This is a genomic window from Vreelandella lutescens, assembly GCF_014640815.1.
In the GTDB taxonomy this organism is placed as follows: Bacteria; Pseudomonadota; Gammaproteobacteria; order Pseudomonadales; family Halomonadaceae; genus Vreelandella; species Vreelandella lutescens.
The window spans coordinates 860,142-917,812 of sequence record NZ_BMHM01000001.1; the positions used below are offsets into that span (position 1 = coordinate 860,142).

Annotated in this window: 47 protein-coding genes and 4 tRNA genes (2 of these 51 cut by a window edge); 35 read left to right on the forward strand and 16 right to left on the reverse strand. The window is 54.2% G+C overall.

The genetic code is table 11. The features are described from left to right. From IEW65_RS03995 to prpF, 5 genes are all read left to right on the forward strand, one after another. On the forward strand, positions 1-281 hold the end of the coding sequence (locus IEW65_RS03995; protein WP_188638194.1) for a GntR family transcriptional regulator. It extends 463 nt beyond the left edge of the window; 281 of the gene's 744 nt are visible here — the last part of the coding sequence; its start codon lies off the left edge, out of view; the stop codon is at positions 279-281. A 12-nt stretch (positions 282-293) separates the two neighbouring features. Beyond that, positions 294-1,196 carry a methylisocitrate lyase gene (gene prpB, locus IEW65_RS04000; protein ID WP_188638195.1) on the forward strand — a complete coding sequence of 301 codons (903 nt, stop codon included), beginning with the start codon at positions 294-296 and terminating at the stop codon, positions 1,194-1,196. Between the two features lie 67 nt (positions 1,197-1,263). Beyond that, positions 1,264-2,391 (forward strand): bifunctional 2-methylcitrate synthase/citrate synthase, encoded by a 1,128-nt coding sequence (gene prpC, locus IEW65_RS04005; RefSeq protein WP_188638196.1) that lies wholly within the window; start codon positions 1,264-1,266, stop codon positions 2,389-2,391. Positions 2,392-2,422: 31 nt separating this feature from the next. Beyond that, positions 2,423-5,062 carry a Fe/S-dependent 2-methylisocitrate dehydratase AcnD gene (acnD, locus tag IEW65_RS04010; protein ID WP_188638197.1) on the forward strand — a complete coding sequence of 880 codons (2,640 nt, stop codon included), beginning with the start codon at positions 2,423-2,425 and terminating at the stop codon, positions 5,060-5,062. 79 nt (positions 5,063-5,141) lie between these two features. Continuing rightward, a complete protein-coding gene (gene prpF, locus IEW65_RS04015; RefSeq protein ID WP_188638198.1) occupies positions 5,142-6,320 on the forward strand; it encodes a 2-methylaconitate cis-trans isomerase PrpF in 1,179 nt (392 codons plus the stop codon). 69 nt (positions 6,321-6,389) lie between these two features. On the opposite strand, the gene IEW65_RS04020 is transcribed toward prpF, so the two are convergent. After that, entirely contained in the window at positions 6,390-6,674 is a 285-nt protein-coding gene (locus tag IEW65_RS04020) for a ComEA family DNA-binding protein (RefSeq protein ID WP_188638199.1), read from the reverse strand. Between the two features lie 274 nt (positions 6,675-6,948). On the opposite strand from IEW65_RS04020, the gene pyrF reads away from it, so the two are divergent. After that, positions 6,949-7,650, forward strand: coding sequence for an orotidine-5'-phosphate decarboxylase (gene pyrF / locus IEW65_RS04025; RefSeq protein ID WP_188638200.1), 702 nt, complete (start codon positions 6,949-6,951; stop codon positions 7,648-7,650). Between the two features lie 3 nt (positions 7,651-7,653). Here pyrF and lapB read toward each other — a convergent pair whose 3' ends face one another. The 3 genes from lapB to IEW65_RS04040 form a co-directional block, all read right to left on the reverse strand. Next, a complete protein-coding gene (lapB, locus tag IEW65_RS04030) occupies positions 7,654-8,850 on the reverse strand; it encodes a lipopolysaccharide assembly protein LapB (RefSeq protein ID WP_188638201.1) in 1,197 nt (398 codons plus the stop codon). Beyond that, a complete protein-coding gene (locus tag IEW65_RS04035) occupies positions 8,851-9,156 on the reverse strand; it encodes a lipopolysaccharide assembly protein LapA domain-containing protein (protein ID WP_188638202.1) in 306 nt (101 codons plus the stop codon). It lies immediately after the preceding gene. Positions 9,157-9,254: 98 nt separating this feature from the next. Continuing rightward, positions 9,255-9,551, reverse strand: a complete 297-nt coding sequence (locus tag IEW65_RS04040; protein ID WP_139525607.1) for an integration host factor subunit beta — start codon at positions 9,549-9,551, stop codon at positions 9,255-9,257. Between the two features lie 222 nt (positions 9,552-9,773). Between IEW65_RS04040 and IEW65_RS04045 the strand changes: the two genes are divergently transcribed. Next, positions 9,774-10,067, forward strand: a complete 294-nt coding sequence (locus IEW65_RS04045) for an FAD assembly factor SdhE (protein ID WP_188638203.1) — start codon at positions 9,774-9,776, stop codon at positions 10,065-10,067. A 360-nt stretch (positions 10,068-10,427) separates the two neighbouring features. Here the strand turns inward: IEW65_RS04045 and nadB are convergent, their stop codons facing one another. From nadB to uvrY, 7 genes are all read right to left on the reverse strand, one after another. Next, positions 10,428-12,023, reverse strand: coding sequence for an L-aspartate oxidase (gene nadB, locus IEW65_RS04050; protein ID WP_188638204.1), 1,596 nt, complete (start codon positions 12,021-12,023; stop codon positions 10,428-10,430). Between the two features lie 202 nt (positions 12,024-12,225). Next, positions 12,226-12,312, reverse strand: a tRNA-Leu gene (locus tag IEW65_RS04055). Between the two features lie 39 nt (positions 12,313-12,351). Next, positions 12,352-12,425: transfer RNA gene (locus tag IEW65_RS04060), tRNA-Cys, on the reverse strand. 25 nt (positions 12,426-12,450) lie between these two features. Continuing rightward, positions 12,451-12,525: transfer RNA gene (locus tag IEW65_RS04065), tRNA-Gly, on the reverse strand. 97 nt (positions 12,526-12,622) lie between these two features. Next, positions 12,623-13,171, reverse strand: coding sequence for a CDP-diacylglycerol--glycerol-3-phosphate 3-phosphatidyltransferase (gene pgsA / locus IEW65_RS04070; protein ID WP_188638205.1), 549 nt, complete (start codon positions 13,169-13,171; stop codon positions 12,623-12,625). A 99-nt stretch (positions 13,172-13,270) separates the two neighbouring features. Next, positions 13,271-15,085: an excinuclease ABC subunit UvrC gene (gene uvrC, locus IEW65_RS04075; RefSeq protein ID WP_188638206.1), complete on the reverse strand. Its 1,815-nt coding sequence runs from the start codon at positions 15,083-15,085 to the stop codon at positions 13,271-13,273. A gap of 46 nt (positions 15,086-15,131) precedes the next feature. Then, positions 15,132-15,782, reverse strand: a complete 651-nt coding sequence (gene uvrY, locus IEW65_RS04080; RefSeq protein WP_139525612.1) for a UvrY/SirA/GacA family response regulator transcription factor — start codon at positions 15,780-15,782, stop codon at positions 15,132-15,134. Between the two features lie 174 nt (positions 15,783-15,956). Here uvrY and IEW65_RS04085 point away from each other — a divergent pair. Beyond that, positions 15,957-16,032 (forward strand) — tRNA-Ala (locus IEW65_RS04085). 119 nt (positions 16,033-16,151) lie between these two features. Here the strand turns inward: IEW65_RS04085 and argF are convergent. Next, positions 16,152-17,072 carry an ornithine carbamoyltransferase gene (argF, locus tag IEW65_RS04090; protein WP_188638207.1) on the reverse strand — a complete coding sequence of 307 codons (921 nt, stop codon included), beginning with the start codon at positions 17,070-17,072 and terminating at the stop codon, positions 16,152-16,154. 220 nt (positions 17,073-17,292) lie between these two features. Here argF and grxD point away from each other — a divergent pair, with 220 nt between their 5' ends. The 8 genes from grxD (at position 17,293) to IEW65_RS04130 (ending at position 23,265) form a co-directional block, all read left to right on the forward strand. Continuing rightward, positions 17,293-17,643 (forward strand): Grx4 family monothiol glutaredoxin, encoded by a 351-nt coding sequence (grxD, locus tag IEW65_RS04095; RefSeq protein ID WP_188638208.1) that lies wholly within the window; start codon positions 17,293-17,295, stop codon positions 17,641-17,643. A 156-nt stretch (positions 17,644-17,799) separates the two neighbouring features. Then, positions 17,800-19,701: a DNA polymerase III subunit gamma/tau gene (dnaX, locus tag IEW65_RS04100; protein WP_188638209.1), complete on the forward strand. Its 1,902-nt coding sequence runs from the start codon at positions 17,800-17,802 to the stop codon at positions 19,699-19,701. 47 nt (positions 19,702-19,748) lie between these two features. Continuing rightward, entirely contained in the window at positions 19,749-20,075 is a 327-nt protein-coding gene (locus IEW65_RS04105) for a YbaB/EbfC family nucleoid-associated protein (protein WP_188638210.1), read from the forward strand. Between the two features lie 3 nt (positions 20,076-20,078). Continuing rightward, positions 20,079-20,684, forward strand: coding sequence for a recombination mediator RecR (recR, locus tag IEW65_RS04110; RefSeq protein WP_188638211.1), 606 nt, complete (start codon positions 20,079-20,081; stop codon positions 20,682-20,684). A gap of 53 nt (positions 20,685-20,737) precedes the next feature. Beyond that, positions 20,738-21,868: a ribonuclease D gene (gene rnd, locus IEW65_RS04115; RefSeq protein WP_188638212.1), complete on the forward strand. Its 1,131-nt coding sequence runs from the start codon at positions 20,738-20,740 to the stop codon at positions 21,866-21,868. Further along, positions 21,868-22,161 carry a YcgL domain-containing protein gene (locus tag IEW65_RS04120; RefSeq protein WP_188638213.1) on the forward strand — a complete coding sequence of 98 codons (294 nt, stop codon included), beginning with the start codon at positions 21,868-21,870 and terminating at the stop codon, positions 22,159-22,161. Before rnd ends, IEW65_RS04120 begins: the two co-directional genes overlap by 1 nt. Positions 22,162-22,192: 31 nt before the next feature. Further along, positions 22,193-22,765: an acyl carrier protein phosphodiesterase gene (locus IEW65_RS04125; RefSeq protein WP_188638214.1), complete on the forward strand. Its 573-nt coding sequence runs from the start codon at positions 22,193-22,195 to the stop codon at positions 22,763-22,765. Between the two features lie 41 nt (positions 22,766-22,806). After that, positions 22,807-23,265: a YcgN family cysteine cluster protein gene (locus tag IEW65_RS04130; RefSeq protein WP_188638215.1), complete on the forward strand. Its 459-nt coding sequence runs from the start codon at positions 22,807-22,809 to the stop codon at positions 23,263-23,265. Positions 23,266-23,329: 64 nt separating this feature from the next. Here the strand turns inward: IEW65_RS04130 and IEW65_RS04135 are convergent, their stop codons facing one another. Together IEW65_RS04135 and IEW65_RS04140 are read right to left on the reverse strand one after the other, a co-directional pair. Further along, positions 23,330-23,500, reverse strand: a complete 171-nt coding sequence (locus tag IEW65_RS04135) for a hypothetical protein (RefSeq protein WP_188638216.1) — start codon at positions 23,498-23,500, stop codon at positions 23,330-23,332. Between the two features lie 162 nt (positions 23,501-23,662). Further along, positions 23,663-27,640, reverse strand: a complete 3,978-nt coding sequence (locus tag IEW65_RS04140; protein WP_188638217.1) for a putative bifunctional diguanylate cyclase/phosphodiesterase — start codon at positions 27,638-27,640, stop codon at positions 23,663-23,665. 258 nt (positions 27,641-27,898) lie between these two features. Here IEW65_RS04140 and IEW65_RS04145 point away from each other — a divergent pair, with 258 nt between their 5' ends. The 4 genes from IEW65_RS04145 (at position 27,899) to IEW65_RS04160 (ending at position 36,145) form a co-directional block, all read left to right on the forward strand. Beyond that, the gene (locus IEW65_RS04145) at positions 27,899-29,404 is read left to right on the forward strand and encodes a methyl-accepting chemotaxis protein (RefSeq protein WP_188638218.1); all 1,506 of its coding nucleotides are present in this window, start codon (positions 27,899-27,901) and stop codon (positions 29,402-29,404) included. Positions 29,405-29,512: 108 nt separating this feature from the next. Beyond that, positions 29,513-34,063 carry an EAL domain-containing protein gene (locus IEW65_RS04150; protein ID WP_188638219.1) on the forward strand — a complete coding sequence of 1,517 codons (4,551 nt, stop codon included), beginning with the start codon at positions 29,513-29,515 and terminating at the stop codon, positions 34,061-34,063. Next, a complete protein-coding gene (locus IEW65_RS04155) occupies positions 34,060-35,550 on the forward strand; it encodes a GAF domain-containing protein (RefSeq protein WP_188638220.1) in 1,491 nt (496 codons plus the stop codon). Before IEW65_RS04150 ends, IEW65_RS04155 begins: the two co-directional genes overlap by 4 nt. Beyond that, positions 35,540-36,145, forward strand: a complete 606-nt coding sequence (locus tag IEW65_RS04160) for a biliverdin-producing heme oxygenase (protein WP_188638221.1) — start codon at positions 35,540-35,542, stop codon at positions 36,143-36,145. The genes IEW65_RS04155 and IEW65_RS04160 overlap by 11 nt, the downstream gene beginning before the upstream one ends. On the opposite strand, the gene IEW65_RS04165 is transcribed toward IEW65_RS04160, so the two are convergent. Further along, positions 36,081-38,183, reverse strand: a complete 2,103-nt coding sequence (locus IEW65_RS04165; RefSeq protein WP_188638222.1) for a S9 family peptidase — start codon at positions 38,181-38,183, stop codon at positions 36,081-36,083. The genes IEW65_RS04160 and IEW65_RS04165 overlap by 65 nt on opposite strands. A gap of 62 nt (positions 38,184-38,245) precedes the next feature. Between IEW65_RS04165 and IEW65_RS04170 the strand changes: the two genes are divergently transcribed. From IEW65_RS04170 to IEW65_RS04205, 8 genes are all read left to right on the forward strand, one after another. Beyond that, a complete protein-coding gene (locus tag IEW65_RS04170; RefSeq protein WP_188638223.1) occupies positions 38,246-38,671 on the forward strand; it encodes a hypothetical protein in 426 nt (141 codons plus the stop codon). Between the two features lie 27 nt (positions 38,672-38,698). After that, the gene (locus IEW65_RS04175; RefSeq protein ID WP_188638224.1) at positions 38,699-39,478 is read left to right on the forward strand and encodes a class II glutamine amidotransferase; all 780 of its coding nucleotides are present in this window, start codon (positions 38,699-38,701) and stop codon (positions 39,476-39,478) included. Between the two features lie 164 nt (positions 39,479-39,642). Continuing rightward, a complete protein-coding gene (locus IEW65_RS04180) occupies positions 39,643-41,316 on the forward strand; it encodes an AMP-binding protein (RefSeq protein WP_188638225.1) in 1,674 nt (557 codons plus the stop codon). Between the two features lie 97 nt (positions 41,317-41,413). After that, positions 41,414-45,433, forward strand: a complete 4,020-nt coding sequence (hrpA, locus tag IEW65_RS04185; RefSeq protein WP_188638226.1) for an ATP-dependent RNA helicase HrpA — start codon at positions 41,414-41,416, stop codon at positions 45,431-45,433. Between the two features lie 106 nt (positions 45,434-45,539). Further along, positions 45,540-46,664, forward strand: a complete 1,125-nt coding sequence (locus tag IEW65_RS04190) for a beta-ketoacyl-ACP synthase III (protein WP_188638227.1) — start codon at positions 45,540-45,542, stop codon at positions 46,662-46,664. A gap of 62 nt (positions 46,665-46,726) precedes the next feature. Beyond that, positions 46,727-47,545, forward strand: a complete 819-nt coding sequence (locus tag IEW65_RS04195; RefSeq protein ID WP_188638228.1) for an MlaA family lipoprotein — start codon at positions 46,727-46,729, stop codon at positions 47,543-47,545. Positions 47,546-47,553: 8 nt separating this feature from the next. Then, positions 47,554-48,747: a PP2C family protein-serine/threonine phosphatase gene (locus IEW65_RS04200; protein WP_188638229.1), complete on the forward strand. Its 1,194-nt coding sequence runs from the start codon at positions 47,554-47,556 to the stop codon at positions 48,745-48,747. After that, positions 48,737-49,255, forward strand: coding sequence for an STAS domain-containing protein (locus IEW65_RS04205; RefSeq protein WP_188638230.1), 519 nt, complete (start codon positions 48,737-48,739; stop codon positions 49,253-49,255). The genes IEW65_RS04200 and IEW65_RS04205 overlap by 11 nt, the downstream gene beginning before the upstream one ends. A gap of 80 nt (positions 49,256-49,335) precedes the next feature. Here IEW65_RS04205 and tal read toward each other — a convergent pair whose 3' ends face one another. Then, complete coding sequence (tal, locus tag IEW65_RS04210; RefSeq protein WP_188638231.1) at positions 49,336-50,274, reverse strand: transaldolase; 939 nt, start codon at positions 50,272-50,274, stop codon at positions 49,336-49,338. A 149-nt stretch (positions 50,275-50,423) separates the two neighbouring features. On the opposite strand from tal, the gene IEW65_RS04215 reads away from it, so the two are divergent. From IEW65_RS04215 to IEW65_RS04245, 7 genes are all read left to right on the forward strand, one after another. Beyond that, positions 50,424-51,617, forward strand: a complete 1,194-nt coding sequence (locus IEW65_RS04215; protein ID WP_188638232.1) for a multidrug effflux MFS transporter — start codon at positions 50,424-50,426, stop codon at positions 51,615-51,617. Next, on the forward strand, positions 51,617-52,348 hold the full coding sequence (locus IEW65_RS04220) for a sulfite exporter TauE/SafE family protein (protein WP_188638233.1): 732 nt from the start codon (positions 51,617-51,619) through the stop codon (positions 52,346-52,348). The genes IEW65_RS04215 and IEW65_RS04220 overlap by 1 nt, the downstream gene beginning before the upstream one ends. Before the next feature lie 117 nt (positions 52,349-52,465). Next, entirely contained in the window at positions 52,466-53,479 is a 1,014-nt protein-coding gene (locus IEW65_RS04225) for a substrate-binding domain-containing protein (protein ID WP_188638234.1), read from the forward strand. 152 nt (positions 53,480-53,631) lie between these two features. Continuing rightward, entirely contained in the window at positions 53,632-54,882 is a 1,251-nt protein-coding gene (pstC, locus tag IEW65_RS04230; protein ID WP_188638281.1) for a phosphate ABC transporter permease subunit PstC, read from the forward strand. An 18-nt stretch (positions 54,883-54,900) separates the two neighbouring features. After that, positions 54,901-56,070: a phosphate ABC transporter permease PstA gene (pstA, locus tag IEW65_RS04235; RefSeq protein ID WP_188638235.1), complete on the forward strand. Its 1,170-nt coding sequence runs from the start codon at positions 54,901-54,903 to the stop codon at positions 56,068-56,070. Positions 56,071-56,115: 45 nt separating this feature from the next. After that, a complete protein-coding gene (pstB, locus tag IEW65_RS04240) occupies positions 56,116-56,934 on the forward strand; it encodes a phosphate ABC transporter ATP-binding protein PstB (RefSeq protein WP_188638282.1) in 819 nt (272 codons plus the stop codon). 127 nt (positions 56,935-57,061) lie between these two features. Continuing rightward, on the forward strand, positions 57,062-57,671 hold the 5' portion of the coding sequence (locus IEW65_RS04245) for an ArsJ-associated glyceraldehyde-3-phosphate dehydrogenase (RefSeq protein ID WP_188638236.1). It continues 422 nt past the right edge of the window; the window shows 610 of its 1,032 coding nt (coding positions 1-610); it begins with the start codon at positions 57,062-57,064; its stop codon lies beyond the right edge, outside the window.

Sequence of the window (57,671 nt, forward strand, 5' to 3'; positions counted from 1 at the left end):
ATTATCGCATTGTTCAAGGCAGCCACAACAAAATGCTGATGAACCTGCTGTGCGATGACCTTTACTACTTGGTGCGCCTCTACCGTACCCAGTTTAGTGCCAGCGGTACACGCCCCCAGCGGGCGTTTGTGGAGCATCACCGCATTGTGGATGCCATTGAAGCTGGGGATGCCGAGCTTGCCGAGCTGTTAATGCGCCGCCACGTTAGCGCTTCCCGTGCCAATGTGGCAGATCGTTATGCCGCTATTCTCGAACAACAATCAACAACATCGTCCGATTAGGAGCTCACGCCCATGTCTACTTCTTCATTAGCCACACTTACCCCTGGCGCACGCTTTCGTGCCGCGCTGGAAGCCAATCGCCCGCTGCCGATTTTAGGCACCATCAATGCTTACACCGCCATGATGGCCGAGCGAGTGGGGCATCAAGCTATTTACCTCTCTGGGGGTGGCGTTGCCAACGCATCGTTTGGCCTGCCGGACTTAGGCATGACCACCATGAATGACGTGGTGGAAGATGCGCACCGTATTTGCGGCGCGACTGACCTGCCGCTGCTGGTGGATATTGATACGGGGTGGGGCGGCGCATTCAACATTGCCCGCACTGTGAAGGAGATGCAGCGTGCAGGCGTTGCCGCCGTGCATATTGAAGATCAAGTCGCCCAGAAGCGCTGTGGCCACCGCCCCAATAAAGCCATCGTATCTCAGCAGGAAATGGTGGACCGCATTAAAGCCGCCGCCGATGCCAAGTTCGACCCAGATTTCTACCTGATTGCCCGCACCGATGCCTTCCAGAAAGAGGGGCTGGATGCGGCCATTGAGCGCGCTAATGCCTGTGTGGAAGCGGGTGCCGACGCTATTTTTGCCGAGGCAGTGCATACGCTGGATGATTACACCGCCTTCTGTCAGCGGGTCAATGCCCCCATTTTGGCGAATATCACTGAATTCGGCGCAACGCCGCTGTTTAGCCAGCAAGAGTTGGGTGAGGTTGGCTGCCGCATGGTGCTCTATCCGCTTTCGGCGTTCCGGGCCATGAACGCTGCTGCGCTTAAGGTCTACCAAAGCATTCTGGATAACGGCCATCAGCGTGAGGTGGTTGACACTATGCAGACCCGCGATGAGCTGTATGACTTTTTGAACTACCACGACTTTGAACAGAAGCTCGACGCGCTGTTTGCCGAGCAGAAAGACGTTTAACCAGCGCGTTCATTTGTAACCATATTGACCAACAACTCTTATAAATAAGCACGTCAGGAGACATCACATGGCTGATAAACCGTTAGCAGGCGCAGGATTACGAGGGCAGAGTGCTGGCGCTACCGCGCTATGTACGGTGGGTAAAACTGGTTCCGGCCTCACCTACCGTGGTTTCGATATTAAAGAGCTGGCCGAAAAGGCTAAATTTGAAGAGGTCGCTTACCTGCTGCTGAAAGGCAAGCTGCCCAATCAAGCAGAGCTTGACCACTATATTACCAAGCTCAAAGGGCTTCGTGGCCTGCCCGAGGCACTGAAAACCGTGCTGGAGCAGATTCCTAAAGACGCTCACCCGATGGATGTGATGCGCACAGGGGCCTCCATGCTAGGTAACCTGGAAACCGAAGAGAGCTTTGATGAGCAGCAGGATGTGGCGGACCGCCTATTAGCCGTGCTGCCCTCGATTATTTGCTACTGGTACCGTTTCAGCCATGACGGCGTGCGCATTGATACTGAAACCGATGACGCCTCGGTAGGCGGCCATTTCCTGCATATGCTGCGCGGCGAGCCAGCCTCTGAGCTGCACGCCCGTGTGATGAACGTCTCGCTGATTCTCTATGCCGAACATGAGTTCAACGCCTCTACCTTTACGGCCCGCGTGTGTGCTTCCACGCTGTCGGATATGCACTCCTGCGTGACCGGAGCCATTGGCTCGCTGCGCGGCCCGCTGCATGGTGGTGCCAACGAAGCGGCCATGGCGATGATCGAGCACTGGAGCTCGCCAGAAGAGGCCGAGCGGGAAATGCTGGGCATGCTGGAGCGCAAAGAGAAGATCATGGGCTTTGGTCATGCGATTTACCGCGAGTCCGACCCGCGTAACGCCATCATTAAAGAGTGGTCAAAGAAGTTGGCCGATGACGTCGGTGACACCGTGCTCTATCCGGTATCGGTGCGCTGTGAAGAGGTAATGTGGCGGGAGAAGAAGCTATTCTGCAACGCAGACTTTTTCCATGCCAGCGCCTACCACTTCATGGATATTCCGACCAAGCTGTTCACGCCGATTTTTGTGATGTCTCGGCTGACCGGCTGGGCCGCGCATGTGTTCGAGCAGCGTGCCAATAACCGTATTATTCGCCCCAGCGCTGATTACATCGGTCCTGAGAAGAGTGAATGGGTACCCATCGAAGCGCGTGATTAACCGACCGTGCGATCACTAAGTGAGAGGCGTTATGAACACCAATTATCGCAAGCTTCTACCCAACGTTTCGGTAGAAGGCGCGCCGGTTGAGTTCTTCGATGCGCGCCAAGCGGTCGAAGAGATAGAGCAGGGTGCTTACGCTAAGCTGCCTTATACCTCAAGGGTATTGGCGGAGCAGTTGGTGCGTCGTTGTGACTCTGAACTGCTCACGGATGCGCTGAAGCAACTGATTGAGCGCAAGCAGGATCTGGACTTTCCCTGGTACCCGGCGCGGGTGGTCTGCCACGACATTCTTGGCCAAACTGCGCTGGTGGATTTGGCCGGTCTGCGTGACGCCATTGCTGACAAAGGCGGTGACCCGGCCAAGGTCAACCCGGTGGTGCCCACTCAGCTGATCGTCGACCACTCGCTGGCCGTCGAGCATGCGGGCTTTGAGAAGGATGCCTTCGAGAAAAACCGCCAAGTGGAAGATCGTCGTAACGATGACCGCTTCCACTTTATTAACTGGACCAAGCTGGCGTTTGAAAACGTCGACGTGATTCCCCCCGGCAACGGCATCATGCACCAGATCAACCTGGAGAAGATGTCGCCGGTGGTACAGTGCCGCCCTGATGAGCACGGCGTGCGTATCGCCTATCCAGACACATGTGTGGGTACCGACAGCCATACGCCCATGGTGGATGCGCTGGGGGTGATCTCCGTGGGAGTCGGCGGCTTGGAGGCGGAAAGCGTGATGCTAGGCCGCGCCTCGATGATGCGCCTGCCGGATATTGTCGGTGTCGAGCTCACTGGCAAGCTGCAGCCGGGCATTACTGGCACCGATATGGTGCTTGCCATTACCGAGTTTCTGCGTAAAGAGCGGGTAGTGGGCGCTTACTTAGAGTTCTACGGTGAAGGGGCTGATGCGCTGACCGTGGGCGACCGCGCCACGATTTCCAATATGACGCCGGAATATGGTGCCACGGCGGCGATGTTCTATATCGACAATCAAACCATCGAGTACCTCAAGCTCACCGGGCGTGAAGATGAGCAGGTGGCGTTGGTAGAAGCCTACGCTAAGCACACCGGGCTATGGGCGGATGATCTCAAGAGTGCCTATTACGAGCGGGTATTAACGTTTGATCTCTCAAGCGTGGCGCGTACGTTGGCAGGGCCTTCTAACCCCCATGCTCACTTGCCTACTTCTGAGCTGGCTAAGCGTGGTATTGCCATCAACTTGGATAAAGCCCGGGCCGATGAGCAGGCAGGTAGAATGCCGGATGGCGCGGTGATCATTGCCGCCATCACCAGCTGCACCAACACGTCTAACCCACGCAATATGGTGGCGGCGGGGTTGATTGCCCGCAACGCCAACCGGTTAGGGCTGACCCGCAAGCCCTGGGTGAAGTCGTCGCTGGCCCCCGGCTCGAAAACCGTCAAGATGTACTTAGAAGAAGCCCACTTGATGGACGAGTTGGAAAACCTGGGTTTTGGTGTGGTGGCCTACGCCTGTACCACCTGTAACGGGATGTCTGGCGCGCTTGAGCCGACCATTCAGCAGGAAATTATCGACCGTGACCTGTATGCCACGGCAGTGCTCTCCGGCAACCGAAACTTTGACGGCCGTATCCACCCCTACGCCAAGCAGGCGTTTTTGGCCTCACCGCCGTTGGTGGTGGCGTATGCCATCGCGGGCACCATTCGCTTTGATATTGAAAAAGACGTGCTGGGGTATGACCAGCAGGATAACCCGGTCACCCTTAAAGATATCTGGCCCGACGATAGCGAAATCGATGCCATCGTGAAGTCGTCGGTGAAGCCCGAGCAGTTCCGCCAAACCTATATCCCGATGTTTGATCTGGATAAAAGTGCGCGCACGCAGGTAAGCCCTCTCTACGAATGGCGGCCCCAGAGTACCTATATTCGCCGCCCGCCCTATTGGGAAGGCAACATGGCGAAAGAGCGTGGGCTGAAGGGCATGCGCCCGCTGGCGATTCTGCCGGATAACATCACTACCGATCACCTCTCGCCTTCCAATGCCATCATGCTCGATAGCGCGGCGGGGGAGTATTTGCACAAAATGGGCCTGCCGGAGGAGGACTTTAACTCCTATGCCACTCACCGTGGCGATCACCTGACCGCCCAGCGGGCAACCCTGGCGAACCCGAAACTGTTCAATGAAATGGTCCACGACGAGCAGGGCAAAGTGCTGCAGGGGTCGCTGGCGCGTATTGAGCCAGAGGGTCAGGTCACGCGTATGTGGGAAGCCATCGAGACCTATATGGCGCGTAAGCAGCCGCTGATCATTATTGCGGGTGCGGATTATGGCCAGGGGTCCTCCCGGGACTGGGCGGCCAAAGGCGTCGCGCTGGCGGGAGTGGAAGCAATCGTAGCGGAAGGTTTTGAGCGTATTCATCGCACCAACCTGATCGGTATGGGCGTCATGCCGCTGCAGTTTGAAGACGGTACCACTCGGCATACCCTGGCGTTAGACGGAACAGAAGTCTTCGATGTCGAAGGGGAGCCGGAACCGCGCGCCATGCTCACGCTAGTTATTCATCGCACCAGTGGCAGCACCGAGCGCGTGCCGGTGGTTTGCCGATTGGATACGGCTGAAGAAGTGACCATCTATTCAGCCGGTGGCGTGTTGCAGCGGTTTGCTCAAGACTTTTTGGAATCCTCCGTTGCCTAGCGGTGCTAGCGTAATGGTAAGGGTGTGATTGATAGCGAATAGCCTGGCGGTTGCCAGGCTATTTTTTAGGAGGTACGTAATGGCTCATAAAGCACAAATCAGTATTCCCGCCACCTATATGCGCGGCGGCACCAGTAAAGGGGTGTTTTTCACTTTGAGCGATCTACCCCCGGTCGCTCAGGTGCCCGGTGAAGCGCGCGATAAGCTGTTGCTGCGGGTAATTGGTAGCCCCGACCCCTATGAAAAGCAGATTGACGGTATGGGTGGAGCAACCTCAAGCACCAGCAAAACGGTGATCCTCTCGAAGAGTGACTCTCCTGACCACGACGTGGACTACCTGTTTGGTCAAGTGTCGATTGATAAACCCTTTGTGGATTGGAGCGGCAACTGCGGTAATCTCTCCGCGGCAGTAGGTCCTTACGCTATCGCCAACGGCCTAGTGGACCCCGCGAAGGTGCCGCAAAATGGCATCGCAGAAGTGCGCATTTGGCAGGTTAACATTCAGAAAACCATTGTTGCCCAAGTGCCCATTACAGATGGTGAAGTGCAAGAAGCCGGCGATTTTGAGCTGGATGGCGTGACCTTTCCGGCGGCAGAAATCCCCGTCGCCTTTATGGACCCCGCCGACGGTGAAGGCGCGATTTTCCCCACTGGAAACGTCGTCGATGACTTAGATGTGCCAGGCGTCGGTGTGCTCAAAGTCACGCTGATTAATGCGGGTATCCCAACGGTTTTCGTCAATGCCGAAGCGTTGGGTTACACCGGATGTGAGTTGCAGGAAGCGATTAATGGGGACGCTCGCGCACTGGCGATGTTTGAGACGATCCGTGCCCACGGTGCCGTTCGTATGGGGCTGATTCAGCATGTGGAGGAAGCTGCAAGTCGTCAGCATACCCCCAAGGTGGCGTTTGTGGCACCGGCAGCCAGCTACACGGCATCAAGTGGTAAAGCGGTGAATGCTGAAGATATTGACTTGGTAGTGCGGGCACTCTCGATGGGTAAGCTGCACCACGCCATGATGGGCACGGCAGCCGTTGCGATCGGCGCGGCAGCGGCGATTCAAGGGACTCTGGTGAATTTGGCAGCCGGAGGGGATGAGCGTGACGCGGTGACGTTTGGTCATCCTTCAGGGTCACTTCGCGTGGGAGCTAAAGCCAGCCTAGTGGATGGACGCTGGCAGATTGACCAAGCGGTGATGAGTCGAAGCGCGCGGATATTAATGAGCGGCCAAGTGCGAGTGCCGGGCGATACATTATAAAGCGATGTGTCGTTTTGCCGCCGTCGGCGTATTGTCGTACGGCGGCAGAGCAAGTCTGGCTACTTACCGTTACTCTTCAAACGTAATTTGATCACGCATGCGATCTACGGTAGCGGGCCCAATCCCACTCACACGCGTTAGATCGTCTGCATCGGTAAAATCACCATTCGTTTCACGCTCTTCAATAATGGCCGCGGCACGACTTGGGCCCACGCCCGGCAGTTCGGTAAGTAGCTCCTCATCGGCACTGTTTACGTTAATGGGTGCAACGGCCTGAGCTAACGCTGCACCTGTGAAACCAAGACTCAGGCTAATCAATAGTGCGGCTACGAAACGTTTAAATGTGGTCTGCATCGGTAACATTCCTTCTATTTTTCTATTGAGCCACCCAAGTGCTCAGCGTGGGGGCGAGTGATCGCGGAGGCCTTCTGGACACCGCCTTAGTAAACTTAATCGTTTCAAACCGTCAGTGCTGTAAGTAATTAACGATACTTTTTGTAAGTTTTTTGCTACGGGTAAATGGCGAATCACTTACACTGCAAGCCTTATGAGGCTGGTACACTAAGGGGCACTGCTAGCGTCAATGGCGCAGTTTTCCTACCAGCGTTCACGAACACGGAGTAAGCGCGTGTCCACCGATTCCCCACTGATTATTGCCCTGGATTATCCTTCACTTGATGCGGCGCTTTGCATGGCTGACCAGCTTGATCCGGCTCGTTGCCGGGTCAAAGTGGGTAAAGAGCTTTTTACGCGAAGTGGCCCTGCTGTGCTGGAAGCACTTCATGGCCGTGGATTCGATGTTTTCCTTGATCTCAAATTCCACGATATTCCTAATACGGTGGCGAGTGCCGTTCAGGCGGCAGCAGAGCAGGGCGTCTGGATGGTGAATGTGCACGCCTCAGGTGGGCGTAAAATGATGGAGGCAGCCGCCAAGCGTCTATCTGATCATCAGCTCACTACGCACTTAATCGCAGTCACGGTATTGACCAGTATGCAGGCGGAAGATCTTCAGGAGGCGGGGGTAAGTGCAACCCCGGCTGAGCAGGTGATGCGATTGGCAGCGCTTACCCAGCAAAGTGGATTAGGTGGCGTTGTATGCTCTGCCCAAGAGGCCGGTCAGATCAAAGCTCACTGCGGTAATGAGTTTTTGAAGGTCACTCCTGGGATTCGCCCAAGCTTTGCCGCAGCGAACGATCAGCAGCGCATTATGACGCCTGCTGACGCACTGCGGGCGGGCAGTACACACTTGGTGGTGGGTCGTCCGGTGACCCAGGCAGAGGACCCCATGGCCGCTTTGGCAGCGATTGAAGCCGAACTGGCAAGCGTTTAACGGCTATTCACCTTCGACCCCGGTAATAGGTTTGATAGTGCCCCAGCGGCGGCAGCTAGGGCACTGCCAGGTCAGGCTGTCACTACTGAATCCGCAGCGGCGGCAGCGATGACGCGGTCGGCCGTTTAGCAGGGCTTCTGTGTGGTGTTTTAGCAGGAGTAGGCGAGTATCTGGAGTCGTCTTGCCCGCAAGGCGCTCGCTCTCAAGGTAGAGGTCGACCAGATAATCGAGCCCTCCGAGGCTAGGTGCTTCACCTAGCCATGCGCCGGTACGCTCAATGGCACTGTCGACGCCGTCTCGTTGATGCACGAGGGATCCTAGTGCCACAATAACGCTGGTAAAGGGCGCTTGACCCAGTAGTTTAAACAGGTCGCTTTCTAAACCAGCGATGTCGTTATTACGGGTATAGGCGCGGTGCAATGCGGGAAGCATAGTGGGAACGTGGGCAGCATCCTGTTGCGGGATATGGTTAAGCTGCTCAATCGCTTTCTCGTAGTGACCGTTATCCATCTCAAGCTCTGCGAGCATTAAAGTGGCGCGAACACAGCGCTCATCTAGCTGCAGGGCTTTTTTGAGGTGCTTGCGTGCCAGCGCACGGCTCGATTGATGAATCTCTTCCTGGGCAAGCTCACAGAGCCAGTGTGAGGCAGGGCGACGCATAGCGGGCTGCTGCTTAATGAGCGGTTGAACGATATCCAGAGCGTCTTGCCACTCTTTTTCCCGCTCTAGCAAATCGATGAGCAGCCGCTTGACCTCTAAACGAAGTGCTTCGTTGGACGAGTGCTCAAGTAGGCTACGCAGCAGCCGCTGTGCACGGTCATGCACGCCTAAAGCCATAAAGTCACGGGCAAGTTCAAGCTGAATAGTGTCGTTGGTAGCGGTTGAGAGGGCCGGGCGTGCCAGCAGGTTTTGATGAATGCTAACGGCTTTATCCGCTTCTCCCCGTGAGCGAAAAAGTTTGCCGAGGGCAATATGAGTTTCAACCGTGTCGCTATTGACATCCAGAGCGTGGATAAAGGTATTAATCGCTTCGTCGGGCTGCTCATTTAACAAGTAGTTCAGCCCGACGAAGTATTCCCGCGACAGGCCGGGAGTACGAATAGAGGTACGTTGCTGGCGGCGATAGGCGTAGCGCGCACCAAGGCCAAAGCCAATGGCAATCGCTGCCATGAGTACGCCTAGCAGTACCGCATTATGCATTTACGCCAGTTCCTTTAACCCCTGGGTGCGTAATTGGTCGAGCTCTTTGCGCTGCTGTTTATTATGGCGCTCACTGCGGGCCAGCTGCGCTTTCAGGCGAACATAAACACCCAGCATGGCCAGCATGCCGACGATCACACCGACCGCCAATGTGGCCAGCAGCCAGACGGAAAGCGATACAGCAGGAAGCTCGGCCCATATCAGATTTAAGGCAATGGCCTGCTGGTTATTGACAGCAAACAGGATGCCTATCAGTAGGACTACCAATAAAATAACGGCCAGAATCAGCCCTTTGATCCAACGCATGAGAGTTTCCTAGTCAGTGACATTCACAGTGATGCTATTGTGTCTGAGTCTGGGCCCGACGTCATCCCGCAGAAGGTCGGATGGCGCTATTCACTCGTTTAGTAACCTAGTGCGCGGCTTGCATCGACTTGCTCTCGCAGCTCTTTGCCCGGTTTAAAGTGCGGCACATATTTGCCGTCTAAATCAACGGGGTCGCCCGTTTTCGGGTTGCGGCCCGTGCGCGGCTCACGGTAGTGAAGCGAGAAACTGCCAAAACCACGAATTTCTACCCGCCCTCCATTGGCCAGGGCATCGGTCATATCATCTAGGATAATACGCACCGCCGTCTCGACTTCTTTGGCGGATAGCTCCGGTTGACGCATCGCAATTTGTTCGATTAGTTCAGATTTGGTCATCGGTTGGCTCCCTGCGAACTTTAAAGGCTGTCACGCACATGCGACCTCGATAACATCGAAATCAGCATACTGCGCATAACCGCATAAAACAATTCAGATAAAACAAGGTACTAGGCAAGTTAGTGCGAAGCTGAGTAACAGCATAGGCGAAGCTCGGCGCTGGCGCGACCCCACAGCTTCGGTATACTGACATTTCATTTCATTTACTCGGAGAGGCTAACGTTGAGCGACGATACTTCCCCTGCTGCGGTACTCCGTAAGCGGCTTTATTGGCACTCCCGGCGCGGTATGTGGGAGCTGGATTTACTGTTAATCCCCTTTTTAGAGAAACGCTTCGACACGCTGAGCGAAAAGGAGCAGTTGTCCTATCAGCGCCTGATTGAGGAAGAGGATCAGGATCTGTTTGTTTGGTTAATGCACAGGGAGTGGCCTGAAGACCCTGACTTGCGCCATCTGGTGCAAATGATTGTTGAGCATGCTGAAACCACCGATAACACTGCTTATCGCACGCTCTAAGCTGTCAAGTGGCTTACAGGGTGCGCTTGCGCTGGGTCTGGCAGTTCTGACGGCGGTAATGCTAGGGCATTGGGCTGGGGTAAGTGTGCTGCTGGCTGGTGCAACACTCGTGTGTACGGCCTTCTATGCGCAGCCTAGCGGTATGCTTCAGCTTATTGAGAACGGCAGCCAGTGGGAGGGCTACTGGCTGCACAGTACCGGTGAGGCAGGCCCGAGGTACAGTGTGAGCTGTGACTACCTGGGGCCTTGGCTGGTAGGGCTTCGTATTGGTTCGCAACGTGTGTGGGTGTGGCCAGACAGCCTGGCTGGCATTAGCCAGCGTGCTCTACGTCGATGTTTTCATCGGCCAGGGCGTTGATGTTACTCAGCAACGCCTGAGCCAGCGAGAGTGAGCTTGGAGGGCCCCGATAAAGCGCAATGATCGGGCCAGTCGATGGAGTAGTGCAGGCCTCGAGACTCGTGGCGTTGCGAAGCCGCCAGTACCGTTAGTTGCGCCAATGTGATGGCCTGCTTCAAGCGCACGCTTTCTGGGTGCGACATCGCTTTATCCACCCCTTCTAATTCTGCTTTGATGCCTGCCAGCGCTTTGCTGGCAGCCGCAAGGCCCTGGTTGCTTCTTACGATAGAGACGTATTGGCTCATTACGCTGCGCATCTCTCGGCGCATTATATGTAATGCTCCCAGATCCACGTGAGCGTTTGGCTGAACAGTGGACGCCTGGTAGTTGCTTGTGACTATTGACTGGCTCAGCGAACGAGGCAGAGAAAGCAAGTGCTGCGCGCAGCTGCGTGCATACACTAGGCACTCAAGTAGTGAGTTGCTGGCCATACGATTAGCGCCATGAAGACCGGTATAAGCTGTTTCCCCAATGGCATAGAGGTTCGCAACGTCTGTAGCACCTACATGATTGGTAGCAACACCCCCGCAGCTATAGTGGGCCGCAGGCACTACGGGAATAGGTTGGCGCGTAATGTCCATTCCCCGCGAGGCGCAGTGCGCTAAAATAGTGGGGAAGTGATGGCGTATAGCGGTATCACCTAAATGTCGAATATCCAGCCACACATGTCCTTGGGTGCCCTGTTGAATTTGTGCATCGATCGCTCTGGCCACAATATCTCTTGGCGCGAGCTCCGCACGTGCGTCCAGATCGAGCATGAAACGCTGGCCGGCTTCGTTGAGCAGGTGGCCTCCCTCTCCACGTACGGCTTCGCTAATCAAGAAAGCGGGCCCATCCGGGTCGAACAAGCACGTCGGGTGGAACTGCTGAAATTCAAGATTGCAAAGCGTAGCCCCTAGCTCGGCGGCCATCATCATGCCTTCACCGCTGCTAGGAGCAGGAGTGGTCGTGTGGCGATAGAGCCCGCTGGCACCACCAGTAGCGATGACCGTGTGTTGAGCGAAAAGCGCCTGCAACCGTTGTTCGCTATCTACCCCCTGTGCGCCAATGCAGCGCCCTGTATGGTCACTCAGCAGGTTTAGAACAGTCAGGTCGCTGCGCTGAGTAATGCGAGGGTGGGCGGCTACCTTATTGACCAGCGCTTCGACCACGGCACGGCCTGTGGCGTCATCAGCATGAATGATGCGTCGTGCATTGTGCCCGCCCTCTCGCGTTAAGTGATAGGGATAGCGGGCTGCAGGGTCGGGGTCTGGTGTAAAAGGAACGCCGTTATCAATGAGCCACTGAATGGCCTTTGGGCCATGGGTAACGGTAAAACGAACGGCCTCTTCATCGCATAGGCCGTCACCCGCAATAAGAGTGTCGTTAACATGATCCTCAAGGTTGTCATCCGGGGATAGCACAGCGGCAATCCCCCCTTGAGCCCAGCGGCTGGCCCCTTGGTCATCCAGTGCTGGGCGTACCAAGGTAACTGACAAATGATCAGCAACGTCGAGTGCTAGGGTCAGGCCAGCGACGCCGCCGCCAATAATCAAAATGTCAGATGTTGGCGTGCTCATTCGGCCCGCTCCTTCAAATCGCTAATACAATAAGAAAGGCATCATAGCGTGACCACTTGTGCTAAGCGATGCGTTCGGGCAAAAAATCGACAGGCGGGGGAGAGCAGGATGGTGGCAGAAGCCAGACATAAAAAAAGCCGCGTAGATAATGAAATCTCGCAGCGCTATCAATTTATGCCTTTGTACTAAACAAGCCATTAAATGGTGCCCGGAGCCGGACTTGAACCGGCACGGAGTTACCTCCGAGAGATTTTAAGTCTCTTGCGTCTACCAATTTCGCCATCCGGGCAGTGTCTCGACACTTTAGCAGTGATCGCTACACTGAAAATGGAGGCTGGAGTCGGAATCGAACCGGCGTACACGGAGTTGCAGTCCGCTGCATAACCACTCTGCCATCCAGCCTAACAAGTCGTTGGTGTGAACCAATTGGAGCGGGAAAAGAGATTCGAACTCTCGACCCTCGCCTTGGCAAGGCGATGCTCTACCACTGAGCTATTCCCGCTCGACTCGAGGGCGAATTATACGCATCGCTGCGCACTTGTCAAACATTCAATTTATCAATGGGTTCAATGCGCTACTGTTCGCTAGCGTTCCGGCCATTACATGGAGCGGCTAAGGTGCGGCCAGGCAGCTTTCAGGTACTGAGCCATTGACCACAGGGTCAGGGCGGCGGCGGCATACAGAACGACTACACCCAATAGAGCGACCTCGTGCCCTGGCGGGAAAGCGAGCAGTACCAGTATGGCAACCATTTGCAGCGTGGTCTTCAGTTTGCCAATCCATGAAACCGCTACCATGCCTCGTTTGCCCATCTCGGCCATCCATTCCCGCAGGGCGGAGATCACGATTTCGCGCCCAATGATGACAAGAGCGGGTAGTGTCAGCACGAGTGTGTCGAAACGCTCAATTAAAAGTGCCAGCGCTACGGCAACCATCAGCTTGTCAGCGACGGGGTCTAAGAAGGCACCAAAGGGCGTCGACTGATTCCAGCGGCGGGCTAAATAGCCGTCTAGCCAATCGGTCACGGATGCCAGGGCAAACAAGCCAGCTGCCACTGGCATACTCCAACTAAACGGTAGATAAAAAAGCACTACCAGTAGTGGGATAAAGACGATTCTTGCCAGTGTAAGTATGTTGGGTATATTCATCGCAGGGAGCGATCCTTGCCGGAGAATCAAGAAAGTCGGAGTGTAATGTGCGGGTCATTCTATCCCCCTTAGCGCATTGCATCCATGTTAAGAACAAGTTTATCTATTTAATGCCGTATAAATCGTCTCGGCTAGAGAGGCGTTGATTCCAGGAACTCTGGCCAGTTCATCGCGGCTGGCCTTCTGTACGCCTTGTAGGCCACCAAAAAAGCGCAAAAGTTCACGCCGCCGTTTAGGCCCAATGCCAGGAATATCCTGCAGCGTTGAGGTGCGCCGCGCTTTGTCTCTGGCTGCCCGGTGGCCTGCAATCGCAAAGCGGTGAGATTCATCGCGAATGTGCTGAATTAAATGCAGTGCTGGTGACGCAGGGTCTAGCGGCAGGGGATTGTCGCTGCTCTCTAAAAACAGTGTTTCCAGGCCAGCTTTACGGGTGGTCCCTTTAGCGACGCCTAATAAGATGATGTCGGTAACCGCTAAAGCGTTTAACACCCCACGTGCCATGTTCAACTGCCCCTTGCCGCCATCTACAATCAAAACGTCCGGTGCTACCGCCTCGCCGCTTTTGACACGCTTTAGGCGGCGCGTGAGCGCCTGCTGCATAGCTGCGTAATCATCTCCTGCCGCGACGCCCTCGATACGGAAGTGGCGATAATCGCTTTTGCGGGGGCCTTGGTGATCAAATACCACGCACGACGCCACGGTCGCCTCGCCTTGACTATGGCTAATATCAAAACACTCAAGTCGCTCTGGTAGCTTCTCCAGCCCGAGTGCTTTTTGCAGGGCCTCAAAGCGTTGTGTTAGCTGGGTTTTATTGGCTAACTGTGTTGCTAACTGCTGTTCGGCATTTGTCATGGCTAAATGCTGCCATTGAGCGCGATGCCCACGTACTTGGTGCGCCACCCTCACTTTTTTGCCAGCTTGTTGAGAGAGAGCATCAGCAATCAGGTTGCTATCTTCCAAGGGATGGCTGGTAATGACTTCTCCAGGCACATTGTGAGGTTGGCCAAAGTAATATTGGCTAACCACCTCGGTTAGCAGCATTTCCGGTGGCAGATCCAGATCGTTCTTGGGCATATGGTGCCTAGCGCCTAGCAGACGACCATCTCGTACGCTCAAGATAGAGATGCCCAAGGCGCCAGGGCGCTGGGCGAGGGCAAAGACATCGGCATCGCCGCTTTCGTTATCGACAAACTGGCGTTGCTGCAGTTGACGAAGCTGTTGAATCTGATCGCGTAAGCGCGCGGCTTCTTCGAAGTTGAGCGCTTGGCTTGCCGCTTCCATCTCTCGATTCAACAGCTCAGTGACGTGCTCGCTTTTACCTTCTAGGCACATAACAGCGTGTTCAACATCTCGGCGGTACTCCTCCTCGGTGATGTAATCAACACAAGGAGCGCTGCAGCGCTGGATTTGATATTGCAAGCAGGGGCGAGAGCGGTGAGCGAAAACGCTATCCTCACAATTGCGGATGCGAAAGATTTTCTGCATCAGCGTGAGGCTCTCTTTAACGGCACCGCTACTGGGGTAGGGCCCCAGGTAGCGTCCGTCATCGCGGCGCTGGCGAGCCCGTTTGTACTCTAAAGCGGGGTAGGGGTGGCGGTCAGTCACAAACACAAACGGATAGGATTTGTCGTCCCGCAGCAAAATATTGTAGGGCGGACGAAGTTCCTTAATGAGCGTTTGTTCAAGCAGTAAGGCTTCCGTTTCACTACGCGTGACGGTGATTTGAATATCGGCAATCCGTGCCACCATCGCCTGGGTTTTGGTATTGAGCTGACCGCGAAAATAGCTTGCTAGCCGCGCTTTCAAGCGTTTGGCTTTGCCGACATAGAGGGTGTTTTGCTCTGTGTCCAGCATGCGGTAGACACCTGGAGAGGTGCTGACCGAGCTTAAAAATTGTTTAGCATCAAAAGTCATAGCTGGGCATCGGCGCTTTCAAACGGCAGAAGCCGCGATGGTAGGTCTAACCCAAGATGGCGTCAAAGCCCTCGACGAGTCCATGGCGTAAAGCAAGATGGGTAAGTTCAACATCGGTTGCCACTTGTAACTTATCAAACAGACGATACCGGTAGGTATTGACCGTCTTGGGGCTTAAATGCAAACGGTCCGAGATATCCTGAACGCGCTGGCAGTTCACAATCATTAGGGCGATTTGCAGCTCTCGATGTGAGAGGTGGCTAAAAGGGTTGTCTTCGTCAGTGAAGTGCGCCAGTGCAAGCCGCTGGGCGATCTCTTGGCTAACATAGCGGCGGCCATGAAACACTTGGCGTATCGCTTCTGTCATTTCGACGGCATCGGCCCCCTTGCTGAGGAAGCCTGACGCGCCAGCCTCCAGCATTCGCCGCAATACGCTGTCTTCTAAATGTGCAGTGAGGATGATGACTTTAACGTCGGCCAGCGTACGATGGATGCGTCGAGTGGCCTCTAGCCCTCCGATGCCGGGCATGCGGATGTCCATGAGAACGATGTCGGGCTTTAGCTGCCGACACTGTGTCACGGCGCTTTCCCCGTCATCTACTTCACCTACAATTTTAATATCGCACTCTTCGTTCAGCAGGTGAGCGATACTGGTTCTCACCAGGTGGTGATCATCGGCAATTAAAACGTTGATCAAAGGTCTGGCTCCTGCAGGTAATCATCGTGGACTCGGGCGATACGCACGCTGCGAACCTATAGAGTGCCACAGCTATTGGCAAAGGAGAATTAGTAGTTGCTTGTTTACTTTAAACCTTGACCTCATATGCGTTGTCACTTAGTATTCGCACCGCTGCAAGCAAATGCAGTTTGTGGGGCCTTAGCTCAGCTGGGAGAGCGCAACACTGGCAGTGTTGAGGTCAGCGGTTCGATCCCGCTAGGCTCCACCAATATTCCAAAAACGCCACGTTACTCGTAACGTGGCGTTTTTTTGTGCCCATCCACAGGCAGTGGCGCTAACTTTTCTGAAAAGTGCCGCCCCGCAATAATCGGCGGGGCGGAAACGCCATCATGCGTCGATTTTTCCCAGTAGCAAAAACTCAATCAGTGCTTTTTGTGCGTGTAAGCGGTTGCCCGCTTCTTGCCATACGACTGCCCGTGGGTCGTCCAGCAGTGAGTGGCTGATCTCTTCGCCACGATGAGCAGGCAAGCAGTGGAGAAATAGGACGTCTGGCTGCGCTGTGTCGAGCATGGCTTCGGTGACTTGGAAGCCCGCGAAATCCGCTTCCCGCTTCGCCTGCTCAGCCTCCTGACCCATAGAGGCCCACACATCGGTAGTGATCAAGTCCGCGCCTTTGGCCGCCTCTTGCGGGTCATGCAGCAAGGTTACACAGTCGCCCGCCGCCGCCATAATATCCTCGCGTGGCTCATACCCTTTCGGGCAGCATACGCGCAGATGAAAGCCAAACTGGCGCGCGGCGTTAATCCACGAGTGGCACATGTTATTGCCATCACCCACCCACACCGCCGTGCGGCCTTTAACGCTGCCGCGAAGCTCCGTCCACGTCATTACGTCTGCCAGTAGTTGGCAGGGGTGGTAGTCGTCACTCAAGGCGTTAATCACCGGTACGCTACTAGCGCGGGCGTAGGTTTCCAGACCTTCATGGGAGAAAGTGCGAATCATGACCGCATCGACCATTTCAGAGAGTACGCGGGCGGTGTCTTCGATGGGCTCGCCGCGACCTAATTGAGTGTCGCGGGGAGAAAGAAATAGTGCGTGGCCGCCAAACTGTGCCATGCCTGTTTCAAAGGAGACGCGGGTTCGCGTAGACGATTTTTCAAAAATCATCGCCAGCGTACGGTTGGGTAGCGGTGTGTATACCGGACCATTGGCTTTCAGATCGGTTTTGATCGTAATGGCACGCTGGATCAGATACGCCAGCTCATCTGGGGTTAAATCCAGCAGGGTAAGGAAATGGCGTGTCGCCATGATGACTACTCTCCGCGCAAAAACACCATCCTAGCGATGCGGCGGGGGATGCGCAACGCGGGCAGCATGCGTAGAATGACGCGCACGCGTTAAGGCCGAGTAGTTTGCTCGGGTATTGGTGTTAGCCGCCAAACCGGGGCAATGCTGGGTCATGGGGTTAAAGCCAGTGGACGAATTGCGTAAACTGGCTTGGATCACATCACTTGTTTAGGAGCACATCATGAGCACGACTGCCGAAAATATTCAGCGCCAAATCAGCGAAAACCCGATTTTGATTTACATGAAAGGCACGCCGCAGCTTCCTCAGTGCGGATTTTCTTCTCAAACGGTGCAGGCGCTGATGAGCTGTGGTGAGCGTTTTGCGTTCGTCAACATCCTGGATAATCCTGATATCCGCGCTGAGCTGCCGAAAATTGCTAACTGGCCGACCTTTCCCCAGCTGTGGGTAGAAGGCGAGCTGGTAGGCGGTTGCGATATCGTCATGGAAATGCACCAAAATGGCGAACTGGAAAAGCTGGTGAAAGAAGCTGCCCAGCGTGCCGCTGCTGCTGAAGGTGGCGAAAACGCCTAAGCGTAACGCCTTGCCGCCCGGCAAACGTCGGGCGGTTGGCGGGCGGCGGTGCAGCCGCTAGAATGGTGCATGATGAAACACCAACACTTTAGCATCTACGGTGATCGTTTGGCCGTTTAGCATCGACTGTCAGCCCGCCTAAGGAAGTTTTGCTCAATGAGCTATCAGGTTCTGGCCCGCAAATGGCGGCCACGTACATTCCATGAGCTCGTGGGCCAGGCCCATGTTCAACGTGCCTTAGTAAATGCCCTAGATCAGGGGCGCTTACATCATGCCTATTTATTTACCGGTACCCGCGGTGTCGGTAAAACCACGCTAGCGCGTATTTTAGCAAAATGCCTTAACTGCACCGCCAACGGGCGTGGAGATGAGGGGATTACTTCAACGCCTTGCGGTCAGTGCGACAGCTGCCAAGCTATCGATGAAGGCCGTTTTGTTGATCTCATTGAGGTTGATGCCGCCTCGCGTACGAAAGTCGAAGATACTCGCGAGCTGCTCGATAACGTCCAGTACGCGCCTACTCAAGGGCGCTATAAGGTGTACCTCATCGATGAGGTGCATATGCTCTCCACCAGTAGTTTTAATGCGCTGCTGAAAACGCTGGAAGAGCCGCCTCCCCACGTGAAATTCCTGCTAGCGACCACCGACCCGCAAAAATTACCCGCGACGGTACTTTCTCGCTGCCTGCAGTTCACCTTGAAGCATATGCCGCCTGAGCGTGTGGTGGAGCATTTGACCTATGTGCTGGGGGAAGAGGGCGTTGAATATGATGAAAGCGCGCTGTGGCTATTAGGTAAAGCGGCCGAGGGTTCCATGCGTGACGCGATGAGCTTGACCGATCAAGCCATCGCGTTTGGCCAAGGGGCCGTGCGCCATGCCGATGTGGCCGCTATGCTCGGCACGCTGGACCATCGCCATGTACTGGCCTTGGTGGAGGCGTTAGCAGACGTCGATGTTCAAACACTGCTGGCAGAAGTGGCTCAGCTTGCCGAGCAGGGCCCGGATTTTGCTGCCGTATTGGATGAGCTTACGGCCATCCTGCACCGCTTAGCCGTTGCGCAAATGGTGCCTGATGCCATGGATAACAGCCATGGAGACCGCGCGCAAATCCAGCAGCTGGCCAGTCGATTTACCGCCGAAGATATTCAGCTATATTACCAGATTGGCATTCAGGGGCGCGGCGATATGGTCCACGCGCCGGATTTACGCAGCGCCTTGGAAATGACGTTGCTGCGTATGCTGGCCTTCCGCCCCCAGGGCGTACCGAAGCCGCCTGCAACGCCTTTACCTCTGCGCCGTGAACCCGCGTTAGGTACAAGCGCCTCATCCGAAGCCCCGGCAGAAACCGCTGCTTCTGTTGATGAATCAAGTGCAAAAAAGCCTGAGCCTTCCCCCGTAGTCGCCGAGGTTAAGCCTCCTGCGCCTGCTGAGGTGCAGGCAGCAGCGCCACCCGACGACAATGCCGCTGAGTTAGCTGAGCAGCATCGCCCTGAATTAAACAGTGAAGAGCCGCCCCCTTGGTCGCTTGAAGAGGTAGAAAGCGCCGCTACGCTTTCACCAGAGCCAGAGCCAGAGCCAGAGCCAGAGCCAGAGCCAGAGCCAGAGCCAGAGCCAGTTAGCCTCAAGGCCTCCTCTGAGGCAGTTGATGCGAATAGTGGCCTTACTCATAGCGCTTGGCTAGCCCACTTTGACGCTTTGGGTTTAGGCGGTCTGACACGCAACTTGGCCGCCAATTGTCAGTTGGAAAGTGATAATGGTGACATCGTGGTGTTGCGGCTGGACCCGAGTCAGTCTGCTATGCAGGCTGAGGTACATAATGGGCGAATCGAGCGCGCGCTCAAGGCCCTTGGCATGCCGCGAAAGGTTCAGTTCAGCGTGGCAGAGTTAGACGCTGGGTTGGAAACGCCTCGTCAGCAAGAAGAGCGTTTACAGCAAGAACGCCATGCCCAGGCTGTTGATCTATTGCATCACGACCCCAATATTCAGAAGTTGCAGCAGGCGTTTGGAGCTACGCTAATTGAGTCAACCGTAAAACCAACGCCAGAGCCACGTTCCTAACGGCCGACGGCTACCTACTTTTTTATGACTTTTTAGGAGATCACCGCATGTTTAAAGGCGGAATGGGCAATATCATGAAACAAGCCCAAGAAATGCAGGAAAAAATGCAGCGTGTGCAAGAAGAAGTCGCCAAAGCGGAAGTGCACGGTGAAGCTGGCGCAGGCATGGTGAAAATTACCATGAACGGCCGCCACGATGTCATTGATGTCACCATCGATCCAAGCGTGCTGGAAGAAGAGAAAGAACTGCTTGAAGACTTGCTGGCGGCAGCGGTAAACGATGCTGTGCGTAAAGTTGAAGCGAACTCCAAAGCGAAAATGGAAGAAGCGACGGCGGGCCTGAATCTGCCGCCCGGCTTTAAGATGCCGTTCTAAATCATGCGTTTTTCTCCGCTCGTAGAGCAGTTAATGGATGCTTTTCGTGTGCTACCCGGCGTTGGGCCCAAAACGGCCCAGCGTATGGCCATGCATTTGTTAGAGCGTGAGCGCCCTGGCGGGCAGCGGTTAGCAGCGGTGATTCAGCAGGCAATCGAAGAGGTCGGTTACTGCCAGCGCTGCCGCACGCTAACAGAAGCCGATATTTGCCTGCTATGTGAAAGCCCGCGTCGCGACGATACGCTGTTGTGCGTGGTCGAATCACCTGCAGACCAGTTGGCCATCGAGGAAGCGGGTGGCTTTCAGGGTCGCTACTTTGTGCTACATGGCCATCTTTCGCCGTTAGACGGTATTGGTCCAGATGCCATTGGCTTGGATCTACTCGAAAGCCGTGTGGCTGAAGGCAATATTCGCGAAGTGGTACTCGCTACCAATCCTACGGTAGAGGGTGAGGCAACAGCGCATTACATTGCCTCTCAGCTTGCGCACTACGGCGTCTCCTTTTCTCGACTCGCCTATGGCGTGCCGATGGGCGGTGAGCTGGAGTACGTGGATGGTGGTACACTAAGCCGCGCTTTTAACGGTCGCCAGCCTTTTGCTGGCGACTAATACTGATAATAAACGCAAGCGCTAATGCGGTTGTGCCAACCCGGAAGACTGATTTGTCCTCTTCAACCTCCTCTTTATATCAATGGATTGATAGTGCCGAGGCGTTAGACGCCGCTTGTGAACAGGTTGCCGGTGCCCGCGTCATCGCCCTAGACACCGAATTTTTCCGCGAAAATACCTTCTTTCCTGTACCGGCGCTGATTCAGTTTGCCAGTCATGAGGTGGCATATTTAGTCGACCCGTTATCCACGCCCTGCACGGAATCGTTTAAAGCGCTGCTGCAAAATAGCGCAGTTAAGCTGTTACATGCCTGCAGCGAAGATTTAGAAGTTTTCCAGCACTGGGCCGGTACGTTGCCTACACCATTGGTGGATACCCAGGTAGCACAAGCCTTTTTAGGCGAAAATCCAGGTATGGGATACCAAAAGCTCGTCGAGCACTGGATGGGGGAAACGCTGCCCAAAGAGGAAACGCGATCTAACTGGTTGGAGCGCCCATTAACACCTTCACAGTGTGAATACGCGGCGTTAGATGTTATCTATTTATTAAAAGTATGGGCACTTCAGGCAGATAAACTAGACGAGCTAGGCCGCCGGGAGTGGCTAGACAGCGAGTGTGCCAACCTCATTGAGCAGGCAGGGCGCAGCGTTGAAAACGATGGCCAGTGGTATACGCGGCAGCGACAGCTATGGCGTTTATCTCCTCGCCAGTTAGAAGCTTATCGGCTGATGACCATTTGGCGCGAAGGTGAAACTCGCCGTCGTGATCTACCGCGTAATTGGCTGGTGAGCGATAAGCTGCTGTTCGCCGTGGCTGAAAAAATGCCTAAGAACCGCTACGAGCTGGCAGAGGTTGAAGGCGTTAAGCCGCCGCTGGTTAAAAAAGAGGGCGATGCGCTGCTGGCCCTGGTGAAGCAGGCCCTGCACTGTTCAGACTCTGATTTACCAGCTCGCTGGCCGGACCCCATGCAGCCTGCTTTTAAACGGCGTTTCAAGGCGATTAAAGGCGTGGTTGCCGAACAAGCTTCTGCGCTTAATATTGCGCCCGAAATGCTGCTGCGTCGTCGTGATATTGAGACAATGGTCATGCAGTGTCTTGATCATCAGCCTTTGACGGAACTGAGTGGTTGGCGTGATGCCTGTCTAACACAGGCAATTCATCAAGCGCTTGAGGAGCCATTGTAATGAGTGAAAAATTACTCTGTGAGATTTTAAAAAGCTCGCGTAAAGAGGAAATGTACCTTTACGTGGATAAGCGTAAGGGCACAGAAACAGTGCCTGAGGCGCTGATGGAAACCTTTGGCAAGCCGGTTCCCGTGCTAACGATGATCTTGACCGCTGACAAATCACTTGCTCGCGTCAAGGCGGCGGATGTGATGGCGGCGATTGAAGAACAAGGGTTTTATCTACAGATGCCGCCTGCCAAAGAGCCTTATTTGTTAGATATTCACCGTGCGCAGTCGGTAGACCGTTCGTGAGTCAGTCCTGCGTAAAAGTAACCTCAGCGCGATGAATTTTCTGGCCCATGCATGGCTGGCTCAGCCTGGCGACGACGGCTTTTTATACGGTAATTTGATTGCCGATGGTGTGAAGGGCAGCGACCTGTCCGCTTGGTCACCCAGCGTTGCCCGTGGTATTCGCCACCATCGGCGAGTAGATGCTTGGGTAGACCAGCACCCTAGCGTCACAACAGCCAAGCAGCGAGCCCCTAAACTTCAAAGGCGCTACGCAGGCATTGCTCTGGATATTGTGTGGGATCATTTTATCTCTCACCAGCAGGCAGGGGCTGATCAGCACCAGTTGATTGAGCGCTGCTATCGATTATTAAGCGCACAGCCTGCGCCACAGCGGTTAGCTACGATGATGCCGGTCATGATTGAGCACGATTGGCTCCGCCGTTACGCTGATTTTGATTTTACGTGTCGTGCGGTGGCAGGGCTTGGGCAGCGGCTTTCTGGCCCCAACCGTCTAGCCGAATTGGTGCCATGGCTGCGCGAAGATTACACGGCATTAAAAGCTGACTTTAGTGTGCTTTGGAGTGAGTGCAGTGCAACGCTGACCAGCGATGGGTCTGCGCGCTGACGCTCTGTGAATCAAGCTATGGTGAACCGAGGGAATTGACGATGGAAACCGCGTTGCGCGAGCGCTTTTGGGAACGCTACTCCCTTGAAGAGCTAACCCAGCCTGAGTGGGAAGCGCTGTGTGACGGCTGCGGCCAGTGCTGCCTACTTAAGCTGCACGATGACGAGACGCAAGAGCTGGCGATTCTTAATGTGGCATGCAAGCTTCTTGATACGCATAGCTGCCAGTGCAGCGATTATGAGAATCGCTTTGATAGCGTTCCAGACTGTACGCAACTCACTCCTGCGCTGGTCAAAGAGTTTACTTGGTTGCCACACACCTGTGGTTACCGGCGAGTCGCTGAAGGGCGCAAGTTAGCAGGTTGGCACCCCTTATTAAGCAACGATGCCGAGCGAGTACACCGCAAGGGTGTCAGCGTGCGAGGGTTTGCCGTTTCACAAGATGAGGTGCCAGAAAAATATCTTGAAGAGCATATTATTGCCGTCATTCCAATGACGTAAGCGCATGTAAAGCTGCAGCGCTGCCTTCCGTGGCACCTATTGCTACCGCTAGCTAATCTTGGAATTAGCTAGCGGTTTTGCTTTTAGCGTTATCCCAGATGGTTAGAAACGCCTCTTTCAGAGGAGTGATCTGGGGCTTGTTAACACCTTTGCTCACACTCGGCTTCGCTGCTTTTTGAGTAGCGGGCTTTAAAGGTGCGTCCCAAATAGTTGGAAACTGTTCTTGATAGTTCATGGTGTGCCTCGTCAATGTGGTTAGACGTTGGTATATAAAACTTATGGCTAGTATGTCGTAAAAAAATCGCCCTGTGAAGCTTTTGTGGAAAGTATTTTCATAAATATTTGTGGGCATAAAAAAGCAGCACCGGAGTGCTGCTGAATAAAAGACGAAGCCCCCTTAGCTTAGACGAGTGTTATGTTCTGCAAGCCAGTGAGTGAGCATGTCGAAAGGCATCGGTTTGGCAAATAGATAGCCCTGAAGTACATCGCAGTTGAGCGCTAAAAGTTGCTGCTGCTGGTGACGGGTCTCAACGCCTTCGGCGACCACGTTGAGTTCCAGGTGGTGAGCCAGGGCAATAATCCCCTGCACGACCGCAGCGTCTTTGCTGCTTTCATCAATGTTGAGAATAAAGCTGCGATCTATTTTGATCTTGTCAATCGGTAAGTGGCGCAAATAACTGAGGCTAGAGAATCCTGTGCCAAAATCATCGATCGCGATGCTAATGCCCATCCCCCGCAATGCATGCAGGGTGTCAATGGCGGCGTCGGTATCGTTCATTAAAATGCCCTCAGTCAGCTCCAGTTCGAGCGCTGTGGGCGGCAGGCCTGTCACTTCAAGGGTTTTGCGTAGCGAGCTTAAAAAACTGGGACGATGAAACTGCATAGGAGATAGATTAACGGCCATTCGGCAATGGCTTGGAAGTAGCGGCTGCAGGTTTAGAAAATCCTGAGCGGCACGCTCTAGTACCCACTGGCTCAAGCCAATAATCTGGCCGGTCTCTTCTGCAATAGGAATAAACAGAGCAGGGGATATGGGGCCCTTAATGGGGTGGTTCCAACGCACCAGTGCTTCAAAGCCATGCACGTTACCGTCTCTACCTAGCAGCGGTTGATAGTGCAACTCAAACTGTTCCTGAGTGATCGCCTCTTGGAGATCGTTTCGCAGCGTAACGCGCTGTGTCAGCTTTTGGTTAATGTCGTGGGTGAACGTTTGCAGGGTGTTGCGACCCTGTTGTTTGGCTTTGTACATCGCCATATCTGCTTGCTGAAGCAGGGCGGCTGGGTTATCAAGCGCTTCGTCGCTTAGCGCAATACCAATACTGGCCGATAGGTAGAGTTCGTGGCGGTCAATTCGATACGGCTGTGCCAGCTCCAGCAGTAAGCGTTCAGCCACTTCCTGGGCATGTTGAGGTGCGTCCAGGTCGGGTAGCAGCAGTACAAACTCATCTCCACCGAAGCGGCATAACGTATCAGAGGGGCGGATGACTTCCTCTAAGCGTCTTGCTACATGGATCAGTACTTGGTCGCCAATCGCGTGACCTAGCGTGTCATTAATAGGCTTAAATTCATCCAGGTCTATAAACAGCACCGCCAACTGTTGATGGTGGCGTTTCGCTAAGTCCACATCATGGCGCAAACGGTCTTCAAATAGCGCACGATTACCCAGTCCTGTCAGCGCATCGTGAGTTGCATGATATGCCAGCGCATTTTCATGATCCTTACGCTCTGAGATGTCATTAATGATCCCCACAAAGTGGGTGGCTTGGCCATCGTGAGCGCGCACCGGCGAGATAAATACGTTATTCCAGAACGCGCGCCCATCTTTCCGATAGTTACGGATCGTCAAGCTAATATCGCGCTGTTGGGTGAGCGCCTGACGAATATCGGTTACCTGCTGGGGATCAGTGTCGGGTCCCTGTAAAAATCGGCAGTTACGCTGCTGGACATCTTCTAGGTCGTAGCCAGTAATCTCTACAAACGCCGGGTTGACGTAAATGATGGGGAAGTCATTGCGTTGTGCTTCACAGATTAAAACACCGTTGCTGCTGGCTTCTAGGCTGCGTTGAAAGATGCGTAGCTGTGCTTCATTAAAGCGTAGTGCCGTCATCTCTTTCACGACCCCATACACACCCACCACATTGTCCATCACAACGGTAGGTAGAAAGGAGATATCAACGTAGTGGAGGTGCCCCGTTTGGCTGGGCATTTCGATCTCAATGCGCTGAGAAACGCCGGTTAGCGCTTGGCTAAAGACATGATTTATGGGGTCACGCTGCTCGGTCGGTAGCATCGTATAAAGGTGCGTGCCGATAATATCGGCTTCGCTAATAGCCAGTAGCGTCAGTAATGATTGATTCACGCTGAGAAAATAGCCGTCCACATCTAGCGAGAAAACGCCATCTGGGTTTTGAGTAAACAGTGAGCGAAAGCGTTGTTCGCTATCTTGCAGCGTTTGCTGGTGGTTATAGCGTTCGATGGCTAAGCGCATCAGGCGCAAGGCGCTGGGTAAGAGGATGGGTTCTGGCTCAGACGCACGGCTGACCGGCTCTGGCTCGCTCTGCTTCCAAAGCAGCACGACGGCCCCGAGGGGGTGTGAGTCGCTACTGCTCAAAATATGTAGCGTGGCTTTGCCGTAGCCGTACTGCGCCGCTAGCCGACAAAGTGTCGACGAGGAATCTGCATCCATGACCAACGTGGCCGTTGTTTCGCCCCGTTGGTGAAGCTCGTTAGCCAGGGTGACGACGCTCTCATTGAAGGGCATGGATTCTTGCAGGGCAAAGGGTAGGCTGCAGGAGAGTAGCTCAACGCGATACGCTGCTGAGGTGTCTAAGCGCCATATAGCCGCATGATACTGTACGCTTTGCTGCTCCAGCAGCCGGCAGATTTGTAGCAGCGTAGCGCTACAGGGTTCGTCACGGGCGATCATGGCTTGAATGCGGTGCTGGTCTTCCAGCGCTTCTTTTGCTTGGGCAAGCTCCAGCGTACGCTGTGCTCTGGCCGCCATTAAGGCAAGGCTCAGTACCAACTGGTAGGTCAGCAATAAACCGGAAACGCCAATGCCTGCCGCAATAAACTTGGCCAGTTCAAAGTGAGAAGAGCCCTGGGGCCACAGGCTTAAATGCAGGGCCGGGCCGCCGGGTAATCCCAAGTGCTGTTCACTTAACAGAGAGGCCTCTGAAAAGGAGCGTTCGGAAGCTGGCTGACTCTGTTTACTCATAATTTCACCACCCTGATGGCGAATGCGCAGAGTAAAGGCTAGCTCGGAAATATGGGTCTCTTGGCTGATTAAATAAGCGATATCAATCATGGCTAACAGCTGATAGCGCTGCTCAGCGACGGGTTTGATCGCAAGTAATGCAATGTTAGGTCTAGCAGCATCCGGAAATAGCCACTGGACGCTTTGCTGCTGTTGGTTCAGCCAGCGTATGACCGCCAGACTAGTCAATTGATCATCTAGCCATAGCAAGTCACTTCCCTGCTGTGCACGCCGCCATATATCTCGGGCAGAGGGATTAAAATATGCCAAAGCCAAAATGCTGGGGTAGTCGCTCCAATAGCGGACCACCTCTCGTTGGCGCGACGCTTCATCTTCAAACACACCTTGCCACCGCTCAGCCAGTCGCTCCAGCACGATGGCGCGCGAATTAAGCGTTCTTTCAATACTGGTCGTCACGTTAGACAGTGTGTGCTGAGCTTCCAAACGAATCGTTTCGTGCTGATTCCAGCTAATGAGAAACCAGGCACTCATGCTCAGGGCAACGCCAACGATGCCTGCTACGACGGCACTCTTGCTCAGCGAGGCGGCTAGGTGAGGAATGTTGCGGCTGACCATGATCATGGCAAGTCCGAACGAGAAGCAGAGCAACCCAGGGAGCAAAGCGCTTGCCCTTGGCAGCCAAGCAGGCAGGCCGACACCGGCATGGTAGGCCAGCGTAATACTGCCAATCACCCATAAAATGCCACCACCCACCTGCCATACTCGTTGTTGCCAAGGCCCTTGCGGCCCCACCCATAAACAAAAAGCCGCGAGTACCAGGATAGGAGTCGCTTGGCTAGGCAAGCGCGGTTGCCCGCTTAGCCATGAGACACCTGAGTGTCCTGACATCCCGTTATGCAGCATCGTATAGGTGGCAAGCGCCAACAGTGTCACGCTAGCCAGCTTTCGCCAGCGATGTCTATTGGCCATGACCGCGCTTAACCCTAGGCCTGAGAGCAGAATAACGAGAGAACTGTCGGGCAAAATAGCCAGCGCCTGGGGCTGAGGCAAACTGGGCGTCACCCCGAAGACAAGGCTAGCGCCACCGATAATGACGGTGGTGGTTAGCAACATCAGTAGTCCCGTTTGTAGTGCTAACTCACGGTTATTTACATCCATTAGGCAGGGGTCATCTAAAGCAAGGTGGGAATGAGGACAGCTGTCGCTGAGTGGCGCAGTTAACAATAATCTCAGCGAATCGTCAGGCTGACAAGGCGCAGTAAGTCGTAACCGTTGAGGTGTGTACAATAACCTTTTGTTATAAAAGTGTAACTTTAAGTATTGAAAAAGTTTTTCAAGGTTTCTATAGTCCGCTCCTGTTTGACGTGCCGCGGCACGTTTGGATATCTCAGCGCTGTACCTTGTTGAAGGAGACCTATGTCCCAAGCTCTATTTGCTCGCCATATCGCCCACGCTGACCGTTTTATGTGGCTTCCTATAGGTTTAATAAGCTTACTCTGTTTAATAGTGGGGTTTGTTATCCACACGGTTTGGTTGGTGGCTATCTATGGCGTGGCTACGCTGCCGCTGACGGCTTGGCTCCAAAAGCAGCTGCCAGGGAAGCCTATTAACGGTTTTGTGAAAGCCGCTGTGATGATGGGGTGGTCCGCGGTACTGATTGAACAGAGTGGCGGCTTAATTGAGGCGCACTTCAGTATCTTTATTTTGCTATCAGCGCTCATCCTGTACAGCGACTGGCGGGTGATTGCGTTTGGCGGGCTGGTCGTTGCACTGCATCACGTACTGTTTAGTTGGTTGCAGCACTTAGGATACGTGCAGCTTTACAGCGGCATGGTGGGCAGCGACCACCATGATGGGCATTCGGGGGCCGCGCTTTTCGCATGCCTGTTAATGCATGCCGGCGCGGTCGTGGTTCAAGTGGGCGTGTTAGGGTACTTGGCCCGTGTACTATCGCGTATGGTGGCCGAGGGGCTGTATGTGAGTCGTTTCGCCCATCAAGCAGGGAGTGGCCAGCTGGATATGCGATTTACAGCCGCCCAACAGCGTTTGCCAGCCGTAGCCGCCGTGCAAGAGATGCGTGATCAAGTGGCGAATAGCTTGCGTCAAACCCAGTCAGCCGCGCAGGAATCGCATACGTTGAGTGAGCAACTCTTTCTGGCCCAGGACGAGCTGAGCGAGCAAATTGCGAGAAATGTTACCCAGACAGAGCGTATTTCAACCAATGCCACGCAGCTGGCTTCCCTCACTCGCGAAACGGCGGAAGAGTCTCAGCGTGTACGAAAGTTAGCGAACGAGGCAGAAGCGGCCATGCAGGAGAATCACCAGCAGGTAGCGTCGCTTCAACAAATGATGCGTCTGTTAACGAAGCAGGCGGAACAGATTGGCAATATGCTGGCAGAAATTGATCACATTACCTTTCAAACTAATTTACTGGCACTGAATGCATCGGTAGAAGCTGCGCGAGCGGGTGAACAAGGTCGTGGGTTTGCAGTAGTGGCCAATGAGGTGCGTAAATTAGCCGGTAATACTCAGCAAACGGCCGAGCGTATTCGCCACAGCGTCGCAGCGATTACTGAGCACGTCAGTAAAGGCGTTGCACAGAGCAGTGCGGCGAGTGATACAACCCAGCGCCTAAGCGTGTCGTTTGCTGATGTGGCTAAACGATTAGGCTCCATGGATAGTGCCTTACAGCAGCAGCACCAAGGGATTGATGAGCTGGAGCATAGCGTGACCGAAATGCATGATGCCTTGGAACGCTCCAATCGCTCAGTCAGTGATGCTCATGCAATGGCAGAAAAGCTCTCACAAACAGCAGACGTGCTTCTTGATGCAGTGAGTGGCTTCAAGCTGCCGGTTGCCGCAGTGATTGAGTCGGAATCATCACATCAAAAAGGCTATAAATCGCTTGCGCTGAACGAATAAATGCTCAGCGGCGATACCGTTGGTAGTTTATCGTATCCGACCATATTGCTTTGCTAGCGAGCTGTGTAGACTGGGGAAAAGACCTCTCTCGATTAGCAAAGGAACCTCATGACTGCTGCAACTTCCGCACCAGTACCGCCTATCGTCGTCGGTATTGGTGCCTCTGCGGGCGGGCTCGAAGCCATCTCAAAATTGATTCGCCCGTTGGATCCTACATTGCCGATGGCTTATGTAGTGCTGCAGCATGTCTCGCCCACGCATAAGAGCATGCTGGTGGATATTCTCAGCCGTGAAACCCGGTTGCGGGTCATGCGGCTTGAAAACCACCAGCGCCCTGAAGCCGGTGTTATCTATGTGGTGCCTGCCAATACGAATGCCACGATTAAAGACGGTGTGTTTTACACCACGCCCGCGTTGCCGCATGTGGTACCAAAGCCGTCAGTCAATGATTTTTTTACTTCGCTTGCCAGTGATGCCCATGAGTCCTCTGTGGGCATCGTGCTATCGGGTACCGGCTCAGATGGGACCGCGGGGCTTCGTGCTATCTTGGCCGCTGGTGGCATCACGATGGTGCAAACGCCTTCAAGCGCTAAGTATGACGGTATGCCGCAATCTGCGATTGACGCCGGTGTGATTGATTACATTCTCGACGTGGAGGAGATGGCATCGCGGCTAGCTGAATTGGCGCGCCTTGAATGTGCAAGCTTAGAAGGGAATCAGGTTGATGTACCTCCGCGCTTGTTGACGCTATTAAAAGAGCGCCGAAAGCTCGATTTTTCGGGATATAAACCTGGCACCCTGAGTCGCCGTATCCGCCGTCGTCTAGTGGCGACTAACGTCTCTGATATGCAGCAGTACGTTGCGTTAATAGAGAATAATCCCGCTGAGCTAGAGCAGCTGGGACGCGATATTCTTATCTCCGTGACCGCTTTTTTCCGTGATACCAGCGCGTTTGATGCTCTCAAAAAAGCGATCCACCCGATGGTGGAGCAGGTAGAAACCGGTCCCTTGCGAATTTGGGTAGCTGGTTGTGCCACCGGTGAAGAGGCTTACTCCATTGCACTGTTAATCGCCGAGGCAAAGCGGGCATTAGACAGTCAGGTTGTCGTGCAAATTTTTGCCACGGATATTGATGAGGATGCGCTGGAAATTGCTCGCCGGGGTCGATATTTGGGCGCTGCCCTGGATGCTCTACCTCCCGCTTTATTAGCGCGCTATTTCACCCCCCATGAACAAAATTTTGAGGTCAATAAAACGCTACGCGATATGATTGTGTTTGCTAAACACAATTTAGTGGATGATCCACCATTTTTACGTTTAAACCTCATTACCTGCCGTAACGTGCTGATCTACTTCGATAATGATCTGCAGTCGAAAGTGCTGCAACGTTTTCATTTTGGTCTTAAAGTCAAAGGCCTGCTCTTTTTAGGTCGCTCTGAAAGTGTGGGGTATTCGGAAGCGCTGTTTACCCCATTAGACCGACGCGAACGCCTGTTTAGTAAGCAAGGTGAAAGCCGCGAGTTAGTCGAACAAACGCCAACGGCTAAGCGAATTGTCGCGCCGTTGAAGCGCCGTGATCGAGATATGCAGCAGTTGCTGGATGCATTGGTCGCCCATATGGGGGCCACCGTCGCGCTTTGCGATGCCCAGGGTAATGTTCAGCACTCCGCTGGAGACGTGAAGCGCTTTCTGCATTTCCCAGCAGGTCGCACTCAAGTCGGTATTCAGGATGTCATCATTGACCCCTTTCGGGGCGAGCTGATGTCATTGCTGCATCAATTCAATAAGCAGCGCGCCCCACAGCTAGGGCGTCGACGGCGCTTTGAGCATGAGTGGTGGCGGTTAAGTGTCCGTGGATTGACCGAGCAAGATGACGACCACCGTATCCTCATGGTGTTAACCCCGCTGGTGGAGAGTGAAAAGCCCGTCAGTGTGCCGCTTGACCAGCTAATGGAGCCCGCCCAGCTTGATGGGATGGAGAGTCTTGAAGATGAGCTGGAAGCCACTAGAGAACACCTGCAGTCGCTCATTGAAGAGTTAGCGACTGCCAATGAGGAGATGCAGTCGCTCAACGAAGAGGCCCAGGCGTCTAACGAAGAGCTGCAGGCAACCAATGAGGAGCTAGAGGCCTCCAATGAAGAGCTGCAAGCCACGAATGAAGAACTGATTAGCTTGAATGAAGAGCTGAATGTTAAGACGGGTGAGCTGACCAAGCTCAATGATGAATATACGTATCTCTACGATGCGCTGGATTTTCCGCTGCTCGTGTTTGATAGCGACTTTTGCCTGAAGCGCTATAACGCGCCTGCGGCACGTTCGTTCAACGTGCGACCTACGGCGCTATTGCGTCATGTGTCGGGCCTGCGTTTACCCCCTGTGTTTAATGATCTGGAAGAGACGCTGGTGAGTGTGTCTCAGCAGGCAACGCCGGAAGAGAGTGTACTGGAGCTGGAGGGGCGACTACTGCAGCGGCTGATTACCCCTGGGGTAAATCAGCTCGGCGAGGTAGAAATACTGGTCGTCACTCTGATGGATGTTACCGACCTCAGCCAGGTACAGGCCAAGCTAAGACAGTCCCAAGCGCAGCTGCACGCGTTGATGGAAAGCAGCACGGTAATGATTGCGCTAAAAGATCTTAACGGGCGCTATACGTTTGCTAACCCTCAGTTTTTAAATACGTTTGGCCTGACCCAAGAGCAACTGATTGGTCACAATGTGTTTGAGCTATTTGACGATGCTTACGCTGGGTCGGTGTGGTCACGGGATATGGAAGCCGTGCGCTTTCAGCAGATCGTTGAGGCCGAGCACATTCTGCCCAGTGATGGGGGCAGTCCGCGCATTTTATCCTGTGTACATCAGGTATTAAGAGACGATAAGGGGCATCCTTATCTTATTCTGACGGAATCAGAGGATATCACCGCCCGCAAGCATGCTGAGCGAGAAATGCTGGTCGCTGCCAAGGTATTTGAACAGGCGGGAGAAGCCATTGTCGTCATTAACGCTCGAGGTGATATCCAGTCAGTGAACAATGCGTTCAGCCGTATTACGGGATATGCCGCAAGTGACGTTGAAGGCCAGCCTGCACTCCCTTTGCTGTACTGCGAGGATGAAAACCAAGGCAGCGTGCAAACCCCTGAAACGTGCTATGTGCTGTGGGATATCGTTCAGCAGCACGGCTACTGGCAGGGGGAGGTGTTTAATAAACATCGTGATGGAACACTATTTTCCCAGTGGTTAACGCTCAATCTTATTGCGCCAGATAGCCATGATGATGGGTTATGCGTCGCCGTTTTTTCAGATATCAGCCATATCAAAGAGTCTCAGCGCCAGGCGGAGTACCTGGCCACACACGACGCCCTCACAGGCTTGCCCAATCGCACGCTGTTCCAGGATCGCTTGCAAGTAGCCATTGCCCATGCAAAGCGCAGCGAACAGCTAAGCGCACTCATGTTTTTGGATTTGGATAACTTCAAAAGCATCAACGACACCCTAGGGCATGACGTGGGGGATGAGCTTTTGATCCAAGTCGCCAATCGGCTAAAAGAGCTGGTTCGGGATATGGACACCGTTGCCCGGTTGGGGGGAGACGAGTTCACGATTATTCTGGTGGATACCACCATCGAAGGCGCTGAGCAGGTCGCTAAACGCATTGTAGAAGCACTCTCTAAACCGTTTGAGGTGCGCCGACATGCGCTTTTTGTGACGTCTAGTATTGGGTTGGCTTTCTGCCCTGACGATGGTGACGATGTCGCTGGGCTAACCAAAGCCGCCGATACGGCCATGTACCGTGCCAAAGAGAATGGCCGTGACCGGTTCGAGCTGTTCAAGCCGGAGCTTCAGGCGCGCTTGATGCGTGATGTCGCGATCGAGCATGCCCTGCGTGAAGGCATGGAGCATGGCCGTTTGCATCTTGTGTACCAGCCAAAGTTTGTCTGCGTGAAGGAGGGCCGTTTATCCGGTGCAGAAGCGCTGTTGCGCTGGTACGACCCCACGCTTGGCCAAGTGAGCCCCGCTGACTTTATTCCTGTGGCAGAGGCGACAGGGCTGATTCTGGAACTGGACCGTTACGTGGCACTGCTCTTGGTACGTCAGCTTGCTAAATGGCGAGACGAAGGGTTAACGCCGCCTCCTGTTGCCATGAACGTGTCGGCGCGCAGCTTCCAAGAAGAGCGATTTATTACCCACCTGTTTAGCTGTTTGAAACAGTACCGGGTCCCGTACTCGCTGATTCAAGTTGAAATCACTGAAAGTACCTTGGTAGACCGCTCCAGCTCAGCATTAGGCAATATTGAAAAACTGCGCGAAGCGGGTATTAAGCTGGCAGTGGATGACTTTGGTACCGGCTATTCATCGCTTGCCTACTTAAAGCGGCTGCCCTTAGCCGAGTTGAAAATCGATAAGAGCTTTGTGGACGGGCTAGGTGGTAAAGATGGCGGAGATCAAGCCATTGCACTTGCTATTCTGGGTATGGCCAAAGCGCTGGGTATCCGTACCGTGGGCGAAGGCGTAGAAACGCCTGCCCAACTGGCTTGGCTGATTGAAAATGGCTGCGACTTTGTCCAAGGTTATTTGCTCTCTATGCCCTTAGCGCTGGATGATTTCACCTCAGTGATTGTTGCCGACGCCAGTGATCACACTCTGCAGGATGCCTCTTCATGACTCAGTCGCATGGTTTTATTCATCAGTGTGAGCAGGAGGAACTGCATCTTTCTGGAGCGATCCAGTCCCATGGTGTGCTGATGATCACTGATATGGCAGGCAAGGTAACCCATGTATCGGCCAATGCAGATAGCCTGTTAACCGATCCACAGGCCCATGTTGCACTTGGGTATCCGCTTCCTGCGTTTTTGCACGACATTACTGCGGCACTGCCTGAACTCAGTCCAGGTGAGCGTTACATTGGCCAGTGTGATACGCCTCATCAAGAGTTCGATGTTGTCGTGACAAGCCATCACGGTAGCGGTTGTGTATATGAGCTTTATCCTGTCGACGCCCATTCTGCGCCGATGGTGGCCGTTAGTGGGGCTGTGTCTGTACCAGAGAGTGCCGATGAGCTGGCGGTTCAGTGTCAAACGTTGATGGATAGCCTGCTGGCGCTGAGTGGTTTTGACCGAGTGCTTTATTACCGTTTTATGCCTGAGGGCGATGGCGAAGTGCTCGCCGAGGCGTGTCGAGAGGGTGTCGCGGGCAGTTATCAAGGGCTGCGGTTTCCCGCCAGCGATATTCCCTATATTGCGCGTCAACTCTATTTGAAAAACCCCTGGCGCACGATTCCTGATGCCACCGCTGCACCCGTGCCGATCTATTCAGCCAACGCGGATGCGACACCTGACTTAAGCTATGTCGATTTACGCAGCGCATCGCCCATTCACTTAGAGTATATGGCGAATATGGGGGTAGGCGGTGCCATTTCTCTGCCCATTATCCAAGCCGGAGAGCTTGATGCGTTGATCTCTTGCCATTCAGCATCTCCACGGCAGTTAACGGTTAGCGAACTAGAAGCGATGCGAGGGCTGAGCGAAGGATTTAATTTACGCCTGCGTGACTTCAAAGCGCGCCGACGCCAGCAGGTGATTGATGGATTGCAACGCCACTTTGACCATGCCAAAGCGGTATTGATGCGCCATGGCGAATTGGAAAGCGCTTGGGAAGAGCTGAGCGAATGGTTAATGGAGACCTTTGGAGCCGATGGTGTGATGCTTCAAATGGACCAAGAGTATTATCAGCACGGGATAGGCTTGACGCCCGATGCGATGAATATCGTAGCGCAGCAGGCAGCGAATGAAGCTTCTAACGTCTGGATGAGCGATTGCCTTCAACGCGATTGCGCTGAGATGCCGCTAAGCGAGGTAGCAGGGGTCGCTTTAATTAGTGACCTGCCATTAGACCAGCATCACTCCGTCAACTTGTATCTGTGTCGCTTAGAGCATATTTACGATGTGACGTGGGGAGGAAATCCTGATAAGCCTGTGGATTATCGGGACGGTGGAAGCGTCGTTTCACCACGACGCTCCTTTGAATCCTGGGTTGAACAGCGCCTTGGGCATAGCCGACCCTGGACCGCGAGTGCTCGTCTTTATCTCTTTAAGCTGCGCGCGTTATTGCGGCAAGCTAAGAGCATGCCGTGGAGTCACGATGCAGAGTAGAGACGATGGGTCACTGGCGCAGCAGCTCAGGCAAGAGACGAAAGCTGACCATCATCGTGTGGATCATCATCCGGCATTGCGTCATCTCCTCCGCCCCGATGTTAACAGGGCAATCTATGGAGCGGCGCTTACCTGTCTGTACCCTGCGGCTGCAGGCCTTGAGCGTGCGCTCAGCCAAACGATAGTGGAGTATAAGAGCCACTATACGCTGACGCTGCGAGAGCCGTTGCTGGGCCATGATTTACGCAAGCTAGGTCAGCCGGTGCTTCCTGCGTGGCGCTTCTCGGCACCTGCCAGTCTGTATGAAATGGTTGGCATGCTCTACGTGCACGAGGGTTCACGTTTAGGGGGCGAGGCGATTGCCTGCCACGCCAAGCGTGCTTTGGGTGACCAGATTCCGAGCCGATTTTTTTCCGAAATGCCCCTTACACCCGCCGCGTGGGCGGGTTTTTGGCAATTTGCCGAGGCCATGTGTCCACTAGACTCATGGCCCTGGGTCATTCAAGGGGCTCAGCAAGCGTTTAGGGAGTTTACTGAGGCCTTGACGAATGCACTTCCCGCGACGCCTCCGCTAGCCCTAGTGCCCACAGAATAAACGCATCCTGGCGAGCGGTATCGCGCCACGCCTTAAACCTTCCCGATGCGCCGCCGTGGCCGCTGCTCATATCGGTATGTAGCAGAGTAGGTGCAGCTCCTTGCTGTGCCTGACTCACGCGAGCGTAGAATTTAGCGGGTTCCCAGTAGCTAACGCGGGTATCGAACCAACTGCCTTCAATCCACAGGGCGGGGTAATGCTGCTCACGAATATTGTCGATGGGGGAATAACCGGCGATGCGTTCAGCCACATCGGGTGCTTCAGGATTACCCCACTCGGTGTACTCGGCGGTGGTGAGCGGCAGCTCTGGGTTCTGCATGGTGCGCAGCACATCCAGGAAAGGCACATCCAACACCGCCGCGCAGAAGGCCTCCGGCGCACGGTTGATGCAAGTACCCACCAGCAGCCCGCCTGCACTGGCACCGCAGGCGACTATCCGCTCAGGCTGGCTGATATGGGTGGCCACAAGCGCTTCACGGGCGGCTAAAAAGTCGTGAAAGCTGTTCTCTTTATGAGCCATTTTGCCTTCTAAGTACCACGGTTCGCCGCGCTCACCGCCGCCGCGCACATGGGCTACAGCAAAGGCCACGCCGCGCTCCAGTAGCTCTAGGCGGGCAATCGAGAACCAGGGGTCCAGCGCTTCACCGTAAGCACCGTAACCGTATAACAGGGTGGGCATTGGCTGGCCTGCCAAGTCTGCTCGCATGACCACCGATACCGGGACTTGCTCGCCGTCGTGACTAGTGGCCCATACTCTGCGGCTAACTAACTGTTCAGGCGCCAAGTTGCCGTGAACGGGCACCTGTTTTAACAGCGTGCGTACACCGCTATCGAGGTCTAAGGCATACCAGCTCGGTGGGCGGGTAAACGACTCCTCGCGCAGGTGCAGCGTGCGCGCATTAAAGTGTGGCGAGTCTTCCAGCAGCTGTGAACAGGGCGTTTCGGGCAGTTCAATGTAGCTATCAAGCAGCGTTTGATGGTGACTATCCAGCTCCAAGCGCCGCAGCAGTACCTGCGCATCCTGATGGCTTCGCTCAGCAAGTACCAAGCCCCACTCAAACGCATCAACCCCCTCCAGCGTCGCGTCATCGCGATGCGCAATCAGCGGCTGCCAACTGGCGTTATCGTGTTCGCCGCGCATATCCAGTTGAAAGTGGGGGCCCGTCTGGTTATGCAGGCGATAAAAGGTTCCAGGGCGATGATCAATGCTGACCTCTACGCCCGATTCGCGGGGGTGCAGGCAAATGAGGGCCGTATCGGGCTGATCAGCAGGCAGGGCGAGGACTTCAGTAGTATCTTTTGAGCCGCTTTCGATGATGAGCCACGCTTTAGAGCGCGTCTTGCCTACCCCTACCCAAAACTCGGGATCAGGCTCTTGAAACACGAGTGCGGGGGCGTGCGTAGGCGCTTGCTCAGCAAATTCAATCCAAAGACGCCACAGGCTATCCGGGCGTTGGGTATCATCAAAGCGGGTGAAGAGTAGCGTTGCGCCTGCTACGTTTTGATCTTCTGCCCAACAAACGCTGGGGCCGATATTGGTCAGTAGCTGGCGCGGCGTGCCGTTAGGTAACGCTTTTATCCAGAGCGTAAAGCGCTCATCGCCCTGGGTATCTTCGGTCCAGGCGAGCCACTGCTCATCTGGGGAGAGGGCCATATCGCCCATGTCGTAAAACGGCTGCTCGGCGGCGCGTTCACGAACGTCTAGAAAGCAGGTTTTTTGCTCAGGCTGGCCGTTGGGATAGCGCCACCAGCAGGGGTAGTCATCCTCAGCACCGGTCTCGCTCCAGAACGTAAAGTGGTCAAGCGCTGTCTCTAAACTTTTCACAGCCAGTTCGCGGCGCGCTAGATGCGATTGGTAGAGGGTATCCGCCAGCGGAGCGAGCGGAGTAAACCAGTTGGCATGCTGCTGGTTGGCCGCAGTGAGAAAATCGCTAACATCAGGGCTATCGCGCTCTTCTAACCAGTGCCATTGCGGGTCATCGGCGCGATAATAGCGCGCGACGGGCGAGCCTTCGTGCATACCAGGCTGTGCTTTCATAAATTGATAGGTACCATAACGGGAAATCAACGTCGGGTGCTTCCACCCACATGAGGGGTATTATGCTGTTTGCAGACTCAATGTCACTGCTGTGGTTAAGTTATTACGGTCTTTCGCTGCTGGTGCTGTTAGCGGTTTACTTTGGATTCGGATTTTTGCCGCGTTTGCCGCGTCTAGTCATTACATGGTGTGCGGCAGGAGCCATGTGGATGCCTGCCAGTTATCGGCTACCGCTCGTTGAAGAGGGCGAGTTCTACAGCGGTTGGGCACCGTCTGCCATGGTAGCTGCCGTCGGTTTTTTTGAACACAGTGTCAGTGCTTTGCGTAATGGCTTGCTGTGGTTGGTGTTAGGCGTCGCGCTAGGGGCTTGCATTGGTATCGCCCTTTGGTGGTGGCGTCGCCCTGCGTCCGTTGAAGATACGCCCGCTCGCCGCCACGTGGAGGAGGAGCCACAGCCTACTCGCCGCCGCGAGCCGGTGATCCGCTAATGCGACTGGCATCAAGGGAGTGGGCCAATGTGTGAATTACTGGGTATGAGTGCCAATGTACCCACCGATATTTGCTTCAGCTTTTCTGGTTTTCTACACCGCGGTGGGGGCACGGGCCCTCACCGTGATGGGTGGGGGATCGCCTTTTATGAAGAGGGTGGCTATCGCGATTTTCGAGACCCTCACCCTTCGGTGGATTCACCCATTGCCCGCTTGATCTGCGATTACCCGATTAAATCCAATGTGGTCATCAGCCATATTCGCCAAGCCAACGTGGGCGGTGTTCGGCTGGCTAATACCCACCCCTTTACCCGTGAAATGTGGGGTCGACCCTGGTGCTATGCCCATAATGGCCAACTGAGTGACTGGCAGGCATTGCCTTTGGGGGTCTACACACCGGTAGGTAATACAGATAGCGAACACGCTTTTTGCTGGATAATGGGCGAGCTGCGAAGGGCGTTTCCCACACCACCGGCTATCCCAGAAGTGCTATGGGAAAAACTGCACGCGCTGTGCGAGCAGTTAAGGGGCCTTGGCGTTTTTAATTTACTCCTCTCTGACGGCGTCTATCTTTATAGCTACTGCTCGACCAAATTAGCACACATAACTCGGCGTGCTCCTTTTGGTGAGGCGGAGTTATCTGATGCGGAAATGACGGTTAATTTTATCGAGCACACGACGCCTAACGATATTGTTTCAGTGATTGCCACCGAGCCACTAACGCAAAACGAGGCGTGGCACAGGATGGTGCCAGGAGAGTTGTTGGTATGGCGTGAGGGAGAAATTGACGCTCGATACTGTCCATAGGGTCAACTGCCTTGTTGACTATAAGCTAAAGTTGAAACGCAAGTTTCAATCGATCGTTTTACACTCTCTTGAACGTCGTATATCGTTGTCGTTGAGTCTCTTTAAATAACCTCATCACAATAACAAGGTCGGTCTCACATCGACACGGATAGCGGAGATAGCCCATGAGCGAACACGCCAATAACCCCATTTTAAGCGGACCTGCGCTTGAAGGATTGGATCAGTACCACTCTGTTACGGATGTTTTTCACTCGGCGGTCTCGCGCTTTACCCAAAAGCCAGCCTTCACCTGCATGGGCAAGACGCTTACTTTTTCCGACCTTGATCGTCTTTCAGCCCACTTTGCTGCGTGGCTCCAACACGAGACTGACTTGGTGCCGGGCGATAGAATCGCGATCCAACTGCCTAACGTACTGCAGTTTCCTGTGGCGGTGTTTGGTGCGATGCGTGCAGGCCTCGTGGTTGTAAACACTAACCCGCTGTATACCGAGCGGGAGATGGCTCATCAGTTTAAAGACTCCAACGCCAAAGCCATCCTGATTCTGGCCAATATGGCTGACAAACTTGAGAAAGTGCTCGATAAAACGGATATCAAGCATGTGTTGGTGACGCAGTTAGGTGACCTGCATGATGCGCCAAAGCGTTGGTTGATTAATGCGGTGGTGAAGCATGTTAAAAAAATGGTACCGGCGTATTCGTTGCCGAGCGCTGTGGGCTTCCGTGATGCATTAAAGAAAGGCGCATCGCTTAAGCACACCCCTGTTGAGCGCACTCTCGATGACTTGGCTGCGCTACAGTACACCGGTGGCACCACAGGTATGCCTAAAGGTGCGATGCTGACTCACCGTAACTTGGTGGCCAACATGCTCCAGGCGCGCTCAGCAATTGGTGAGCATCTCACTGACGGTGAAGAGCTGGTGATTGCACCGCTGCCTGTGTACCACATCTATACGTTTACCGTTAATTGCCTATTTTTGATGGAAACTGGCAACCACTCATTGCTGATTACGAATCCCCGCGACCTGCCTAATTTCGTTAAAGAGCTTAAGGGGCTGCCGTTTACCGGCTTTATCGGCCTCAATACGCTTTTTAACGCGCTGTGTAATCGGGACGATTTCAAACAGCTCGACTTCTCTAAGTTAAAACTGACCATTTCAGGCGGCATGGCGTTGACCAAGGCAGCGGCTCAGCGCTGGGAAGAGACGACCGGTTGCCCGATTGCCGAAGGGTATGGCCTGACGGAAACGTCGCCGATTGTGAGCTTCAACCCCAACGATGCGATCCAATTGGGCACGATTGGTAAGCCAGTGGCGGGTACCTCGGTGAAGGTAGTGGATGCCGACGGTAACGACATGCCGTTTGGTGAGCCGGGCGAACTCTGCGTTCAGGGTCCCCAGGTGATGAAAGGGTACTGGCAGCGTGAAGAGGAGACCCGCAACGCCATCGATGAAAACGGCTGGTTCCATACTGGCGATATCGCCGTGCTGCAGGACGATGGCTACATCAAGATCGTTGACCGTAAAAAAGACATGATTCTGGTGTCGGGCTTTAACGTCTACCCCAACGAAGTCGAAGACGTCGTGGCTGCGCATCCCGATGTATTGGAAGCCGCCGCCGTCGGCGTTGCTGATGAGAACGCTGGGGAAGCCATCAAGCTGTTTGTGGTCTCAAAAAACAGCCAGCTCGATGCCGAAACACTGCGCGCATGGTGCAAGAAAGAGCTCACAGCCTATAAAGTGCCGAAATACATCGAGTTCCGCGACGAACTGCCAAAAACTAACGTCGGCAAGGTGCTACGCCGCCAGTTGCGCGACCAAGAAACGTCCAACGCTCCATAAGGGTTGAACGCTCGGTCAAGCTGGCGTTAGGCGTCTCGTTCGCGAAAGCGTTACAATGGTCGGCCCACTCTAAGAGTGGGCCGACGTTCATTCTGAGATGGAAACCGAGCCTAACGTGACCACCGACACGCACTCCTCCCGCATTGATACCCCACAAGACCACGCTCACGCACTCACCGCGCTTAACGAATCGCTAAGCCACGTTATGCTGCGTGATCAAGAGCGGCTATCGCGTCGTGTGGCTGGCCTGCGGCGTCGGCAGCGCGAACAAAAGCCCATTGATCGTGGCTTGAGTGAGGTGCAGCGAGAAGTCGATAAAGCCAAGCAGGTGCTGGCTCAGCGCGAAGCGCTGCGCGTGATGCTGGATTACCCAGCGGAACTGCCGGTAGTGGAGCGTCGTGACGATATCCTCACCGCGATTCGTGACCATCAAGTGGTGGTCGTGGCAGGGGAAACCGGCTCGGGTAAAACCACTCAGTTGCCCAAAATGTGTTTGGAGCTTGGCCGAGGCCGAAAAGGGTTGATTGGTCATACGCAGCCACGGCGGCTGGCTGCGCGCAGCGTTGCAGGGAGGCTGGCAGAAGAGTTGAGCGTGCCGCTTGGCGAACAGGTGGGCTATCAGGTGCGCTTTAACGACCAAAGCTCGCCCAGCACGCTCGTCAAACTGATGACCGACGGCATCCTGCTGGCTGAAACACAGCACGACCCGCTGCTACTGCGTTACGACACGCTGATTATCGATGAAGCACACGAGCGAAGCTTAAACATCGACTTCTTGCTGGGGTATCTTAAACGGCTGCTGCCCAAGCGCCCTGATTTAAAAGTCATCATCACGTCGGCGACCATCGACGTGGAGCGCTTTGCGGCCCATTTCGGCACGCTGAAAACGCCAGCGCCAGTCGTCGAGGTGTCGGGTCGCACGTTCCCGGTGGATGTCCACTACCGCCCGCTGGTGCGCAGTGAAGAGGATGAAGATGACCGCACGCTGCAGGAGGGCATTTTGCATGCCGTGCGTGAGATCGAAACGATTGAGCGGGAAAAAGGCTGGCTGCACGGCCCCCGCGATGTGCTGGTATTTCTACCCGGCGAGCGGGAGATTCGTGAAACCGCCGATACCCTGCGCCGCGCGGATTTAAAAGGCACCGAGATTCTGCCGCTGTATGCGCGCCTCTCCAATGAAGAGCAAAACCGTGTGTTTGCTCCTCACCGTGGGCGGCGCATCGTGCTGGCGACTAACGTGGCTGAAACCTCCCTCACCGTGCCGGGGATTCGCTACGTGATTGACCCTGGCCTGGTACGTATCAGCCGCTACAGCTACCGGGCAAAAATCCAGCGGCTGCCCATTGAGCCGGTCAGCCAGGCGAGCGCCAACCAGCGTAAGGGCCGCTGTGGCCGGATTGCAGAAGGCGTGTGTATTCGTCTCTACGACGAAGAGGATTTTCTATCACGTCCTGCATTTACCGATCCGGAAATTCAGCGCACCAACCTAGCATCGGTCATTCTGTCGATGCTGGCGCTCAAGCTTGGCAATATTGAAGACTTTCCCTTTGTTGATCCGCCCGATGACCGCTTTATCAAAGATGGTTTCCGGCTGCTGTTTGAGCTGGGTGCGGTGAATGATAAACAGCAGCTGAGTGCGCTGGGTCGTAAGCTGGCGAAGCTGCCCATCGACCCGCGCTTGGCACGCATGGTGTTAGCGGGTGCAGAGCGAGGCAGCCTGCGAGATGTGCTGATCGTGGTGTCTGCGCTTGCTATTCAAGACCCCCGCGACCGGCCCGCCGACAAGCGGCAAGCCGCTGACCAAGCCCACCAGCGCTGGCACGATCCGGATTCCGATTTCGTTGCGCTGCTGAATTTATGGCATGGCATCGAGAATGCGCGTGAGGCGCTGTCAGGTAACCAACTGCGACGTTGGTGCCGTGACCACTACATTAACTATCTGCGCATGCGCGAGTGGCACGATACCTTCCGCCAGTTGCGCCAACTGCTGAGAGATATGGAGATTGAGGTGCCCGCGCCGCTGCCTCGCGATGAGAACGAGAGCGAAGAGCAGGCCAAGCAGGCGCGGCGAAAAACATCCGGCAAGCTGCATCAGGCGCTGCTGTCTGGCCTTTTATCCAATTTGGGCACGCTGCTTGAAAACCGAGAGTACCTTGGCGCGCGCAACCGCAAGTTTATGATTCATCCAGGTTCTGGGTTGGCGAAAAAAACACCCAAATGGGTCATGGCCTTTGAACTGATCGAAACCACGAAGCTATTTGCACGCACCGTGGCCAAGATTGACCCGCAGTGGATCGAGCCCCAGGCACAGCACTTAGTAAAAAGCAGCTACAGTGAGTCCCATTGGGAAATGAAGCGTGCTCAGGTGGTCGCATTTGAGCAGGTTACCCTGTTTGGCCTGCCGATTGTGGCGCGCCGTCGCGTGCATTACGGGCCGATTGCACCTCAGGAGTCGCGGGAGCTGTTTATTCGTCGGGCGTTGGTGGAGGGTGAGTTCCAAACCAAAGGGGAGTTCTTTGCCCATAACCGTGCGCTAATCGAAGAAGTAGAGGCGTTAGAAGATCGCGCTCGTCGGCGAGATATTCTGGTGGACGAAGAGACGCTGTTCGCCTTCTATGACGAGCGAATCCCCGCCGATATCGTTAACGGTAAGGGCTTTGAGCACTGGCGCAAGCAGGCCGAGCGACAAGATGCCAGGCTTCTCAAGTTTGATATTGAAACGCTAAAAGCCAGGGATGCCCACGACGTTACCCAGGCGCAGTACCCCGATCACTTAACCCTTTCTGGGGTGGCTTACCCGGTGAGCTACCACTTCGACCCGGATGCCGACGACGACGGCGTGACGCTTACGGTGCCCGCCGCCATGCTGCCGCAGCTGCCGGTACATGCCTTGGAGTGGCTGGTGCCGGGGTTGCTGCGTGAAAAGTGCATTGCGCTGCTGAAATCACTGCCTAAAAGCATTCGCCGCCAAGTCGTGCCGATTCCTGATTGGGTCGATGCGGCGCTGGAAACACTTGTGCCTGATGAGCGACCGCTCACTGAAGCGCTAGGAGAGTTCATTCGCCGCCGCACGGCCACCCGAGTTCACCCGGACGATTGGCGTCTTGATCTGCTGCCGCCGCATCTCATCATGAACGTACGGGTCGTTGACCATGCGGGCAAAACATTGGGCCAAGGGCGCGACGTGCGTGCGCTGGAGCGACGTTTTGAAGAAGCTGCCAGCGCAGGTGCTCAGGCCTTGGCCGACCAGGCAAGCCAAGCACCTGCATTGGATGAGTTACCGGAGTCGCCGCTGCCCGAGTCGCGAGTCACGACGCAAGCGGGCATTCGAGTAGAAGCCTACCCAGCACTGATGGCCGAGGCCCATAGCTTTAAGGTGGCGCTTTTTGATCATCCGGCGAAGGCGGCGGCGGTTCACCAGGAAGGTGTGGCCCGTTTGGCGATTGCTAAGCGTCCTGAACAGGTGAAGGTTATAAAGCGCTTACCCGGAGTAGAAAAGTGCGCGTTACTCTTTGCTAAAGTGGGGAGTAAACAGGCTCTCGTGGAGGATTTACTGCTCGCAGTCTTCACGCAGGTGGTGGCCCATCATCCGCTGCCGCGCTCTGCCCATGAGCTTGCCGAGCGGCTCAAGGCGACCGAAAGTGAGCTGGTTCCTTATGCGACCGCGCTGCTGACCCGAATCGAAGAAGCACTGAAAGGGCATTTGGCGGTGACCAAAGTGCTTAAAGGGAAGCTCAATTTTGCTCTAGCGCTCGTCTACAGCGATGTTAGCGCACAGATGCAGCGCTTGGTCTATCCTGGCTTCATTCGCGATTCTGGCGAGTGGCTTAGCGAGTATCCGCGCTATACCGAGGCGGCCCTGATTCGCCTCGAAAAAGCGGCCCGTGAACGCGGTCGCGACCAAATGATGATGCACGATGTCCAAGCTATGGAAGCCCGCTTCGATGCACGACGAAAAAGCGAGCGCCGAGGTGCCGCTGAAGATCCGGAGCTGGTGGCGTTTGGCTGGTGGATACAGGAGCTGCGAGTGTCGCTATTTGCTCAGCAGTTAGGCACTCAGATGCCGGTATCCCTTAAGCGTTTGGAAAAGCGTTGGGAAGAAATTACCAGCGTTTAATAGCGCAAACCAAACGCACAGAGAGGGCAGGGTGAAAATCCTTGCAAGATGTTATTTTACGGACGGTTTCAGCTATGTGCCTTGAGGCCGCAATAAGGAGACAGGCATGACCAATGTAGTGATCACCGGTACAGGACTCTACACACCGGAAAACGCCATTGATAACGCGGCGTTGGTCGCTGCTTTTAATGCGTGGGTCGACATTCATAATACGCAGCATGCGGAGGCCATCGCGCGCGGAGAACACGAAGCGCTCGCATACTCCAGCAGTGAATTTATTGAAAAAGCCTCGGGGATTAAAAGTCGTTATGTGCTAGATGCAGCCGGTATCCTTGACCCTGAGCGTATGCGGCCTAAACTGCCCCAACGTGATAATGACGAACCGTCTATTCAGTGTGAGATGGCCACTCAGGCAGCGCGGCAAGCATTGGAAACTGCACAGGTGAATGCCGCTGATATTGAGCTGGTGATTGTGGCCTGCTCCAACTTAGAGCGTGCCTACCCGGCGGTTGCGGTAGAAGTGCAACAGGCGCTGGGTACTTCCGGCTACGGTTTTGACATGAACGTCGCCTGCAGCTCCGCCACGTTTGCCTTGGAAACCGCGGCGAATGCGATTGCCTCGGGCAGCGTTAAACGTGCTCTGATTGTGAATCCGGAGATCTGTTCGGCGCATTTGAACTTCAGAGACCGTGACAGCCACTTTATTTTCGGCGATGCTTGTACGGCTATGGTACTGGAAAATAGCGATGTTGCCGTGGCCAATGAGCGTTATGAAATTCTTGGAACGCGACTCGTGACCAAATTTTCGAATGCGATTCGCAATAACGCAGGCTTTTTAAACCGCGTGACCGATAGCGACCCGCAGGCGTTAGACAAGCTATTCGTGCAAGAAGGACGCCGTGTATTTAAAGAAGTGTGCCCGATGGTGGCCAAACTCATCACCGATCACCTCGCTTCGTTAGAGCTATCAGGGGCGGATTTAACGCGTATGTGGCTACACCAAGCCAATCGCCACATGAACGATCTGATTGCGCGTAAAGTACTGGGTGAAGAGCCCAGTGAAGCACAGGCACCGATTATTTTGGATCGCTATGCCAATACCAGTTCTGCGGGTTCGATCATTGCCTTTCATCTTCATCGTGAAGCGTTATCGGCCGGGGATATTGGCGTTATCTGTTCGTTTGGTGCGGGGTATAGTGCTGGTAGCGTGGTCCTACGTCGCCAGTCATAGGTGGATCTTGCCGATCACCGGTTGTGTTAGGAATAGCGTTTTATGTTGAAAGAGGAAATCGCATGCTGAGGTTGTTGGCACCGCAAAAAGAGGCTCCAGGCACTTGGCAGAAGCTGCTGCCTATACTATTGCTAGCCACGCTAAGCATGGGTGGATGTGCCAGTGCCGGCTCTTCTCAAGGAGATGCCGCACAGGAGCGTGTAGCGCCAGACCCGCAAGACCCGTGGGAAGGCTTCAACCGGCGTGTGTTTGAATTTAATGACGTATTGGATCGCTATGCCCTCAAACCGGTTGCGCGTGGGTACAAAGCGGTCACTCCAGACCCTGTGCAAACCGGTGTAGGAAATTTCTTCTCTAACTTAGGCGAAGTCCGCACTGCACTGAATAGTTTGTTGCAAGGCAAGCCAGCCAATGCAGGGTTGGCAACCTCCCGTTTTGTGATTAACTCCACGGTGGGTATTGGTGGCTTGCTGGACTACGCCACGCTGATGGAGATCACGGCAGATAAAGAAGATTTTGGCCAAACGTTGGCCGTGTGGGGTTGGGAGGATTCGCGCTACTTAGTTCTGCCCTTGCTAGGCCCGCGCACGCTACGAGATGCCTCGGGCCTGCCGGTTGATTTTGCAGCGCACCCCATTACGTATATGGATGATCACCAACTGCGTGCTGGCTTAACGGCGCTCGATATTATTCACCTCCGCGCGGGCTTGCTAGACCAAGAGTCACTGATTTCCGGTGATCGTTACCGCTTTATCCGCGATGCCTACTTACAGCGCCGTCAATTTGAGGTGAATGACGGTGAGCTAGGTGACGACCCTTTTGCCATGGACGAGTTTGATTTCGACGATACCGACTTCGGTGACGACGACTTCGCCGATTGAGGCCTAACATGGATCACGCTAAGCAGTTGATTGCGGTAATCGACGAGCCCGGCACTGAGCGTGATGCGCTTGCTGAGGCGATTACCTGTGACGGCATGTGGGTGTTTGCAGCTGATAACATTGACCACTTGCCGAGTGGCACCGCACTGATTGTGGCCCACGCCCGTGCCGTGCCGCGCCAACAGTGGTCACAACTGACACATCGGTTGCCCACCCTTGTCGTCAGCGACTCGCGCCAGGATGCTGACTTGATAAAGGCGATTGATGTGGGATTGGTGGACTATATAGTGCATCCGTTGCGCCACACAGAGCTGTTACGCCGAATGATTCGCAAGGCGATTGAGCTTCATACCCTGGCTCAAGAGCGAGATCGCGACCGTGAGCGCTTGGCGGAGCTGAATGAAAGCCTAGAGACCCACTTGGCATTACTGCGTATGGATCAGCAAAGCGGTGGTCATATACAGCGCCGCTTGCTGCCAACGCATCCTAAAGTGATCAACGGCGTTTATTACGACTACTGGTTTGCCCCCTCGCTCTACCTGTCAGGGGATTTTCTCGACTACCAGCGCTATAACGACCGCTTTAGCGCGTTCTATTTTGCCGATGTCTCGGGCCACGGGGCATCGTCTGCGTTTGTCACGGTCCTGCTGAAGTACTTGTGTAACCGCTGGTTGAACGAGTGGGACGGCCAGGCGCCAGAGCAGCTGCCGCCTCATTGGCTGGCGGCAATGAATCGTGAACTGCAGGATACTGATATTGGAAAGCACGCCACATTATTTGTAGGCGTTATTGACCATGAGGAACAGACTCTGCACTATTCGCTCGGTGCACAGCTACCCATGCCGTTATTAGCGGCCGATGGTAAGCTGGAACGATTAGCTGGGGAAGGAATGCCTGTAGGTCTTTTCCCTGATGTGGAGTATCCTTCGCTTAGCTGTGCTTTACCGGCCAACTTTCGGTTGTGGCTGTGTTCAGACGGTGTATTGGAATGCTTGCCGGGTAAAACGCTCGACACGCGGCTCACGGAACTTGAGCAACTCGTTAGCGAAAGTGTCACGCTTGAGCAGCTGCGCGACCGGCTAGCCAACACCAACTCGCTCTTGATAGAGGGCGATGAGGATGATGAGGCGAACCAAGACCGCGATGCTTTACCCGATGACCTGACAATCATGATGGTGAGCGGATTTGGTCATGCTGATTGAAGAGGGCCGCATTAAAGCGGCGTTCGATTCCGGTGTTTTTGTATTAAAGCTATGTGGTGATGTGCGGTTAACATTATGCGCCACCCTAGATACCCAAGCGCAACGTCTTGCTGAAACCCCTGGTCTCCAGGCGGTGATGATTGACCTGCGCGAGGCGACCAATGTCGATTCAACGGCGTTAGGTTTCCTGGCTAAAGTGGCAATGGCGGTGAAAGGGCGATTAGAGCAACCTCCCACTATTATTGCGAACAATCCCGATGTGCGTCAGATGCTCGACGTCATGGGATTTGCGCGCTTTTTTACCCTGATGGAAGCGCCGCTCAAGCAATCCGCCACGCTGAATTCATCAATGGAAGACTTGCCCGCTGAGCCTGCTGATGAAGAGGGACTGCGCGACCGTATCCTTGAAGCACACCGCATTTTAATGCACATGAATGAGCATAATCGCGAGCAGTTTCAGCCGTTGGTGGAGATGCTGGAAGCGCAATCTACGGCGGTACATAAGTAAAACGCCCTCTTACCCGAGAGGGTAGAGGGCGCGCTAACGATGTGACTATCGATAGGCCTAGATGCTGTGTTGGTCAGCATTTACTGCTTACGCAGCGTACTCAATAGCTCTTCAAGCTTACGCTGGTCCGCCATAAATTTGCGAATACCTTCCGCCAGCTTATCCGACGCCATTTCATCTTCGTTCATTTCCCAGCGGAAATCTGCCTGGGTGAGCGCTTGTTCTACCGAGCTGCTGGCACCCATGGGCGTTAGCTGCTGCGGAAGTTCTCCCTCTAGCTCATCTAGCTCGTTGAGCAGCGCGGGGGAAATGGTTAAACGATCGCAGCCTGCCAAGGCTTGAATTTCACCTATATTGCGAAAGCTAGCACCCATGACAATCGTCGGGTAGCCGTGGCCTTTGTAGTAGTCATAAATACGCTTAACCGACTGCACGCCTGGGTCATTGGCACCGCTAAAATCAGCCTCCGGCGAGCGTGCCTTGTGCCAATCGAGTATACGACCCACAAACGGTGAAATCAGCGTTGCACCCGCATCGGCACAAGCCTGTGCCTGAGCAAAGCCAAACAGCAGCGTTAGATTGGTGCGAATCCCGTCGCGCTCAAGCTGGCGGGCCGCCTGGATCCCTTCCCAGGTCGATGCCATTTTAATCAAAATGCGCTCAGGGCCGACACCATGCTGTGCATAGCGCTCAATCAGTGAGTGCGCTTTAGCAATGGTGGCGTCGCGATCAAATGATAAACGGGCGCTCACTTCGGTAGAGACGTAGCCGGGTACCAGCTTACTGATCTCGCTACCAATATCGACCGCGACACGATCGACGGCATCGTTTAAATCAGTGCTCTCCTTGGCAATACTCGCCAGACGAGCGCGGCGCTCTTCCTGCTGGGCAGCTTGCAGGATCAACGATGGGTTGGTGGTGGCATCCTGGGGCTGGAAGCGACGAATAGCCTCAAGGTCTCCGGTATCAGCCACCACGGTGGTCATCTCTTTTAATTGGCTTAATAGGCTAGTGGCCATGCAGTGCTCCTTGGTTGTCCTTGAGGTACTTTAGCAAGGCGCGCGCGTGACGAACAGGCACCGACAAATGAATTGAAATCGATTATGATTAGCGGCCTATCTTTTAGGCGGTGCATGCCGCTCTTTCTACGCCCGTTTCAAGGAGACTCATGAAACTTAACCCTCGTCGGGTGGCGTTGTTGGTAGCCGCCAACACGGCACTTGCACCTTTTGCGATAGATGCTTATTTGCCCGCCATTGGCATACTGGCCGAGAGTATTAACGCTAGCATTCACCACACTGAACTCTCGATTAGCATGTTCTTGTTTGGGTTTGCGCTGGGCCAGCTCTGTTTTGGTCCGCTCTCGGACCGGGTGGGGCGGAAGCCGGTACTGCTGAGTGGCTTAGTGGTGTTTATGCTAGCCAGTCTGGCGATCACCACTGCTGATAGCTTAACGTCATTACTGGTCTGGCGATTTGTTCAAGCATTAGGCGGCGGTGCCTGTGTGGTGAATTCGGCGGCCATCGTGCGCGACTGCTTTAGTGGGCGTGAAGCTGCCAGAGTGATGTCCACGATGGCGATGATTATGATGCTGGCTCCCTTGGTAGCACCTGCAGTGGGCAGCCTGCTGCTACACATTGCTGGCTGGTGGCTGATTTTTGTTTTTCTGGCGGTTTATGCTGGATTCTTACTTTGGTTATTAGGCACGCGCTTACCAGAAACGCGCGACACAAGCCTGCCTGCCGCGTCTCCTCGGCAAGTGATCCGCAACTACGCCAGCGTGCTGCGCCATAAGGAAGGAATGGGCTATATCTGTGCGGTGGCGGCTTCGTTTGCCGGGCTATTTGCCTTCGTCACCGCCTCACCGTTTTTATATTTGGACTATTACTCGCTCTCACCTGGCGTCTACCCTTTGGTCTTTGGGGTTAACGTGGTAGTGATTGCGCTTTCCAATCGCATCAATATTCACCTGCTGCGTAAGCGCTCACCGCAGCAGAATTTGCGTTTAGGATTGACCATACAGTTAGTGGCTGCGCTGGGGCTTGTGCTCGCTACGGCCCTTAACGTGGCATCGCTTTATGTTGTGGTACCGCTGGTGATGATGTTCACCGGGATGATTGGTCTGATCACGCCCAATGCTATCTCATCGCTACTGGATTATTTTGGTCATATCAGTGCCACGGCAACCGCACTACTGGGTGGCATACAGTTTAGCTGTGGCGCGTTGGCAGGCGTTCTGGTGGGGCTGTTCCAAGTAGAGCACTTATGGCCCATGGTGCTGACCATGCTAGGTGCTGCTCTGCTGGGCAATATCGGCGTCAGGGTGTTGACGCAAGCCCCGAGGGTGGATGAAGCGTTGTAATGGATAACCTGCCGCAGTGGTTAGAGATGCCCTTGGAGAGTTGGCTAGCCTGCTCAGCCATATTGCTACTCGGTGCCTTTGTGCAGCGGGCCACTGGTTTCGGCTTGGCGGTGGTTGGCGCACCACTATTGCTGATGATTGAGCCCCGGTTGGTGCCGGTGATTCTTGTGCTTTTCGGATTTACTGTGTCCCTCATGATGGTGCGCCGTTATTGGCATGAGGTGAGGTTAAAAGAAATTGGCGTTGCTTTGATTGGCCGTTTACCGGGTAACGGGCTAGGTATTTGGCTGTTGATGGCAGCGCCGATGGTTGTGCTGGAAAAGTTAATTGCCGCCATCGTGCTGTTTGCCGTACTGGTTACGCTGTGCCGCTTTGAGCTGCCGGTGAACCGTGTCACGCTATTTGTGGCGGGTATTCTCTCCGGTATTTTTGGAACGGTGGCCGCTATCGGCGGGCCGCCCATCGTGCTACTCATGCACGGTTTCTCACCTGACCGAATGCGTGGCAACCTAGCGGCCTTTTTTGTCCTGACCTCGCTGTTAACCCTTCTGACGCTGGCGTTGGCAGGGCAGATCAGCGTTTGGCACTTTAAGCTTGCGCTCACCTTTTTGCCTGCCGTTTTAATTGGTAATGCGCTGGCCGATGCCATTGCCCATCGGCTAGATAAACAGCTCTTGCAGCGACTCTCTCTTGGGTTGTGTACTCTTGCAGCGCTGGGGCTGCTGCTGTAGTCATCAATTTCTTTTAAAAAATTGACGCGTTTTTGTGGATGTCATAAAGATGTCATCGAAGCGGTGCAAAGTATGTCTTGCGAAGGCCAGAACCTTACATCGACAGGAGTAACTCGCATGAACCGTATTCTAAAAACCACTGTTTTAGCAGCAGCTGTAATGAGCGTTGCAGGTGTAGCGCAGGCTCGTGAGCAGATCAATATTGTTGGTTCTAGCACGGTCTATCCGTTCGCTAGCTTCGTGGCTGAAGAGTTTGGTGCAACGACTAACTACCCAACGCCTGTGATCGAGTCAACAGGTTCTGGCGGCGGTATCCGTCTGTTCTGTAATGGCGTTGGCGCTGGTACGCCGGATATTTCCAATGCTTCTCGTCGTATTCATGCTTCTGAGCTTGAGCGCTGCATTGAAAATGGCGTGACTGATGTTACTGAAGTGTACATCGGTAGCGATGGTATTGCTTTTGCGCAATCCAATGAAAATGACGCAATGCCTGTAACGCTTGAGCAAATTTTCCTGGCCGTCGCTGCGCAGGTACCTGTTGACGGTGAGTTGGTTGACAACCCCTACACTAACTGGAGCCAGATCGACGCCAGTTTGCCTGATCGCGATATCGTTATCGTTGGTCCGCCCACAACTTCTGGTACTCGTGATGCGTTTGAAGAATTGGTGCTCGAAGCTGCTTCTGAGGAATTTGAAGAGTACGGCGGTGAGGCCTATTCAGACGTTCGTACCGACGGTGGCTGGATTGACGGCGGCGAGAACGACAACCTGATCGTTCAGCGTCTGACTCAAGATCGCACTGCATTTGGCATCTTCGGCTTCTCTTTCCTTGAAGAAAATGATGATGTTTTGATTGGTTCAACCATTGATGGTGTTGAGGCAACTCCAGAGACTATCGCAAGCTTTGATTACCCCGTTGCTCGCTCAATGTTCTTCTACATCAAAAACCAGCACGCTGAAGAAGTGCCGGTAATGTATGACTACGCTGAGATGTTTGTCTCCGAGATGATGATTGGCGAAGATGGTCTGCTCAAAGATATCGGCCTGATCCTGCCGACTGCTGATGCGCTTGAGCGTGTACAGGCTGACTTGGCTGACCGCAAGCAGCTGACCGTTGAAGACCTGATGTAATTAGGCGTGTATCAAGAAAACCGGCGCACACTGCGCCGGTTTTTCTTTTTATGCCAATTCAATGTATGCCTTCGTGTATTTGTCATATTAGTGTCATGTTTTTCCTTCAACATGCCGGTCGTAGATTCATTGTCTAACCAGAGACACCTATGATGCAGACTAACCAGCTATTTTTGATTTTTTGCAGCGTGCTATTGCTATTAGGGCTTGTGGCCTTCTTTGTAGCACGGCGGAAGGCAACGCAGGTGCGATCATCCGGTATCGCAATGTATTCTCAGCCTGATCAGTACGCATGGTTTGCAGTGATTGCCACGGCAGGCCCTGCGATTGTGCTCAGTGCTGTTGGTGCATTTGTCATGTTGCTGATAGGTGCTGAAATACCCACGTTTTCTCTTTTGCTGGTCAGTCTCGTTTTAGCGGCGGTAGGATTGGCAGTAGGCATGCTATTGGTGCGTTCAAACTTCCACGCACGACAAGCCATTGAGAGAACCATACGTTGGATACTCGCTTCTGCCGCAGCTATTTCCATTTTAACCACACTCGGTATCCTCATTTCGATCATCGGTGAGGCACTGAATTTCTTCCAGATGCACAGCTTTTGGGATTTTATTACGGGCACCACCTGGGCTCCAGGTAACAGCTTTTTAGCAGCTGCTGGGCGTGGTGATGGTAGTGGAGCCCAGTTTGGTTCCGTGCCTTTGTTTGCTGGTACTTTCATGATTACGGCCATTGCGTTGTCAGTGGCGGTGCCAATTGGTCTTCTGTCCGCTATCTATATGGGTGAGTATGCACCCAGTAAGGTACGTGCGGTGGCGAAGCCGATGCTAGAGATTTTGGCTGGTATTCCTACCGTGGTATACGGGTTCTTTGCCGCTATCACCGTCGCCCCTTTTATTGTTCGTGTTGCAGAGACCGTCGGGGTGAGTGCTTCCTTTAACAACGCCTTAGCCCCTGGAATCGTCATGGGCATCATGATTATCCCATTTATTTCATCTCTTTCTGACGATGTGATTAATGCGGTTCCCGATAGTATGCGACAGGGTTCGCTTGCGCTGGGAATGACCAAAGGCGAGACCATTCGTGATGTCGTTATACCTGCTGCCTTACCCGGTATTATTTCTGCGGCGCTGTTGGGTATGTCGAGAGCCTTAGGCGAAACCATGATTGTGGTGATGGCAGCGGGCATGCGTCCAAACTTGACGATTAATCCGTTAGAAGAAATGACGACCGTCACGGTACGTATCGTTGCAGCCATGACCGGTGACTTAGAGTTTGAGAGTGCGGAAACGCTTTCTGCGTTTGCTCTTGGGCTAGTGTTGTTTGTGGTAACGCTATCTCTAAATCTTGTATCGGTGCTCATGATCCGCCGTTTCCGCGAAAAATATCGCGTCAATAATCTGTAACGCTTGAGGTATTAATCAATGAGTGATTCATTTGACCAGATCAGTCAGCAGCTCAAGCGTAGACACCGTAAATCTGCGCGGTTGAAATATTTTTCAATGGGTGCGTTGGGATTGGCAGCGATGTTTTTGCTGATCTTCTTCGCCGACATGCTTAATAAAGGGCTGCCTGCATTCAAACAGGCAATGGTAAATGTTGAAGTTAATTATAGTGAAGAGGCTTCGCGCTCAGGACGAGCAGCCATTGATAGAGATTTATCCAGCATCGTAAGCCGAAGCGTCGTACGTGTTATTCCTCTGGAAATGCGCAATGACCCGTCGTTGTTGGGTACTACGCAAACACGTTGGGTATTGGCAAGTGCTGAAGTCGACCAATATCTGAAGGGTAACCGTGCTCGTCGGTTAGATGCTGATGATATGGCAAGAATCGATAGCCTAGTCGCCAGTGGCCAAATTGAGATGCGCTTTAACTCCGGCTTCTTCTCTCGGGGTGACTCTAAGATGGCCGAACTTGCCGGTATCATGTCGGCGGTGGTGGGTACGGTGATGACAATGATTGTCACACTAGCGATTGCCTTTCCAATTGGTGTAATGACCGCTATTTATCTGGAAGAGTTTGCACCTGATAATCGCTTAACTCAGCTCATCGAAATTAATATCAATAACTTGGCGGCCATTCCGTCCATCTTGTTTGGCTTGCTGGGCTTAGCGATTTTCATTAATTTCTTTGGCGTGCCGCGATCCTCCCCTTTGGTAGGGGGTATGACGCTTGCCCTGATGACGCTTCCAGTGATTATCATATCCACGCGTACTGCATTGCGAAGTGTTCCTGAATCAATACGTCACGCGGCGTTTGGCGTGGGCTGTTCACGCTGGCAGGTAGTGAAAGATCATGTATTACCGCTGGCGATGCCCGGCATCATGACAGGTTCCATTATTGGCTTGGCCCAGGCAATGGGGGAAACCGCTCCGCTCATTATTGTAGGTATGGTGGCGTTTATTCCTGATGTAACGGCTTCCTTCACCGAAGCGGCCACGGTGATGCCGGCTCAGGTATTCACTTGGTCAGGTGAACCAGATCGTGCCTTTGTCGAAAAAACAGCAGGTGGCATTCTGGTTTTATTAGCTGTCCTGATCTCGCTAAATGCATCCGCAGTGTTACTGCGTAAGAAATTTGAACGTCGCTGGTAAGCCCGTTACCTAAAGGAATTTATTATGAGTGCTAAAATGCCCGAAATGACTTATCAGTCGAATCCGGAAATTGGCCAGCCCTATACCCGTAATGAGATGGCATGCCACGACCTGAGTATTCGTGTTCGTGACCTCAACCTGTGGTACGGCAAGAGCCAAGCGTTAAAAGGGTTGAATATCGACCTGTTCCAGAAAAATGTGACCGCGCTGATTGGCCCCTCGGGGTGCGGTAAATCTACATTTTTGCGCTGTTTGAATCGCATGAATGACCTGATCCCAAGCGTGCGTATTGAGGGGTTGGTAGAGATGGATGGCCGTGATGTTAACGCTTCAAAGATGGATGAAGTGGCGTTGCGTCGTCGGGTTGGAATGGTGTTCCAGAAGCCTAACCCGTTCCCTAAATCTATCTATGAAAACATTGCTTATGCACCGCGTATGCACGATTTGGTCAGCCGTAAAGCAGATCAAGACGAGCTGGTCGAGAAAGCACTGCGCGATGCGGGCTTGTGGAACGAGGTAAAAGATAAGCTTCAGGAACCAGGTACTTCCCTCTCTGGCGGTCAGCAGCAGCGTTTGTGTATTGCACGAGCGATTGCGGTTCAGCCTGACGTCATTTTGATGGATGAACCGACGTCAGCTCTGGATCCAATCTCCACGGCGACCATTGAAGACTTGATGGATAAGCTGAAAGAGAAGTTCACCATTGTGACTGTGACGCACAACATGCAGCAGGCGGCGCGCGTAGCGGACTACACGGCCTTCTTTCACCTGGGGGAAATCATTGAGTACAACGACACGAAAGTGATGTTCTCGACCCCGGCACAGAAGAAAACCGAAGACTATATCTCTGGCCGTTACGGCTAAATAGATGGCTGCTTTTAGGCTCGCTACCGTAGGGAGCCTTCAAGCAGCGTTTTTTTATCTGCCAATATATGATTTTTCGTATATAAGCGGTAGGCTTTGGCCTTATTGCATATTTGGAGGTACTCCTATGTCACTTCGCGTCGGTATTAATGGATTTGGTCGTATTGGTCGTTTGGCACTGCGCAGCCTTTGGCCGCAGGTGGCGGCAGGCGAGGTGACGCTGGTGCGTATCAACGATCCCGGTGGTGATGCCGCCACCTTTGCGCACTTGCTGGAGTTTGATTCTGTCCACGGCCAATGGACGCCAGGGCAGGGCATCTCTTCACGTCAAGATGCCATTGTCATGGATGGTCATGAGGTGGCGTTTAGTGCTCATAAGACGATTGCGGAAAGCGATTGGTCTGGCTGTGATGTGGTCATCGAGTGCTCTGGCAAAATGAAGAGCACTGACAAGCTGCAGGCATACCTAGATCAAGGCGTCGGGCGCGTGGTAGTGAGTGCGCCGGTGAAAGAAGAAGGCGTGCTGAACGTCGTGGTGGGGGTGAATGATCACCTGTATGAGCCTGCCAAACATCGTATTGTCACGGCGGCGAGCTGCACCACCAACTGTTTAGCGCCGGTGGTCAAAGTGATTCTTGAGCACTTTGGGATACGTCACGGCTCAATGACGACGGTGCATGATATTACCAATACCCAAACTATTTTGGATGCACCGCATAAGGATCTGCGCCGGGCGC

Bases quoted from the DNA above. Each gene is read 5' to 3' on its own strand.
- prpB (WP_188638195.1), top strand. From the start codon at position 294: ATGTCTACTTCTTCATTAGCCACACTTACCCCTGGCGCACGCTTTCGT.
- prpC (WP_188638196.1), top strand. From the start codon at position 1,264: ATGGCTGATAAACCGTTAGCAGGCGCAGGATTACGAGGGCAGAGTGCT.
- acnD (WP_188638197.1), top strand. From the start codon at position 2,423: ATGAACACCAATTATCGCAAGCTTCTACCCAACGTTTCGGTAGAAGGC.
- prpF (WP_188638198.1), top strand. From the start codon at position 5,142: ATGGCTCATAAAGCACAAATCAGTATTCCCGCCACCTATATGCGCGGC.
- IEW65_RS04020 (WP_188638199.1), bottom strand. From the start codon at position 6,674: ATGCAGACCACATTTAAACGTTTCGTAGCCGCACTATTGATTAGCCTG.
- lapB (WP_188638201.1), bottom strand. From the start codon at position 8,850: ATGCATAATGCGGTACTGCTAGGCGTACTCATGGCAGCGATTGCCATT.
- IEW65_RS04035 (WP_188638202.1), bottom strand. From the start codon at position 9,156: ATGCGTTGGATCAAAGGGCTGATTCTGGCCGTTATTTTATTGGTAGTC.
- IEW65_RS04040 (WP_139525607.1), bottom strand. From the start codon at position 9,551: ATGACCAAATCTGAACTAATCGAACAAATTGCGATGCGTCAACCGGAG.
- nadB (WP_188638204.1), bottom strand. From the start codon at position 12,023: ATGAGCACGCCAACATCTGACATTTTGATTATTGGCGGCGGCGTCGCT.
- pgsA (WP_188638205.1), bottom strand. From the start codon at position 13,171: ATGAATATACCCAACATACTTACACTGGCAAGAATCGTCTTTATCCCA.
- uvrC (WP_188638206.1), bottom strand. From the start codon at position 15,085: ATGACTTTTGATGCTAAACAATTTTTAAGCTCGGTCAGCACCTCTCCA.
- argF (WP_188638207.1), bottom strand. From the start codon at position 17,072: ATGGCGACACGCCATTTCCTTACCCTGCTGGATTTAACCCCAGATGAG.
- grxD (WP_188638208.1), top strand. From the start codon at position 17,293: ATGAGCACGACTGCCGAAAATATTCAGCGCCAAATCAGCGAAAACCCG.
- dnaX (WP_188638209.1), top strand. From the start codon at position 17,800: ATGAGCTATCAGGTTCTGGCCCGCAAATGGCGGCCACGTACATTCCAT.
- IEW65_RS04105 (WP_188638210.1), top strand. From the start codon at position 19,749: ATGTTTAAAGGCGGAATGGGCAATATCATGAAACAAGCCCAAGAAATG.
- recR (WP_188638211.1), top strand. From the start codon at position 20,079: ATGCGTTTTTCTCCGCTCGTAGAGCAGTTAATGGATGCTTTTCGTGTG.
- IEW65_RS04120 (WP_188638213.1), top strand. From the start codon at position 21,868: ATGAGTGAAAAATTACTCTGTGAGATTTTAAAAAGCTCGCGTAAAGAG.
- IEW65_RS04125 (WP_188638214.1), top strand. From the start codon at position 22,193: ATGAATTTTCTGGCCCATGCATGGCTGGCTCAGCCTGGCGACGACGGC.
- IEW65_RS04130 (WP_188638215.1), top strand. From the start codon at position 22,807: ATGGAAACCGCGTTGCGCGAGCGCTTTTGGGAACGCTACTCCCTTGAA.
- IEW65_RS04135 (WP_188638216.1), bottom strand. From the start codon at position 23,500: ATGAACTATCAAGAACAGTTTCCAACTATTTGGGACGCACCTTTAAAG.
- IEW65_RS04140 (WP_188638217.1), bottom strand. From the start codon at position 27,640: ATGGATGTAAATAACCGTGAGTTAGCACTACAAACGGGACTACTGATG.
- IEW65_RS04145 (WP_188638218.1), top strand. From the start codon at position 27,899: ATGTCCCAAGCTCTATTTGCTCGCCATATCGCCCACGCTGACCGTTTT.
- IEW65_RS04150 (WP_188638219.1), top strand. From the start codon at position 29,513: ATGACTGCTGCAACTTCCGCACCAGTACCGCCTATCGTCGTCGGTATT.
- IEW65_RS04155 (WP_188638220.1), top strand. From the start codon at position 34,060: ATGACTCAGTCGCATGGTTTTATTCATCAGTGTGAGCAGGAGGAACTG.
- IEW65_RS04160 (WP_188638221.1), top strand. From the start codon at position 35,540: ATGCAGAGTAGAGACGATGGGTCACTGGCGCAGCAGCTCAGGCAAGAG.
- IEW65_RS04165 (WP_188638222.1), bottom strand. From the start codon at position 38,183: ATGAAAGCACAGCCTGGTATGCACGAAGGCTCGCCCGTCGCGCGCTAT.
- IEW65_RS04170 (WP_188638223.1), top strand. From the start codon at position 38,246: ATGCTGTTTGCAGACTCAATGTCACTGCTGTGGTTAAGTTATTACGGT.
- IEW65_RS04175 (WP_188638224.1), top strand. From the start codon at position 38,699: ATGTGTGAATTACTGGGTATGAGTGCCAATGTACCCACCGATATTTGC.
- IEW65_RS04180 (WP_188638225.1), top strand. From the start codon at position 39,643: ATGAGCGAACACGCCAATAACCCCATTTTAAGCGGACCTGCGCTTGAA.
- hrpA (WP_188638226.1), top strand. From the start codon at position 41,414: ATGGAAACCGAGCCTAACGTGACCACCGACACGCACTCCTCCCGCATT.
- IEW65_RS04190 (WP_188638227.1), top strand. From the start codon at position 45,540: ATGACCAATGTAGTGATCACCGGTACAGGACTCTACACACCGGAAAAC.
- IEW65_RS04195 (WP_188638228.1), top strand. From the start codon at position 46,727: ATGCTGAGGTTGTTGGCACCGCAAAAAGAGGCTCCAGGCACTTGGCAG.
- IEW65_RS04200 (WP_188638229.1), top strand. From the start codon at position 47,554: ATGGATCACGCTAAGCAGTTGATTGCGGTAATCGACGAGCCCGGCACT.
- IEW65_RS04205 (WP_188638230.1), top strand. From the start codon at position 48,737: ATGCTGATTGAAGAGGGCCGCATTAAAGCGGCGTTCGATTCCGGTGTT.
- tal (WP_188638231.1), bottom strand. From the start codon at position 50,274: ATGGCCACTAGCCTATTAAGCCAATTAAAAGAGATGACCACCGTGGTG.
- IEW65_RS04215 (WP_188638232.1), top strand. From the start codon at position 50,424: ATGAAACTTAACCCTCGTCGGGTGGCGTTGTTGGTAGCCGCCAACACG.
- IEW65_RS04220 (WP_188638233.1), top strand. From the start codon at position 51,617: ATGGATAACCTGCCGCAGTGGTTAGAGATGCCCTTGGAGAGTTGGCTA.
- IEW65_RS04225 (WP_188638234.1), top strand. From the start codon at position 52,466: ATGAACCGTATTCTAAAAACCACTGTTTTAGCAGCAGCTGTAATGAGC.
- pstC (WP_188638281.1), top strand. From the start codon at position 53,632: ATGCAGACTAACCAGCTATTTTTGATTTTTTGCAGCGTGCTATTGCTA.
- pstA (WP_188638235.1), top strand. From the start codon at position 54,901: ATGAGTGATTCATTTGACCAGATCAGTCAGCAGCTCAAGCGTAGACAC.
- pstB (WP_188638282.1), top strand. From the start codon at position 56,116: ATGACTTATCAGTCGAATCCGGAAATTGGCCAGCCCTATACCCGTAAT.